The sequence below is a fragment of the Nemorincola caseinilytica genome (genome assembly GCF_039540515.1).
Classification (GTDB): Bacteria; Bacteroidota; Bacteroidia; order Chitinophagales; family Chitinophagaceae; genus Nemorincola; species Nemorincola caseinilytica.
Genome location: NZ_BAABFA010000009.1, coordinates 1 through 57,671, shown reverse-complemented (window position 1 = coordinate 57,671; position 57,671 = coordinate 1). Strand labels below are relative to the sequence as shown.

45 protein-coding genes and 1 tRNA gene (1 of these 46 running past the window's edge) are annotated in these 57,671 nt (G+C 53.7%); 25 read left to right on the top strand and 21 right to left on the bottom strand.

Annotated elements, in window-relative coordinates; all coding sequences use genetic code 11:
• A protein-coding gene (locus ABD843_RS06820) for a hypothetical protein (protein WP_345080497.1) crosses the window boundary here: on the bottom strand, positions 1-330 show its start. 873 nt of this gene lie to the left of the window's left edge; only the first 330 of its 1,203 coding nucleotides appear in the window; its start codon is at positions 328-330; its stop codon lies beyond the left edge, outside the window.
• A 144-nt stretch (positions 331-474) separates the two neighbouring features.
• On the opposite strand from ABD843_RS06820, the gene gldC reads away from it, so the two are divergent.
• The 5 genes from gldC (at position 475) to kbl (ending at position 4,003) form a co-directional block, all read left to right on the top strand.
• A complete protein-coding gene (gene gldC, locus ABD843_RS06815; RefSeq protein WP_345080494.1) occupies positions 475-819 on the top strand; it encodes a gliding motility protein GldC in 345 nt (114 codons plus the stop codon).
• A gap of 61 nt (positions 820-880) precedes the next feature.
• Positions 881-1,333 carry a GatB/YqeY domain-containing protein gene (locus ABD843_RS06810; RefSeq protein WP_345080491.1) on the top strand — a complete coding sequence of 151 codons (453 nt, stop codon included), beginning with the start codon at positions 881-883 and terminating at the stop codon, positions 1,331-1,333.
• Positions 1,334-1,414: 81 nt separating this feature from the next.
• Entirely contained in the window at positions 1,415-2,002 is a 588-nt protein-coding gene (locus tag ABD843_RS06805) for a nitroreductase family protein (protein ID WP_345080487.1), read from the top strand.
• Positions 2,003-2,045: 43 nt separating this feature from the next.
• Positions 2,046-2,771 (top strand): hypothetical protein, encoded by a 726-nt coding sequence (locus ABD843_RS06800; RefSeq protein ID WP_345080484.1) that lies wholly within the window; start codon positions 2,046-2,048, stop codon positions 2,769-2,771.
• A gap of 41 nt (positions 2,772-2,812) precedes the next feature.
• Positions 2,813-4,003: a glycine C-acetyltransferase gene (gene kbl / locus ABD843_RS06795; RefSeq protein WP_345080480.1), complete on the top strand. Its 1,191-nt coding sequence runs from the start codon at positions 2,813-2,815 to the stop codon at positions 4,001-4,003.
• Between the two features lie 75 nt (positions 4,004-4,078).
• On the opposite strand, the gene ABD843_RS06790 is transcribed toward kbl, so the two are convergent.
• The 6 genes from ABD843_RS06790 to ABD843_RS06765 all read right to left on the bottom strand — a co-directional run bounded on the left by ABD843_RS06790 (position 4,079) and on the right by ABD843_RS06765 (position 11,290).
• On the bottom strand, positions 4,079-6,493 hold the full coding sequence (locus ABD843_RS06790; protein WP_345080477.1) for a 3-hydroxyacyl-CoA dehydrogenase/enoyl-CoA hydratase family protein: 2,415 nt from the start codon (positions 6,491-6,493) through the stop codon (positions 4,079-4,081).
• 109 nt (positions 6,494-6,602) lie between these two features.
• Positions 6,603-7,475, bottom strand: a complete 873-nt coding sequence (locus ABD843_RS06785; RefSeq protein ID WP_345080474.1) for a GDP-mannose 4,6-dehydratase — start codon at positions 7,473-7,475, stop codon at positions 6,603-6,605.
• Positions 7,472-8,767 carry a class I SAM-dependent methyltransferase gene (locus ABD843_RS06780; RefSeq protein ID WP_345080471.1) on the bottom strand — a complete coding sequence of 432 codons (1,296 nt, stop codon included), beginning with the start codon at positions 8,765-8,767 and terminating at the stop codon, positions 7,472-7,474. The genes ABD843_RS06785 and ABD843_RS06780 overlap by 4 nt, the downstream gene beginning before the upstream one ends.
• A 1-nt stretch (position 8,768) precedes the next feature.
• Entirely contained in the window at positions 8,769-9,209 is a 441-nt protein-coding gene (locus tag ABD843_RS06775) for a hypothetical protein (RefSeq protein WP_345080469.1), read from the bottom strand.
• 51 nt (positions 9,210-9,260) lie between these two features.
• Positions 9,261-10,373, bottom strand: a complete 1,113-nt coding sequence (gene gmd / locus ABD843_RS06770; RefSeq protein ID WP_345080466.1) for a GDP-mannose 4,6-dehydratase — start codon at positions 10,371-10,373, stop codon at positions 9,261-9,263.
• A 191-nt stretch (positions 10,374-10,564) separates the two neighbouring features.
• Positions 10,565-11,290, bottom strand: coding sequence for an FkbM family methyltransferase (locus ABD843_RS06765; RefSeq protein ID WP_345080463.1), 726 nt, complete (start codon positions 11,288-11,290; stop codon positions 10,565-10,567).
• Between the two features lie 157 nt (positions 11,291-11,447).
• Here ABD843_RS06765 and ABD843_RS06760 point away from each other — a divergent pair, with 157 nt between their 5' ends.
• The gene (locus ABD843_RS06760) at positions 11,448-12,911 is read left to right on the top strand and encodes a lipopolysaccharide biosynthesis protein (protein ID WP_345080460.1); all 1,464 of its coding nucleotides are present in this window, start codon (positions 11,448-11,450) and stop codon (positions 12,909-12,911) included.
• A gap of 85 nt (positions 12,912-12,996) precedes the next feature.
• On the opposite strand, the gene ABD843_RS06755 is transcribed toward ABD843_RS06760, so the two are convergent.
• Positions 12,997-13,815 carry a DUF3108 domain-containing protein gene (locus ABD843_RS06755; protein ID WP_345080457.1) on the bottom strand — a complete coding sequence of 273 codons (819 nt, stop codon included), beginning with the start codon at positions 13,813-13,815 and terminating at the stop codon, positions 12,997-12,999.
• Complete coding sequence (locus ABD843_RS06750; RefSeq protein ID WP_345080454.1) at positions 13,803-14,744, bottom strand: lysylphosphatidylglycerol synthase transmembrane domain-containing protein; 942 nt, start codon at positions 14,742-14,744, stop codon at positions 13,803-13,805. The genes ABD843_RS06755 and ABD843_RS06750 overlap by 13 nt, the downstream gene beginning before the upstream one ends.
• A gap of 23 nt (positions 14,745-14,767) precedes the next feature.
• Between ABD843_RS06750 and ruvC the strand changes: the two genes are divergently transcribed.
• Entirely contained in the window at positions 14,768-15,352 is a 585-nt protein-coding gene (gene ruvC / locus ABD843_RS06745; protein WP_345080451.1) for a crossover junction endodeoxyribonuclease RuvC, read from the top strand.
• A gap of 93 nt (positions 15,353-15,445) precedes the next feature.
• Positions 15,446-16,144: a response regulator transcription factor gene (locus tag ABD843_RS06740; RefSeq protein ID WP_345080448.1), complete on the top strand. Its 699-nt coding sequence runs from the start codon at positions 15,446-15,448 to the stop codon at positions 16,142-16,144.
• Positions 16,145-16,156: 12 nt separating this feature from the next.
• On the opposite strand, the gene ABD843_RS06735 is transcribed toward ABD843_RS06740, so the two are convergent.
• Both ABD843_RS06735 and ABD843_RS06730 read right to left on the bottom strand, forming a co-directional pair.
• Positions 16,157-16,339, bottom strand: coding sequence for a hypothetical protein (locus tag ABD843_RS06735; RefSeq protein WP_345080445.1), 183 nt, complete (start codon positions 16,337-16,339; stop codon positions 16,157-16,159).
• Positions 16,336-17,703 (bottom strand): MutS-related protein, encoded by a 1,368-nt coding sequence (locus ABD843_RS06730; protein ID WP_345080442.1) that lies wholly within the window; start codon positions 17,701-17,703, stop codon positions 16,336-16,338. The genes ABD843_RS06735 and ABD843_RS06730 overlap by 4 nt, the downstream gene beginning before the upstream one ends.
• A 322-nt stretch (positions 17,704-18,025) precedes the next feature.
• On the opposite strand from ABD843_RS06730, the gene ABD843_RS06725 reads away from it, so the two are divergent.
• The 3 genes from ABD843_RS06725 to ABD843_RS06715 are packed head-to-tail and all read left to right on the top strand — an operon-like array spanning position 18,026 to position 23,507.
• Positions 18,026-21,292: a SusC/RagA family TonB-linked outer membrane protein gene (locus ABD843_RS06725; protein ID WP_345080439.1), complete on the top strand. Its 3,267-nt coding sequence runs from the start codon at positions 18,026-18,028 to the stop codon at positions 21,290-21,292.
• A gap of 24 nt (positions 21,293-21,316) precedes the next feature.
• The gene (locus ABD843_RS06720) at positions 21,317-22,831 is read left to right on the top strand and encodes a SusD/RagB family nutrient-binding outer membrane lipoprotein (RefSeq protein WP_345080436.1); all 1,515 of its coding nucleotides are present in this window, start codon (positions 21,317-21,319) and stop codon (positions 22,829-22,831) included.
• Positions 22,832-22,862: 31 nt separating this feature from the next.
• Positions 22,863-23,507: a hypothetical protein gene (locus ABD843_RS06715; protein ID WP_345080433.1), complete on the top strand. Its 645-nt coding sequence runs from the start codon at positions 22,863-22,865 to the stop codon at positions 23,505-23,507.
• A 76-nt stretch (positions 23,508-23,583) separates the two neighbouring features.
• Here ABD843_RS06715 and ABD843_RS06710 read toward each other — a convergent pair whose 3' ends face one another.
• From ABD843_RS06710 to ABD843_RS06690, 5 genes are all read right to left on the bottom strand, one after another.
• Positions 23,584-24,231, bottom strand: coding sequence for an NUDIX hydrolase (locus ABD843_RS06710; RefSeq protein ID WP_345080430.1), 648 nt, complete (start codon positions 24,229-24,231; stop codon positions 23,584-23,586).
• Positions 24,232-24,284: 53 nt separating this feature from the next.
• Positions 24,285-25,358, bottom strand: a complete 1,074-nt coding sequence (locus ABD843_RS06705; protein WP_345080427.1) for a DUF4340 domain-containing protein — start codon at positions 25,356-25,358, stop codon at positions 24,285-24,287.
• Complete coding sequence (gene gldG / locus ABD843_RS06700; RefSeq protein ID WP_345080424.1) at positions 25,351-27,081, bottom strand: gliding motility-associated ABC transporter substrate-binding protein GldG; 1,731 nt, start codon at positions 27,079-27,081, stop codon at positions 25,351-25,353. The genes ABD843_RS06705 and gldG overlap by 8 nt, the downstream gene beginning before the upstream one ends.
• A 13-nt stretch (positions 27,082-27,094) precedes the next feature.
• Positions 27,095-27,847: a gliding motility-associated ABC transporter permease subunit GldF gene (gldF, locus tag ABD843_RS06695; RefSeq protein ID WP_345080421.1), complete on the bottom strand. Its 753-nt coding sequence runs from the start codon at positions 27,845-27,847 to the stop codon at positions 27,095-27,097.
• A gap of 382 nt (positions 27,848-28,229) precedes the next feature.
• Positions 28,230-29,771 carry a sensor histidine kinase gene (locus ABD843_RS06690; protein ID WP_345080418.1) on the bottom strand — a complete coding sequence of 514 codons (1,542 nt, stop codon included), beginning with the start codon at positions 29,769-29,771 and terminating at the stop codon, positions 28,230-28,232.
• 167 nt (positions 29,772-29,938) lie between these two features.
• On the opposite strand from ABD843_RS06690, the gene ABD843_RS06685 reads away from it, so the two are divergent.
• Both ABD843_RS06685 and ABD843_RS06680 read left to right on the top strand, forming a co-directional pair.
• Positions 29,939-31,144 carry a molybdopterin-dependent oxidoreductase gene (locus tag ABD843_RS06685; RefSeq protein WP_345080415.1) on the top strand — a complete coding sequence of 402 codons (1,206 nt, stop codon included), beginning with the start codon at positions 29,939-29,941 and terminating at the stop codon, positions 31,142-31,144.
• The gene (locus ABD843_RS06680; protein ID WP_345080412.1) at positions 31,141-31,536 is read left to right on the top strand and encodes a hypothetical protein; all 396 of its coding nucleotides are present in this window, start codon (positions 31,141-31,143) and stop codon (positions 31,534-31,536) included. Before ABD843_RS06685 ends, ABD843_RS06680 begins: the two co-directional genes overlap by 4 nt.
• Before the next feature lie 17 nt (positions 31,537-31,553).
• On the opposite strand, the gene ABD843_RS06675 is transcribed toward ABD843_RS06680, so the two are convergent.
• On the bottom strand, positions 31,554-33,395 hold the full coding sequence (locus ABD843_RS06675) for an ATP-dependent DNA helicase (protein WP_345080409.1): 1,842 nt from the start codon (positions 33,393-33,395) through the stop codon (positions 31,554-31,556).
• A 215-nt stretch (positions 33,396-33,610) separates the two neighbouring features.
• On the opposite strand from ABD843_RS06675, the gene ABD843_RS06670 reads away from it, so the two are divergent.
• On the top strand, positions 33,611-34,405 hold the full coding sequence (locus ABD843_RS06670; protein WP_345080406.1) for a thymidylate synthase: 795 nt from the start codon (positions 33,611-33,613) through the stop codon (positions 34,403-34,405).
• 3 nt (positions 34,406-34,408) lie between these two features.
• Here ABD843_RS06670 and fabF read toward each other — a convergent pair whose 3' ends face one another.
• Both fabF and ABD843_RS06660 read right to left on the bottom strand, forming a co-directional pair.
• On the bottom strand, positions 34,409-35,653 hold the full coding sequence (fabF, locus tag ABD843_RS06665; protein ID WP_345080403.1) for a beta-ketoacyl-ACP synthase II: 1,245 nt from the start codon (positions 35,651-35,653) through the stop codon (positions 34,409-34,411).
• Entirely contained in the window at positions 35,650-36,210 is a 561-nt protein-coding gene (locus ABD843_RS06660; protein WP_345080400.1) for a TetR/AcrR family transcriptional regulator, read from the bottom strand. The genes fabF and ABD843_RS06660 overlap by 4 nt, the downstream gene beginning before the upstream one ends.
• A 209-nt stretch (positions 36,211-36,419) precedes the next feature.
• On the opposite strand from ABD843_RS06660, the gene mgtE reads away from it, so the two are divergent.
• The 3 genes from mgtE (at position 36,420) to arfB (ending at position 40,043) form a co-directional block, all read left to right on the top strand.
• Complete coding sequence (gene mgtE, locus ABD843_RS06655) at positions 36,420-37,793, top strand: magnesium transporter (protein ID WP_345080397.1); 1,374 nt, start codon at positions 36,420-36,422, stop codon at positions 37,791-37,793.
• Between the two features lie 91 nt (positions 37,794-37,884).
• Positions 37,885-39,600: a hypothetical protein gene (locus ABD843_RS06650; protein WP_345080394.1), complete on the top strand. Its 1,716-nt coding sequence runs from the start codon at positions 37,885-37,887 to the stop codon at positions 39,598-39,600.
• Entirely contained in the window at positions 39,597-40,043 is a 447-nt protein-coding gene (gene arfB, locus ABD843_RS06645; RefSeq protein ID WP_425575682.1) for an alternative ribosome rescue aminoacyl-tRNA hydrolase ArfB, read from the top strand. The genes ABD843_RS06650 and arfB overlap by 4 nt, the downstream gene beginning before the upstream one ends.
• Positions 40,044-40,046: 3 nt before the next feature.
• On the opposite strand, the gene ABD843_RS06640 is transcribed toward arfB, so the two are convergent.
• Positions 40,047-40,877, bottom strand: coding sequence for a phosphatidate cytidylyltransferase (locus ABD843_RS06640; RefSeq protein WP_345080391.1), 831 nt, complete (start codon positions 40,875-40,877; stop codon positions 40,047-40,049).
• Positions 40,878-40,899: 22 nt separating this feature from the next.
• Positions 40,900-41,436, bottom strand: coding sequence for a dCTP deaminase (dcd, locus tag ABD843_RS06635; protein WP_345080388.1), 537 nt, complete (start codon positions 41,434-41,436; stop codon positions 40,900-40,902).
• 114 nt (positions 41,437-41,550) lie between these two features.
• Here dcd and ABD843_RS06630 point away from each other — a divergent pair, with 114 nt between their 5' ends.
• The 8 genes from ABD843_RS06630 to ABD843_RS06595 all read left to right on the top strand — a co-directional run.
• Positions 41,551-42,144 (top strand): DUF5606 family protein, encoded by a 594-nt coding sequence (locus ABD843_RS06630; RefSeq protein ID WP_345080385.1) that lies wholly within the window; start codon positions 41,551-41,553, stop codon positions 42,142-42,144.
• A gap of 102 nt (positions 42,145-42,246) precedes the next feature.
• The gene (locus ABD843_RS06625) at positions 42,247-42,480 is read left to right on the top strand and encodes a hypothetical protein (RefSeq protein ID WP_345080382.1); all 234 of its coding nucleotides are present in this window, start codon (positions 42,247-42,249) and stop codon (positions 42,478-42,480) included.
• Positions 42,481-42,604: 124 nt separating this feature from the next.
• A tRNA-Leu gene (locus ABD843_RS06620) sits at positions 42,605-42,686 on the top strand.
• A 132-nt stretch (positions 42,687-42,818) separates the two neighbouring features.
• Complete coding sequence (gene gcvH / locus ABD843_RS06615) at positions 42,819-43,196, top strand: glycine cleavage system protein GcvH (RefSeq protein ID WP_345080379.1); 378 nt, start codon at positions 42,819-42,821, stop codon at positions 43,194-43,196.
• Positions 43,197-43,201: 5 nt separating this feature from the next.
• Positions 43,202-43,591, top strand: a complete 390-nt coding sequence (locus ABD843_RS06610; RefSeq protein ID WP_345080376.1) for a VanZ family protein — start codon at positions 43,202-43,204, stop codon at positions 43,589-43,591.
• Positions 43,592-43,816: 225 nt separating this feature from the next.
• Positions 43,817-44,437: a phage tail protein gene (locus ABD843_RS06605; protein ID WP_345080374.1), complete on the top strand. Its 621-nt coding sequence runs from the start codon at positions 43,817-43,819 to the stop codon at positions 44,435-44,437.
• Between the two features lie 250 nt (positions 44,438-44,687).
• Positions 44,688-45,995: a hypothetical protein gene (locus ABD843_RS06600; RefSeq protein WP_345080372.1), complete on the top strand. Its 1,308-nt coding sequence runs from the start codon at positions 44,688-44,690 to the stop codon at positions 45,993-45,995.
• A 108-nt stretch (positions 45,996-46,103) separates the two neighbouring features.
• On the top strand, positions 46,104-57,671 hold an 11,568-nt coding region (locus ABD843_RS06595), incomplete at its 3' end, for a beta strand repeat-containing protein (protein ID WP_345080369.1).

Sequence of the window (57,671 nt, the reverse complement as noted above, 5' to 3'; positions counted from 1 at the left end):
CTTGTGTTTCATTTCCAGTTGGCGGGCGCTCTTCAGCAGCTCCAGCCCTATCAGTACGCACAGCCCGAAGTAGCTAAGGTTATAAAAGGTAGGCAGCACTTCCAGGTCTACGCCCAGCGTACCCCACAGCAGTGCTATGAGCCTGGGTATGGTATGCAGGTAGCCGGCATAGGGGGTTATCAGCGAGGCCCAGCCCTTTTCCATATACTGCGCCAGGAATATAGGCCCGTCCTCGGCATATATCTGCGCATGAAGGAAGCCATCGTGCCGTCTGAAAAAAAGACCCAGAAATATCAGAAGTATGACCCAGAATGCCTGTTTTAGTTTCATGTACTATCGGAATTGGGTGCAAATATCATTATTTTTCATTGCCTGACCAGTTAAATTACATAACTGCCAGCGCTTTGTACAAGTTGGTATCCCGTCCGTTATTCTCTCTATTTCCTGTACTTTTGCCCCACTTTTACCAACCATATGAGATCGAACATAAACATACAGATAGAGCTTGCCGAAGACAAGATGCCCGAAAAGATAGAGTGGATGGCCCCCGATGGCGGCGTGCCCGAGTGGCAGAAGGCCAAGGCCATACTACTGGGCCTGTGGGATGGCGATGAGCGCTCTGCCCTGCGCATAGACCTCTGGACCAGCAAGATGATGGTGGACGAAATGAACGATTTCTTCTTCCAGACCCTCTTCGGTATGGCCGATACCTATGCCCGTGCCACCCGCAATACCGAGCTGGCCGATGAAATGAAGGCATTTGCCAAGACATTTATGAAAAAGGCAGGCGATGCCATGGAAAGCGCTGAAAAAGGCTAGAGGCTGTAGAACAGGGGCTTATTTTTATTTTTTATTTTTACTTTTTAATTTTCGAAAGCGTATGTCACTGGAAGCAAAAATAATGGACGAGCTGAAGAACGCTATGCGTGCCAAAGACGAGGCCGCCCTGCGTACCCTGCGTGCCATAAAGGCCGCCATCATCATAGAAAAGACCGCCGAGGGCGCCAATGGCGAGATAAACGAGGCCACCGAGCTAAAGATGCTACAGAAGCTGGCCAAGCAGCGCCGCGACTCTATAGACATCTTCGACAAGCAGGGCCGTAAAGACCTTGCCGATAAAGAACGCGAAGAGCTGGCTATAATAGAGAAATTCCTGCCGCAGCAAATGAGCGCAGACGAACTAAAGAAAGAACTGCAGGCCATAATGGAGCAGGTAGGCGCCAAAACACCCGCCGATATGGGCAAGGTAATGGGCGTGGCCAGCAAACAACTGGCCGGCAAGGCCGATGGCAAGGCCATCTCCGAGACGGTAAAGCAACTACTGGCACAGTAACGCCATTTTTTAAATATTATCAAAAGCCGCTGTGTATCCGCACTGTGGCTTTTTTGTTGCCTGGCCTTACCTTTGCCCCACATGAACAACGAAAGATACGATCAGGTCAGCGCCACCATCCGCGAAAGGCGCTCTACAGGCTGGGCAAAGATGAATGGCCAGGTGATACCCGACAACGTCATAAGCGACCTGCTGGTACTGGCCGACTGGGCCCCTACCCATGGCCGCACCGAGCCCTGGAAGTTCTTTGTATACGGCGGCGAGGCAAAGACCACTTTTGGTCGCGAGCATGCACAGCTATACTGGAACAATACCCCCGATGACAAGCGGCAGGAACTGACCCTGCAGAAGCTGGAGCATAATGTAGATAAGGCTTCGCACCTCATAATAGCTGCCATGGTACGCGGCGCCAACCCCAAGATACCCGTTATAGAAGAGGTGGCCGCAGCATCGGCCGCCGTGCAGAACATGCTGCTGGGCGCTACTGCCATGGGCATAGCGTCCTTCTGGAGTACCGGCGGTATGACGCATACCGAGGCCCTGAAGCAATACCTGGGCCTGGGTGCCGAAGATGTGGTGCTGGGCCTCATATTCCTCGGTCATACCGACGAACCTGCCAAAGAAGGTGTGCGCAACCGCCCGCTGGCAGAAAAAGTGAAATGGCTATGATCTTTACTGATTTGAATGTATCTTTCCACTTTAAAAATAAAGTATGAGAAAAGTTCTATTGTTTCTGCTGGCAGTGGGTGCTGTGGTAGCGTCCTGCCACAAGAATGCCCCCAAAGAGCCGGTATCTTATTCGGTAGAGACCGCACAGAACAAACCCATAAGCGATATATACATACCCGACCAGGGCGCCTACAAGCTCTCCCTGCTGGTAAAATACCTGGGCGGTTTCTCCCGCGATAGCGTCACCATCTCTATCACCGGCCTTCCGGCCGACGTGCAGCTGGTAGAGGACACCTTCCGCAGGCTGCCCACCTTCGTGGCCGATTTCGTTTTCCTCACTACCAATGCCGCGCACAAGACATACCCCATCACCATCACCACCACTGCGCCCGGCACTACACCCAAGGTGCAGACCATAAACCTCACCGTTATCTCTGCCGACTGTGCATCGGTGCTGCAGGGCACATATAGCGGCGCCAACGGCTGTACCAACCGCAATGTTACCTACACGGCCACTGCCGCTACCACAGGCGCGGCTAACGAGCTGGATATCACCAACCTAGGCGGCTATGGCTCTGCCACATCTACCCACATGATCATCAACTGCGCCAAAGATTCTGTGTACATACCGCAGCAGCACATTGGCAATGGTACCAACCTGAGTGGTGCGGGCACCATATCGGGCAATACCATCACCATCACCTATACTGCTTCTACCACACCGCTCGGCTTTGCAGAGACCTGCGTGGCCACACTTACGAAACAATAATGCGGGGGCATCGTTCCCTCATAGCCACATAACAAACATCTATGTCAAGTCCTTCATTTTACGCACGCCTGCAGCAAGAACTGCAGGAGATAACCGACGCAGGCCTGTACAAGAAAGAGCGCGTTATATCTTCGGTACAGGGTGCCGAGATAACCGTGAACGGCCGCACCGTGCTCAATTTCTGCGCCAACAACTACCTTGGTCTTTCCTCTCATCCCCGTGTCATAGAGGCCGCTCACCGCACTACCGACGAGCGCGGCTTTGGCATGAGCTCTGTACGCTTCATCTGCGGCACGCAGGATATACATAAAGAGCTGGAAGAAAAACTGGCCCGCTTCCTGGGTACCGAGGACACCATACTGTATGTGGCCTGCTTCGATGCCAATGGCGGCGTGTTCGAGCCCCTGCTGGGAGAGCAGGATGCCATTATATCGGACGAGCTGAACCATGCCTCTATCATAGATGGTGTGCGCCTGTGCAAGGCCCGCCGCGGCAGGTACAAGCACAACGATATGGCCGACCTGGAGGCACAGCTACAGGCAAATATGGATGCCCGTACCCGCCTCATCGTTACAGACTCCGTATTCTCTATGGATGGTACCATAGCCCAGCTAGATAAGATATGCGACCTGGCTGATAAGTACGATGCCCTGGTGATGATAGATGAAAGCCATTCATCGGGCTTTATGGGCGCTACCGGCAGGGGCGTGCATGAGCTGTGCGGTGTTATGGGCCGTATAGACATCATTACCGGTACCATGGGCAAGGCCCTTGGTGGCGCATCGGGCGGCTTTACCAGCGGTAAGAAAGAGATAATAGAAATGCTGCGCCAGCGTAGCAGGCCATACCTGTTCTCCAACTCACTGGCCCCATCTATAGTGGGCGCTACCATAGCCGTGCTGGATATGCTGAGCGAGACCACAGCCCTGCGCGACAAACTGGAGGAGAACACCCTCTATTTCCGCAAGCGCATGACCGATGCCGGTTTCGATATCAAACCCGGTACACATGCCATAGCCCCGATAATGCTGTACGATGCAGTGGTGGCACAAAAGTTCGCCGCCCGCATGCTGGATGAGGGTATCTATGTGATAGGTTTCTTCTACCCTGTGGTAGCCAAGGGCCAGGCGCGCATTCGCGTACAGATATCGGCCGGCCACGACCGTCACCACCTGGATACCGCTATAGATGCCTTCATAAAGGTGGGCAAAGAGCTGGGGGTGATAAAGTAACAGAGATACAGCAACAGTATATAAAAGACAAGGCTCGCATCAATTGATGCGAGCCTTTATATTGTTGGAGGGGTACTAATTCCTTAATGGCTTGCCCGAGGTGAGTATGCTCTGCATGCGTTCCAGCGTTTTCTTTTGCCCACAAAGGCTGAGGAAAGCTTCACGCTCCAGGTCCAGCAGGTATTGCTCACTTACGGTGGTGGCCTGCGAGAGGTCGCCGCCGCACATCACATGGGCCAGTTTTTCGGCTATCAGGCGGTCGTGATCGCTGATGTAATTGCCGCGCCACATACCGTGCACACCTGCCAGCAGGCCGCCCAGGCCACCACGGCCCTGTACCTTTATATCGGTACGCGGTGCGGCCTGTGTATAGCCTTGCTCCCACAGCAGCAGGGCCTTGCGCTTGGCATCGCCTATACGGCGGTCCAGGTTCACAGATATGGCATCGTGGCCGGGGCGCAGCACGAAATTCTCGAACGCCTCGTGTGCCGATGTGGACACCTTGGCCGTGCCTACGTTTATAAAAAGCTGCTGCAGGTAGTTGACCTCTATGTCTTCTTTTATGTTGCGGTCGGCAGCGCGTACGGCCATTTCCTTAGAGCCACCGCCACCGGGTATAAGGCCCACGCCCACCTCTACAAGTCCTATATAGCTTTCGGCAGCGGCCTGTACGGCATCGGCATGCAGGCACAGCTCGCAGCCGCCGCCCAGTGTGAGGCCATGTGGCGCCACTACCACAGGTATGCCGCTGTAGCGTAGGCGCATGGTAGTGGACTGGAACATACGGATGGCCATATCCAGCTCATCATATTCCTGCTCTACCGCGAACATGAACACAAGGCCCAGATTGGCGCCCGCGCTGAAGTTGGGGCCGCTATTGGCTATCACCAGTCCCTTGTAGCGCTCCTCGGCCATGGTCACGGCCTTTTGTATGCCTTCCAGCACCTCGCCGCCTATGGTGTTCATCTTAGTGTTCCAGCTAAGGGCCACTACGTCATCGCCTATGTCGTAGAGCTTGCAGGCGCTGCTGCGCCATACCACGTTCTCCGACAGTTGTTCCAGCAGTATGAAGACGCCTGCACCCGGTATGGGTTCGTATCTTTTGGTGCGCTGATCATAGTAGAGGCGTTTGCCTTTTTCGGTCTTGTAGAAAGTGGTGATACCGGCATCGAGCATTTGCTGCACCCATGGTGCTACCTGCATACCGGCCTCGGTCATTTTTTTCAGTACGCGTTTCACGCCAAGTGCATCCCAGCTTTCAAAAGCGCCTATGTCCCAGCCGAAGCCCGCTCTTAGCGCATCGTCTATTTTGTACAGCTCATCGCTTATCTCGGGTACGCGGTTGGATATGTAGGCAAAGAGCAGGTGATGGAAGCGGCGGTAGAATTCGCCCGCCTTGTCGCCGCCGCTGTATAGCGCACCCAGGCGCTGTTTCAGATCATCCAGTTGCTTTGCAGCCTCTATGGTAGCGAACTTGGTCTTTTTCTTCGGGCCATACTCCATCGTGTCCAGGTCCAGCGTCAGTATCTCTTTCTTTGTTTGGCCATCAGCACCCCTGGTCTTGGTCATTTTATAGAAACCCTGCCCTGTTTTGTCGCCCAGCCATTTGTTGGTGAGCATGGTATCTATGAAGGGCGGAACGATGAAGAGGTCTTTGGCCTCATCGTTCGGCACGTTCTTTGGCAGGTTCTTGGCTACCATCACCAGGGTGTCGAGGCCTACTACATCGCCGGTGCGGAAGGTGGCCGACTTCGGCCTGCCCATTACGGTGCCGGTAAGGGAGTCTATCTCGTCTATGTTCAGGCCCAGCTCCTGCATGGCTTTGAACACGGCCATGAAACCGAACACGCCTACGCGGTTGGCTATGAATGCGGGAGTGTCTTTGCACAGTACGGTTATCTTGCCCAGGTGACGGCTGCCGTAGTCGGTGAGAAAGTCCAGCACTTTGGGGTCGGTATCTGGGCCGGGAATTATCTCCAGCAGGCGCAGGTAGCGCGGCGGATTGAAGAAGTGCGTACCACAAAAGTGCTTGCGGAAGTCCTCGCTGCGGCCCTCGTTCATGAGGTGTATGGGTATGCCCGAGGTATTGGTAGTGATGAGGGTGCCCGGCCTGCGGTATCGCTCTATCTTCTCAAAGAGCTGCTGCTTTATATCCAGCCGCTCTACCACGGCCTCCAGTATCCAGTCGCAGTCGGCTATTTTGGGTAGGTCATCGTCTATATTGCCGGTGTTTATACGCGCGGCCACGGCCTTCGTATATACCGCCGATGGCTTGCTTTTCACCGTGGCCTGCAGGGCATCGTTCACTATGCGGTTCCGTACCTGCTTGTCGGTAAGCTGCAGCCCTTTGGCGGCCTCTGCATCGGTGAGGGCTGCGGGCGCTATATCCAGCAGCAGCACCTGTACGCCTATACCAGCAAAATGGCACGCTATGCGCGAGCCCATCACCCCACTGCCTATCACCGCTACCTTGCGAATATTCCTGTTCATCTCTGTTGTGTGTTACGAATAGGAAAGTTAATGCATTTTCGCGGGTAATGGGTATAGGCAAAGTGCAGCTATGCTGCAAATAGTATGTTACTTTTTGTGGCAGGTATATTTAGCCAAGCACCATCATACGGGCCAGGTCTGCGAAAGATACCTGTGGCTGCCAGCCCAGTGAGCGCAGGGTGGTGGGGTCGGAACAGAGTATGTCGTACTCCGGCACAAAACCGGGCCTGTGTACCACATATTGCCGCCAGTCGCGGCCTATGAGGGCAAAGCATTCATTGAGCCAATCTTCTATGGAGTAGGCAAGGCCGGTGCCTATGGTGGCCTCATACACATCATCCTGCTGCACAAGGGTGTAGATGCCGCGTACTATATCGCCGGCAAAGCCCCACTCCTTGCGTACCGTCATATCGCCTATTTCCAGCGTTTCGGAACTGCCTGCGGCTATACGCCGGGCAAAGGCCGCTATCTTGTTGCTCATGTGCCGCTCGGGGCGTATGGGGCTGTCGTGGTTGAAGAAATAGCCGAAGTAGGTCTGTATGCCCAGCGAGCGGTAGTAGCGTGCCGCATATACAGACTGTATGCGGCTGACGGCATAAGGGCTGGTAGCCTCGAAGGGGTCGGTCTCCTTTATGGGCCTGCCCGCATTGTGGAACTGCAGGCCGCTGCCGGAAAGGAAGACCTTTGTGCCGGGCGAATGCCGTTTCACTGCCTCCAGCACATTGAAGGTGCCGGTACTGATGGTCTCGTGGTTCTCGAAGAGGACATCGTGACGGGTGGTGCTGTTGGCGGCAAGGTGGAAGATGATGTCCGGCCTTTTCTCGCGAACGAGAGCTTCCACATCGGCATACTTGCCTATGTCCATATGCAGCCAAGGGCCGCTGCGCGACACGCCCGTGACGGCAATGCCCTCGCTTATGAGCAGCTCGTGAAGGTAGTGCCCGTCCTGCCCGTTGGCCCCGAAGATCACCGCTGTTCTCATGGTATCGAAACAGTACTTCCTTCCAGGTCGTCCTTGGTGAAAATATCCATCACAGGCAGAGGGAAGATGAGGCTGGTGCCGTTCATCAGGGTCTCCCTTTCGCGCTCTATGAACTCTGTCTTGAAGTGCCATGGCAGTACCAGGTAGTAGTCAGGCTTCATAGCGCGCGATTCGGCCTCGCTGATGATGGGTATGTCGGTACCCAGCGTGCGCGCACCGTATTTATCAGGGTTGCGCTCGGCGGCATAGTCTACCAGTGTGTTATCTATATCGCACCACTGCAGTATGGTGTTGCCCTTGGTAGATGCACCGTATATATGTATGCGCTTGCCCTCTTTCTTCAGCTTTACCAGCGCCTGGTGCAGGTCGGTCTTTATCTTGTCTATCCTTGCCTGGAAGGCCAGGTAGGGTTTGTCGGTGTCCAGCTCCATATCGAACTCCTTCAGGCGCACATCGTTCATCAGGCGTGCATCCTCCGGTGTACCGAAGGTGGTATTGTTCTCGTGCGTGGCATAGCAGCGTATGCTGCCACCGTTTATGTCGTTGAACTCTATCTTGAAAACCTTCATGCCTGCCCTGCGCATGATGTTCTCTATCACCGCCAGGCTGTAGTATTCCAGGTGTTCGTGGCAAATGGTATCATAAGAATCGAGCTGCAGCATGTGCGGCATATAGGACATCTCGAACACCCACAGGCCATTAGGCGCCAGCAGTTTTTTGATGCCCTTTACGAACTCCACGGGCTGCTCCAGGTCGTAGAACATGGCTATGGAAGTGATGATGTCCATCACGCCATTACCCACTTTATCGAACAGGATAGAGGAAGGGAAAATATCCGTCACCACCGTAGTGTTCTCGAACTTTATCTCCTTTGCCACATCCGATGGGTCTACGCCATACTTGGTATAGCCGGCGGGGTAGTTGCCCAGCAGGGTGCCATCGTTGCAGCCTATATCCAGCACGGTGGCGTGGGGCTTGCCTATGAGGTGCATGGCAGTATCGGCTATGCCCTTCAGGTGGCCGCGCATGGTGGCATTGGTACCGGAGCGGTACCAGTATGCATCATACAGTATCTCCGGCGGCACAGAGTGCTCCATCTGCAGCAGGCCGCAGGCGTTCTCATCTACCTGCGGGTCGCAGCGCAGTATGGTACAGGGTATCTTGCGCTGCGAGGGCAGCTCTTTGCCCGGCTTCACGAAGGAGCCCTGCAGGTACTGCGGGCCCAGGTCTATGACCCTTACCAATGCTGTAGACCCGCACACACGGCAGGTGTTCCTCTTTCTTATGTGCATGTTATTTCTTTTCTTTTACCAGGGTTGCGAATTGCCTGTCTATCTCGTCTATGCATTTGTTGCGCTCCAGGTTCAGGTGGGCCAGCTGGCGCACCACCACATCCTTCTCGGCCACAGGCACGTTCTCGAAGTCGTATACCTTCTCCTGCTCGTGCCACAGCTTACAGTTCACATCGGCCAGGTCGGCAAAGACCACACCTATAGAGCCTGTTATCTCGCGTATGTCGTTGCCCGCGGCCTTGAACACCTTATTGGCAGCAAATGATAGCTTTTCCTGTGGTATCTCGCCTGCAAGGGCTTTGGCCACAAATTCGTCTATCTCCTGTTGCAGCATCTTTTCCTGCCCGGCCAGGCTGGCCAGGCGGGTGGCATCTTCAGTGTGGTATTGTTTCAGCTTTACGATGGTGAGCTTGTCGCAAAGCATGCCAAGTGTCTCGGCCATATCTTATAACTTATAAAAGGTGTCTTGTGTTCTTTAATGTTAGTGCTGCGCCTAGTGGTGCTCGCTGCGGATGCGGTAGCCCGAAGCCTTTAGCAGGGCCTCCTTACGGAAGTGTTCCAGATCGGCATCTACCATTTCCTTTACCAGTTCGTCCAGCTTGTACCTTGGTTCCCAGCCCAGCTTCTGCTTTGCCTTGGTGGCATCGCCCAGCAGCAGGTCTACCTCGGTAGGGCGAAAATAGCGGGGGTCTACCTCCAGCACCACATCGCCTGGTTTTGCCTGGCACTCGGTATTGTGTACCGCGCGTACAATGGCCACCTCGTTCACACCCTCGCCCTCGAAGCCTACCTCTACACCCGCATGGGCAAAAGCCATGCGCACGAACTCGCGCACTGGGGTAGTGGTGCCGGTAGCTATCACAAAATCCTCGGGCTCTGCCTGCTGCAGCATCAGCCACATGGCCTCTACATAGTCTTTGGCATGGCCCCAGTCGCGTTTGGCATCCAGGTTGCCCAGCCACAGCTTGCTCTTCAGGCCCAGTACTATCTCGGCCACGGCGCGGGTTATCTTACGCGTGACGAAGGTCTCGCCGCGCAGCGGGCTTTCGTGGTTGAAGAGTATGCCGTTGCAGGCATACATGCCGTATGCCTCGCGGTAGTTCACGGTTATCCAGTAGGCATATAGCTTGGCCACGCCATAGGGCGATCGCGGGTAGAAGGGTGTCTCCTCGTTCTGGGGTATGGCCTGTACCTTGCCATATAGCTCGGACGTAGATGCCTGGTAGATGCGTGTCTTCTTTTCCAGCTTCAGTATGCGTATGGCCTCCATCAGGCGCAGCGTACCAAGGGCATCGGTATTGGCGGCATATTCGGGCTCTTCGAAGCTCACCTGCACATGGCTCATGGCGCCGAGGTTGTATATCTCGTCGGGCTGAACCTCCTGTATGATGCGAATGATGTTGGACGAGTCGGTGAGGTCGCCGTAGTAGAGCTTGAACTTTATATCCTGCTCGTGTACGTCCTTGTATAAATGGTCTATACGGGCAGTGTTGATGAGGGAGGTGCGGCGTTTGATGCCATATACCTCGTATCCCTTCTCCAGCAGTAGTTCTGCCAGGTAGGCTCCATCTTGTCCCGTTATGCCTGTTATCAGGGCTTTTTTCATCCTGCTAGCTTATTATGGTCTTATGATATATTTAGGTCCGGTAGTGCGAATGTAGCGAATGATAATGACCTGCTATCAATATTATGACCGTGTATCGCTGGTGTTAAGCCCCTCCCAGCCTCCCCAAAGGGGAGGTGATGGAGCGCCCTCGCGCTATGAAAGGTCATTTTGATAATAGCGGTCATTAGGGGTTACTTAATAAGCGCATTGTAGCGCGAGCGTGAGCAAAATATGGTGTTCACATGCGTATCGGCATATATGAAGTAGCCCTTCTTGTCCAGCAGGTCCAGTATAGAGCTGCGTTTCGATAGCTCGCCCCGTTTGTTGTAGTTCACGGTCTCTACGCATATCAGCAGCGGTTGGTACTTGTCCAGGTCCATCTTCTGCAGTATTATCTCGTCCAGCCCTTCCACATCCAGCGATACCACGGTAGGCGCCTCGGTAAAATTCTCGGCTATCACCTGGTTTATCTCCTTCAGCGGCAGCTTCAGCACCTGCTGTATCTTTATGCCTTCGCGCTCGTAGTTCTCGGCCTCTTCTTTAGAGAAGGTGTTCATACCCCAGTGCTGTTCTGAGAACATATAGTAGTCGGCCTCGGTATTATTATCGATACCTATACCGAAGTTGAGGCAGGTATCGTGAGGGCGTATCTTCCGTATCTTGTCGCAGAGGGCCACATTGGGCTCTACCAGCACGCCCTTGTAGCCGCGCAGGTAGAAATTGTAGGTATTGCTGCCGTTGATGGGGTCGTTGGCGCCAATGTCGAGGTAGGTGATGTTGGAGACATTATACCGTTCCAGCATCTTCTGCATGATAATGTCTTCCCCGAACTGTGAAAAAGAAACGTTACCGTACCCCTTCATCATAGGCCAGAACGACCGGAGCTTACGAACGATCCTTTTTGTTTTCTGCGACATGATGCATTGAAATTATTTATATTGATTTTTGCGAATGTCAAAAGTAAAGAAAAGCCGTTATTGTAGCGGGGGTTTTGAACTTTATCTTCAATAGCTGACCTTTGCGGCCATGGGTATTGTCTTCCGGCAATCAGCAAAGAACATACTTGTCACCGGTATGGGGGCGATACTTGGCGCCGTCATCACATGGGTATCTACTAAATATATAGCCAAGCGCGAATATGGGTTCATGGGCAATTTCACCAACTATGCGGTGACCCTTTCGCAGATACTGCTGGTGGGCCTCAATAGTACGCTCAGTGTCTATGTTCACCGCTTTGCCGAGAACGGGCGCAAGAAGCGGGCGTTGCTCACCTTCACCTTTGCCATACCTGTGGCCATACTATGCCTGGTAACGGTGGCCTACTACATGCTGCGGCCATGGATACTGGGTCACTTTCAGCCGGCCGACCAGCCGCTGATGAACGGATACTTCGAGTGGCTGCCCTTCTATACCCTCCTGTTCATATATATGGTGCTGCTGGAGCAGTACCTGGCCTCGCAGCTAAAAGTAGCAGTGGCCGCCTTCATGCGCGAGGTGGCCTACCGTGTGGGCTTCATGGTGGTACTATTGCTCTTCGCTACCGGGTATATAGGGTTCGATACACTTATAAAAGGCAGTATACTGCTGTATGCCATGCCCATAGTGGTGATGGTATGGCTCTCTGCCCGCACCAAAGATTTCGGGCTGTCGCTAGGGCGCACCGACCTTTCTAATGCCGAGTACCGCGAAATGATACACTTCACCTGGTATCACTTCCTCTTGGCATCGTCAGTGCTGCTGGTGAACTATATGGATGTGATGCTGCTGCCGTTCTACGACCATGGTGGTTTCGCATCGGCGGCAGTATACCGCAACGCGCTGGTGCTCATTTCCTTTCTGCAGATACCGTCGAAGGCGCTGATACCGGCCAGCTACACGGTACTGGCCAAGGCATTTACCGAGAACGACCTGCCGAAGGCGGCCGATCTCTTTCGCCGCTCGTCCAATAATATACTGATAGCTACGGTGGGTATGGGGCTGCTGCTGTGTTGCAACCTGGGCAATGTGCTGCAGATATTCCCGGCAGGCTATGCCGACCTCGCGCCCGTTTTCCTGATACTGGCGCTGGGCAACCTCGTGAACATAGCCACGGGCATGAACGACCAGGTACTGTCCATCACCAACTATTACAAGTTCAACTTTTACCTGTCTCTGGTGCTGGTAGTGGTACTGTTCGTGCTCATAAGAGTGCTGGTACCACAGTATAGCGTTTTCGGCGCGGCATGGGCCACGGCCATCACCATGATATCGTTCAATACGGTGAAGTGCCTGTTCATATGGAAAAAGCTGGGCATGCAGCCGTTCTCGCGCAATACATTGCTGGTACTAGTGGCTGCGGCGCCTGCACTGGTTGCGGGCTATTTCCTGCCGCATTTCTTCAGCACGGTACGGCATATATACATCAATGCCTTTGCCGATGCCTGCCTGCGCAGCGCGGTCATAGGCATTGTTTACTTCATCATGCTGCTGTGGCTGCGCCCCTCTGCCGACCTCACAGAGTACCTGGCCGCCATAAAGAAGAACAAGCGACTGTTTTAGTAGATGGTCGTTAGTAGATAGTAGAGAGTCGAAAGTAGATAGTAGAGAGTCGTTCGGTTGGGGCAATGGGCGTGGTACTGTTCGGCTAGTTGTTCAGGCTCACGAGGGCATCGAAGGGGTTGCGCAAGTTGTCATATTCCATCAGGTCCACCTTTATGCTGCCTACCGTTATGGGGCTGTTCACGCGCAGCGGTATGTGGTTCTTGTCGTCGCTCACCCATACCGTCATCTTCTCGCCACCGCTGAATATGGTGCCATCTATGAGCAATGGCGCGATCTTTATGGCGTTGAAGGTGCCGCGCTTGGTCTCTATACGTTCCTTGCCCAGGTACTTGATGTAGAGGGAATATACCTTATCGTCGAGGAACATATCGAACGGGATACGGTCGCCGGGGTGATACCTGCTGTAGTCTATATTGCGGGCAAAGTATATGGCCGATAGCACATCCTGCGTGCAGGCAGGTATCTGGTAGTCCTTGCCTGCCGATACGGCATTGCGTTTACTGTGGTCGAACGTGACATCATGTTTGAACTTCAGGCCACCTTCATTCACATCGCGTATGAAGCGCACGGGCAGCATGGTCTCCTGGTCCACATAGGTCTCGTACATGTCGCGCACCTTGTAGAACCACTCGTATGAGCTGGCCGTTTTGCCATAGCCCGCTATGTAGAAAACCTTTTGTCCGCCCAGGTCCTTGGATGTGGTGGTGAAGGTAGCATCGCCTGCGTATATCCAGATGAAGCCCATGTTGTAATACACCTTGAACTTCAGCCGTTCGCCATGTTTGTAGCTGGTATTGCGCGAGTTGCAGAAGTCGTACTGCGCAGCGGCCCGGTGAGGTATGGCATACAGCATAGCGGCCATCGCCAGCGTCATCAAAGCCCTTGTTCCTATCTTACCCATTTCATTCTTACTATTAGTATACTGCCCAATACCGATGGAACTATGAGGTTGAGGAGCCATATGCCCCCTGTGGCCGCCAGTATGCCTATGGTATTGGCAGAAAAATGCTGGAAGACGTATATGCTTACCGTTCCCCTTATTCCCAGTTCGGTGAGGGCCAGCGAGGGCACTACCGCCATTATCCAGAAAAAGAGGGCCGCCAGGCAGAAGCCCTGCAGCAGCGGCAGCTCTACATTCATCCACCTGAGGAGAAACAAATACTGTGCCGTGAATACCGCTACACGCAGCAGCGATATGCCCAATACCCTCATTCTGTTGGCGGCAGACACCCTGCCCATGAGCCTGCCATACACCGCGAACCTGCGCAGATACTTGCTTTTCTCCATTACGGGTAGCCATGCATCGAAGCGCCAGTATACCACTGCTATAAGAATGTTAATTGTGATACAGCCTGCCAGCGCGGCCTTTGCCAAAGGCGATGGAAAGGCGAAATTGTAATACACAAGCCCCATGAGGCCAAAGGTGTAGATACCAGCCAATTGCGATACGATACCCGATACCGATATGTTGATGTAGCGAAAAGTATTGCGGCCGCCCAGGTACAGTATGCGCCCCGGGTACTCGCCTATGCGGTTGGGCGTGATGATGGAAAATGCCACACCTGCCAGGTACGATGCCAGCGCCGTGCGGTAGGGTGTGGCCTCGGCCCACGATACCAGGGTATGCCATTTGTAGCTTTCCAGCCATGTGTTCAGCAGCATAAGGGCTATGCAGGCCGCCAGCAGCCATGATGGCCCGGTATGCACCCACAGGTGCTGGCCCATGCCCGTGGCCTGCTGCCGCACCTGCCCATATATGGTGTACAGCAGCAGCGCGCATATGGCCGCGCCAATGGTATAGTTAAGCCATATTTTGATACTTTTGTTCACCTAAACGAGCAGCGAGCTTTTTCTTGAAGAACGACCACATTATACTGGGTATAGACCCCGGCACACTGGTGATGGGATATGGCCTTATATCGGTGAACAAAAGTAACGTATCGCTGATAGAAATGGGCGTGCTGCAGCTATCGAAGCACAAGGACCACTCTGAGCGGCTGCGGCTCATATACAAGAAGATGGAGAGCATCATCACCCTGCACCGGCCTACGGCCGTGGCCATAGAGGCGCCTTTCTTTGGCAAGAATGTGCAGAGCATGCTGAAGCTGGGCCGGGCACAGGGTGTGGCAATAGCGGCGGCCATGATGAGCGGGCTGCAGGCCGTAGAGTACTCGCCCCGAAAGGTGAAGCAGGCAGTGACGGGCCGCGGTGGCGCTACCAAAGAGCAGATATGGAAGATGCTGCAGCATACGCTGAACATAGTGGACGATGTGAAATATATGGATGCCACCGATGCCGTGGCCGTGGCGCTGTGCCACCACTATGAAGCAAGGGCTGCGCAGCTAGTGGGGCCCGAGCCCGAAAGCAAGCCGCAGCGCACAAAAAAAGCAGGGTCTTGGGAGAGCTTTATAACGCAGAACCCGGGGAGGGTAAAATAAATTCACCCGTTAACATATATTATATTTGTTCAGTATTGTTGCTTTCATCATAGAAATATTACTTTAGCACCGGAAATAGCTTTGTTTTCGCATATGTCGCAACCTAAACTGAAGATACTTTTAGTGGAAGATGATCCCGTGCTGGGGTATGTAGTGAAAGACTACTTACAGAAGCAGGATTATGATGTGACGCACTGTACCGATGGCGATACCGCCTGGCACCAGTTCATGAAGAATATCTACGACATATGCCTGCTGGATATAATGCTGCCCGGCAAAAAGGACGGCATGGAACTGGCCAATAGCATACGCAAGAAGAACGAGAACATACCCATCATCCTTCTGTCGTCGAAGAACATGGACGATGACAAGATAGCGGGCTTTGAAAGTGGCGCAGATGATTATGTTACAAAGCCTTATAACCTGCAGGAACTGCTGCTGCGCATACAGGTGTTCGTAAAAAGGAGCAAGAAAAAAGAAGATCCCGGGCCGGTGGTGTTCAAGATAGGCGAACTGGATTTCGACTACTCGAACCTGATACTGCGCAACGAGAAAGTAGAGTACCAGCTGACCCAGCGCGAGGCCGACCTGATACGCTACCTGTGCCTGAACGCCAACCGTGTGCTGAAACGCGACGAGATACTGATGAACGTATGGGGCAAGGACGATTACTTCCTGGGCCGCAGCATGGATGTGTTCATTACCAAGATAAGGAAATACCTGAAGGCCCAGACGGCCGCCAAGCTACAGACCATACACGGTATAGGCTTCAAATTCAACTTCAACCAGTAAAAGATATAGCTATCAAGGCTTTGCAGGAGCTGCCGCATTAGTGGCAGCTTTTTCTTTTGCCTGCTTGCTAAGGCGCAGCTCTTTGAAGAGGGCATAGCATACAGGCAGTATCATCAGCCCCAGGAATATCATGGCCACTATCTTGGCCCTTTTGCCTGTCAGGTAGTCTTTGTCGGTCTCGTTCTCGGTCATCATTGTTGTGAGTGGTTGCGCAGCATGTCTATTACGCCTTCCTGCTGCAAAATTAAGTAACCGATGCGGTCATTGGAAATACCCTCGCGCAGCTTGTAGGTAAAGACATACTGCCCCGCGGCCGAGATATTGGTAACGAAGTGATAGAACAGTATGCGGCTGTCGCCGTTGAATACCTGCGCCACCTCGTACAGGTGGGTAGATAGTGCCATTATATGGTTGGGGTGGTTCATCAGGCCATCCACTACGGCCTTGGTGCATTCGTAGGCATCATGCACATTGGTACCCTTGAAGAGCTCGTCCATCAGGGCCAGGTGGGGCCGCTGCTGGCCCAGTTGGCGGGCTATCTGCTTCATGCGCTGCACCTCGGCAAAGAAGTAGCTTTCGCCCTTCAGTATATTGTCCTCGGCATGCATATTGGTGATGATGCCCTGCATGAAGCTGGTGCGCAGCCCGGCCGCGGGTACGCCCATGCCCAGGTGGGCCAGTAGCGAGCCTATGCCCAGCGACCGCAGAAATGTGGTCTTGCCCGACATATTGGCCCCTGTGAGCAGCATGAAGTTGCGCGCCTGCCCAAAGGCCACATCGTAGGCCACGGGGGTGTGTAGCAGTGGGTGGTATATGCCGGTGGCCTCCAGGCATACGGGCAGCTCGGGCAGCAGTTGCGGAAACGTCCAGCCGTGCTCTGTAGTGGCGCGGGCCATGGCCTGCCAGGCATCCAGGCGGGCATATATGGCTATGAGACGGTAGGTGGTGTTCTTCATCTCGCGCCGGGCCTTGTACTGTAGCTGCGACAGCTCGGGGAAGGGCGTACCCTCGCTGATGCCGGTAATGGCATCGGTGAGGCGGTGGGCCAGCTCGTCCTTTATGGCTTGCAGCTCGCGCAGCAGCAGGGGCGGCACATCCTGCCTGTCGGCTATGGCGGCCAGTGCCTGGCAGCCTTTCAGAAAGTCGGAAAGGTGTGATAATGAGAACTTTGTAAAAAAATACTCGCGTTTGTTGAATATCTTCTGCAGGCCATGCGCTATCATGCCTGCAAAGCCCTTGGGCGGCATAGAAGTATTATCGGCCGACTCGAAGAATTTTTCCAGCATCACCAGTGTACCGTTCGATATGCCGGTGGGCCACAGGTGGGCATTGGCGCACCAGAACTGTACGGCGGCCTGTACCCCGGCCAGCCGCTCGTGGTCGCCGGGTGGCTGCAGCACATGCCGCCTCAGCGCCTCGCGGCCCTCTTGCGTGGTGGTGCGGTCTATGAGCGAAAAAATACCCTCGCTCCCATCGGTAGGGAAAACAGCAAGGTCTCGCAGGGTGGTCTTGTCGTTCTGCATGAAAATGATGCGGGCATGGGGTGTTTCGCCCGGCAATTTATCATTAATTGGCCGAACGGGTATGGTGTTAAGTTTATTTTATGAAAATATATCCAAATATGACACTCCTGTGTTCAGATCGATGGCGTATATGTTCTTTTTTCGATAATACATGAGTGAAAAATATCTTTATCTTGTTTTTTGCAGGAAAGAAAGCATTTTGGGGTGGCCATCAATGTTAAGAAAAAACAAACGAATGCTTTGTTTATTCACATTGTTGTAATAAATTCACCCCCCAAATACTGTTGCTCCCGCTGTGGCGGGCAGCATGCAGTTTGTTTTTGCGACCCAAAAGTTTACTTTGACCAAATAAAAAAGTATGAAAAAAGTTTGTTTAGTATTTGCGATGCTGGCGACGATGGGCTCACATGCGATAGCGCAGGAGACCCAGACGCATACCGTTTCCGGTAAGGTGGTCGATGAGCATGGCAAAGGGCTGAAGGGCGTTATTGTATCGGTAAGAGGCGGCACAGAGACGGCGGTGACGGACGTGAACGGAGACTTCATGTTCGAAGCGCCGGATGGCTCTAATACCGTTATCGTTACGGCTATAGGCTTTGCCACGCAGTATATAGAAGACGAAGGTCAGTCGCTCACCATAACCCTGTTCATGCTCAGCAAGCAGCTTGAAGGCAATGTAACAACGGCGCTGATGGCCGCTAAGCAGGAGAAGCGCGAAGTGGGCTACAATAGCACTACCATAAATGCCGAAGACCTGATGGCAGGCAGCAATACGAGCATCGTATCGTCGCTGCAGGGCAAGGTGGCCGGCGCCAATATCACCAGCTCTACCAATGGCGCAGGCGGATCGAGCCGCGTGGTGCTGAGGGGCGAGAAGTCGTTCATGAAGAACAACAATGCCCTGATAGTGGTAGACGGTGTGATAACCAACAACTACGACCGCACTATCAGCAGGCTGAACGCCGCTAACCCGGCCTTCTCTGAGCTGAACCAGATAGACTTCGGCAACAGCGCCAACGACATCAACCCAGAGGATATAGAATCGGTGACCGTACTGCCGGGTGCCGCTGCCACAGCGCTCTATGGCGCTATGGGCGCTAACGGCGCCATCATGTACACTACCAAGAAGGGCAGGCATTCTTCAGGCTCGGGTAAGAACAAGATGGACATCACGTTCAAGAGCACCTACACACAGTCGGACCTGACGAAGTACCCCACCATGCAGCATGACTATGGCCAGGGCAACATATACGGCGGTGTAGCCGACGACAGGCGCGAATACCGTAGCTGGGGCTACCTGTTCGACGATGCGATGCGCCCATGGGGCCAGGTGATAGAAGGCAAGCAGAACGTGAAGAACTACAGCGATCAGCGCGATAACATAAGGAGCTTCTACGACCATGGCAGGAACATCAACAACTACCTGTCCATAGCAGGTGGTTCCGACAAGTCGACCTACATGCTGTCGATGAACGCTATGAACGCATCGGGCGTGGTGCCCAATACCTTCTACAACAGGTACAATGTGCGTTTCAACGGCAGCACACAGTTCAGCCACAACCTGTACTCTTCGGTGAATGTGAACTACCTGAACACTTACTCGAGGGTAGAGGGAAGCGGTAATGGTCCCGGCTCTGTAGTGAACAACCTGCTGCAGACCCCACGCGACATACCTGTATGGGAACTGGCCGACCTGGACAGCAAGTACAACACCATGCAGTACTACGATACAGCAGGTGCAGAGCGCTACGGCTTCTACAACGGTACATACCAGAACCCCTACTGGACAGCCAAGCACTACGACAACCGCAACAAGACCGACAGGATAATAGGCGATGTGAAAGTGGGCTGGAAGAAGAACGACTGGCACATCTTCAACCGCATAGGTGCCGATATATCTACTGACAGGGCCACATACAAGACACCTCAGTTCAACGCATCGGGTACCGATCCGTTCTATACCACTTACGACTTCGTATCGGCAGGCGGGTATACGCAGAGCAACTACAACGGTATGCGCCTGTACAACGATCTGATAGTGAACTACAACCACCAGCTTTCGCGCAACTTCGGTATGAACGCTTTCGTGGGTCATAACCTTACCATGCAGCGCGATGAGACCCTTGCAGGCATCATCGATCCTGCGAACGGTGGCCTGGTGCTCCCCAACTATTACAACCTGGATAATAATGCAGGCCCTGTAACAGGATACAATTATGTACTGAACCGCCGCAGCGTAGGTACCTTCGGAAACCTGGCCTTCAACTACCAGAGAGAACTCTTCCTGGAGCTGGCCGCGCGTAACGACTGGTCATCTACCCTGCAGCGCCGCCGCCAGTCCTACTTCTACCCATCGGCCAGCACAGGCTGGATATTCACCGAAAGGCTGGATGGCACCTCGTTCAAGAACGACTTCATGAACTATGGTAAGGTGCGTATGGCAGCAGGTGGTACCGGCAGCGATGGTATATCGTATACCAACAACAATGCAGGCTACACACAGTCGCCCATACGCACTACATATGGTTCTGTTACTTCTCCTTTCAACGGTGTGAACGCCTACCAGGTAATGAACGCCTTCGGCGACAACAACCTGCGTCCTGAGCGCACCCGCGAATTCGAAGTAGGTGTGGACATGGGCTTCCTGCAAGACAAGATCAATGCATCGTTCACTTACTACAGGTCGCTGACCACAGACGCTATAGCGCCTGTGCCGCTGCCTGCATCATCGGGCTATGCGTATAACTACATCAATGTAGGCAATGTATCGAACAACGGTATAGAGCTGGCAATGAGGGGTACCCCCATCAATACCCGCTGGGGCCTGAAGTGGGAACTCTTCGGTACCTATACACAGAACAAGAACACTGTAGAACACCTGAACGGCGGTGTAGAGAACATAGTACTGGGTGGCTACAACGGTATGCAGATAGTAGCTGCAGAGGGCAGGCCCCTGGGCTCGTTCTACGCTGCGGACATAGCGTATTGGAAAGATCCCAAGGGCGACTGGCATGCAGTGGTAGACCCCACAACAGGCCTGCCTATAGCTACCAGCACACCCGTATACAAAGGTTCTTACCAGCCAAAGTTCATGGCATCGTGGGGTACTGACCTCAGCTACAAAGGCATAAAGCTGCATGCACTGTTCTTCACCAAGCAGGGTGGTAAGTTCTACAGCCAGAACAAGATGAACATGGACGAGAACGGTACATCGGAAGCAACTACAGTGAACGGCCGCAACCCATATGTTTGGGAGAACTCGGTATACCAGGTGCCCAACACCAGCATATACCTGCCCAACACTACACGCTTCTCGCCTTACGAATACTACCAGCAGCAGCAGGCCAACCTGCCTGCACAGGGCATACTGAACGCCAGCTATGTAAGGCTGCAGGAGCTGTCGCTGTCTTACCAGATACCACAGCGCTACTACGAGCGCAGCCCATTTGGCGCACTGGAGGCCGGTATCTTCGGCAACAACCTGGCCTTGTGGACAGCGAAGGAGAACAAATATGACGACCCCGAAGCAACATCGGCAGGAGCCATGGGCAACGGACAAGGATTTAACTATACTGCGCGCCCCACGCTCAGGAACTATGGTGTGTATGTAAAAGTTAACTTCTAAAAATTTGATCTTAAATAATTTTATATGTCGATAAATAAGAAGATAGTTGTTACAGCAATGGCTGGTCTGACACTAGGGGTATCGTCTTGCAGAAAGTACCTCGATGTGAACAACAATCCCAATGTAGCAAGCAATGCCACCGTTAACACCCTGCTGCCCGCCGCACAGCTTTATATAGGCTCTGCTATGGGTACCGACATGCAGATAAACGGCGCCATATGGGCCCAGCACTGGACACAGTCGCCGGCGGGTAAGGAATATGTGGCACTGGAGCAGCATACCCCCAATGCCGAAGCATATAATATGAGCTGGCAGAACCTGTATGCAGGTGCAGAGAACTTTCACCAGTTGTACAAGCTGGCCGATGCACAATATAAGGGCCAGTACAAGGCCATAGCTATGCTGATGCAGGCCTATGCCTTCCAGGCGCTGGCCGATGGCTGGGGCGATATACCCTACAGCGATGCACTGAAGGGCCAATACCCCGATGGACATATAGTGAACCCTAAGTACGACTCGCAGCGCGTGGTGTACAGGGGTATAGTAGCTACCATAGACAGTGCCACTAAGCTCATCAATACTGCCGATGCCAGCGCGCCCGGCGCCGATGACCTGGTATATGGCGGTAATATGAGCAAATGGAACAAATTTGCCAATACACTGAAGCTGCGTGCCCTGCTGCGCGTGGCCAACATAGACCCTGTGTATGCGAAGAACAAGATAGACTCGCTGTTCATGAAGAACCCACAGTTCATAGGCAATGGCGATGATGCAAGGATAGTATATGGCGCTGCCAAAGGCAACAACCATCCGCTGTTCGCAGAGCTGAGCGCACCTGCACTGGGTGGCAAACAGCAACTGGCCGGCAGCAAGACCGCTATAGACACCATGAATGCCAATAACGACCTGAGGGGCATGGTAGTATACCGCCAGGTATCGGGTATGGGCCTTGTGGGTGTGACCCAGAGCGCATATGATATAGCGCTGCCTGATGGCTCTTACTCTATACCCAGCAGCTATGTAGGCGCAGATATATCTTCGGCCTCATCGGCCACAGCATCGGTAATGCTGCTGTCTAGCTGGGAGAGCTACTTCCTGCAGGCCGAGGCCTTTGCACGCGGCTATGCCGTAGGTAACGACCAGCAGATGTTCCATGCGGGTATCAATGCCAGCTTCCTCTACTACAGCAATGCCCTCACCAACGAAACAGGTATAGGCGGTGCTGCAGCATACACAGCATATGTGGGCAGCCTTCCTGCCGCCTACTGGACCCTCTACCCCACTACAGGTACTACCGAAGACCGTCTGAGGTACATCATCACCCAAAAGTGGTTGGCGATGAGCGGTACACAGGGCTTCGAGGCATGGACAGAGTGGAGGCGCACGGGTTATCCCGACTTCCTGGTAAGCCCAAGGAACAGCCACCTGGGTGGCAAGATGCCGCTGAGATTCCTGTATCCTGCATCAGAAAAAGCCAATAACTCTAACTATCCCGGCGAGATATCTGTGACCACGCCTTTATGGTGGGATGCTCTTTAATAACTGAACTACCTTTTTAAAACACAAGAGGATGAAGAAAATATTCGCAATATCTGTTCTTGCGGCCCTGGCAATAGCGGGATGTAAGAAAAAGCAGGGATCGGTATCGGAGCTGCACAATTACTCTACGCCTACTATCACACTGGCCGATGGCTACTATTATAGCATACCCGTAAATGGCCTGTTGCCCGTTATACCGGCCACGGCCTACGATTCCTTCTACCATGCCGATGCCGTAGTGGTGTTCGACCAGAGCATGCTGGATGTGACCAAGCCTGGCGTTTATCCTGTTATAGCCACTGCACGCAACCAATATGGTATGGGCAACTCGGACACGCTTTATGTAGCAGTGACCGATATAGACCCAACAATAGACCTTGCCGGTACCTACCTGCGTGTGTCTACCGATGATACCGTAAAGGTGACCAGGCTGGCCAATGGGCTGTACCGCACCAGCGATGTGGCCGGTAATGGCCCCGCAGATGTGACACATGTAGTGCCTGCTATGTTCGTGCAGACATCTACTACCTCTCTGGTGATGCCCGTACAGGAGTCCAAGTTCGGAACCTTCTATGCCACCAACGGTGTAGTGAGCATGACACCCGATGTGACCTACCAGTACATACTGCACAACAATGCATTCGCACCCGTTACAAGGACGTTCAGAAAACTCTAAGTAACAGCACATATGATAATAGGAACGGCCCGCAGATTGCGGGCCGTTTTGTTTTATGCAGGTTCGGTTCTCTTCATCACCATTCCCCACCTATTTCTTTCAGTATCACTTCCAGCTCGCTTATCATCATGGCGGTGGCTCCCCATATTATTCCATCATCGGGCAGGCGGTATGCGCGTACATTGCGTATGATGCCCGGCGCTGCGGGCGACGATACATCGGCTACCGTCTTGTTGGCATCATTCAGCAGGTAGGACAGGGGTGTCTCTATGGTGTACGATACCTCGTCCACGCTTATGTTCATGGCGGGACGTGCTGCCGTAAAGCCTACAAAAGGGAACACATTGAAATTGCTGACGGGTATATACAGCGATGTGAGTGCGCCCAGCACATCTATATGCGTGCGGTCTATTCCCACCTCTTCGCGGGTCTCGCGCAGGGCGGTATCCAGCAGGGTCAGGTCTTCGGGGTCTTTGCGCCCGCCGGGAAAGCTCACCTGGCCGCTGTGTGCCTTACCGTCTTCCATGCGGCGCATCAGCAGCATATGCAGCCCAGAATTATCGGGGTATAGCAGGCACATCACTGCGCTGAGGCGGGCATTCTCAGGCACCTGTGGCGGATGGGGTATCACACGGCCCATCATGCGCTCTTGCGCTGCAAAGCCGGGTAGTGGCCGCGAGAGCCGCTGCCTTAGCCGGTCTATATTATCGCTATATGCTGTCATTGCCTGCAGATAGTATTTGCCTTGTTTTCCCTACTATCCTGCGCAGGCCCTTGTTAGGGGCGTGTACCTGTAACACCCTGTGCCGGAGGCGGCGGTGGTGCATCGGCAGTATAGAATTCGTGTGCCCTGCGGAAGATATTCTGGAAACTGAGCTGCTGTATCATTATAGTATCCCTGTAATTGTTCATTACAGCATACATACGGTCAGAGTCATATTCTTCGTGTACCTCGTCGGGCATGTCCGATGCCTTCCTGTTCTTGCTGCGCCTGTTCAGGGCCATCCAGTAGATGTCCACATGCTGAGTGCTGCCATTGCGCAGGGTAAGCTCTATGGCCGAATGTTTTGGCGCTGTCTTGAAGGTGGTATCATTATCTTCCAGGCCATTGAGGTAACCTTCGCAGTTGATATTGGTAAAGAACCTGAGATAGGAATGTGCCCGGCGGGTGTTGAGCGGGGTCTTCTTTGCCGCAGGCGATGTTGTGGTCACCTGTACACTATCATTGTCTTCCTGTACCACGGTGAAGGATTCCTGCGGCTTGCCTGCATAGGTCACCGATACAGAGCGTATCTGCGAGGCGGGAACATTGAACACCGTACGGTCGCGCCAGTCGCGCAGGCGGTAAGAGTAGCGGGGTGTAAGGTAGCCCACAAAACCGGGTGTCTCTACCACATACGGCTGCGATCCGTTCTCCATAAGCATATTGGTGCCCTTGCCATCGGCAGCGCCGCCACCTACATAGAACACTTTCAGCTTTTTGCCTGCGCGGTCGTATATCTCGGTCTTTATACCGTGGGTAGACATGAGCTTGATAACATTGTCGTGCGCGCTCTTGGTAACGGGATATAGCGGCACCTGCTTGGTAAGGGTGGCCAGCAGCATACTGAGGGTAGAAGGCAGCGCGCGATACTGGCGGTTTACCATCCAGCCGCTGTCGGTACGCTCTACCAGCACACTTTCGCCGCCTACATCGGTAATGAATATGCGGCCTATGGCGCCGGTATCTTTTATGGTAAAATCGGCCTCGCGAGCATCGTAGGGGTTCTCATTGCTGTCCTTGCGCAGCAGGAAGTATACCCCCGCGCCCAGCACGGCAAGTATGGCCAGATAGAGGATGGTCTTATTCATTGGAGGTGGGTTTTACAGGTTCGCGCCTGGCCTCGTAGCGGCGCTTGCGGAAGAACAGGTAGCAGGATGCGAACACCAGCACCAGGCCTATAGGTATAGCGGTATTCACCGTTTGCCAGGTAGTGGTCTCGGCTTTTACACGCGCGCGGTCCAGCAGGCGCAGCTTCACGTCCTTCGACCGCGCTTCCAGTATGCCCGAGTTGTCGGTGAGGTATTCCAGGCAGTTGAGCAGGAAGGCCCTGTTGGCAAAGAATTCCTGGGTGAAGTTGTAGTAGCCCATAGGCAGCACACCATCCTTGTTGGAATAGCCATTGCTGAAAACCTCGCCTATAGAGGTCACTATCATGCTGGTATTACTATCGCACCTGGGCTTGAAGGGATGCTTCAGCGAGTCTAGCAGGCGCAGGTATTCGGGCGCCAGCCTGTTCTCGAAAAATGAGTGGAACTTACCCTCCAGCAGCACGGCCACAGGCAGGTGGGCCTTGTTGTACAGCTCGTAGCGTATGGGGTAGCTCATCATAGACAGGCTCACGCGTACGGGCGCACGGGCCGCGCGGCTGTTGTCGGAAGAGGTGAGGAGTATGGTCTTGTGTATGTCGTTCTGTATAGTGTCTATTGTGTTGGTGAAACCGGCCAGCAGCAGGTTCATGTTCTTTACCAGCGGATGGTCGCCCGTGGGGTTGATGCGGGGAAAGTATACCCATGGGTGCAGCTCGGGCTTGCCATTGTTCAGCACGCGGGGCAGGGGATTGCACTGCGCATCCTCCAGCAGGTCGAAGTTGACACGCACACCGTATTTGAAAAGGATATCGTCTATCTCGGTGCGGTGCTCCAGCGCTATGAATTGCGGGCTGTTGGCAAAGCTGTCGGTAGATGCTGCCAGGGCATTCACCACCCACAGTATGTGGCCGCCATGCATCAGGTACTGGTCTATCTTCAGCTTATCGGGGCCGGAGAACTGCTCTGTGGCCTGGTTGATGATGATGGCATCGTATGTGATAGGTATCTGCAGAACATGTTTCAGATCCAGCGAATCGAGCTGGTATATGGCCGGCAGGCGCGACAGCATGTCGTAGGTCTTTATACCCAGTGGCTGGCCATGGCCGGTAAGGTAGGCTATAGAGGGCTTCGCAGCCTTGCTCATGCGGTTTATGGCATTGGCGAAGCTGTATTCCAGCATAGCCTCGGCATAATTGAGCTGTTCTTCCGATCCGCGGCCGGGAGGGGCATCCAGCAGATATATGGGCATTTCCCTACCGTTGTACTGCACCAGCGCATATGGGAAGAAAGGCTTCATGGAGTATTCCTCATCGCCCTGCGTGTTCAGCTCCATCACATGTATGCCCTTTACCTCCAGGTCGTGGGCTATCTGCTTCTTTTCCTGTTCGCTCTTGCCTTCAAAGGGGTCGGTGAAGCGGTATATAAGGTGGCCGCCCGCATATTCCTTGAACGAGCGCAGGCGTTCGCGTACGGCCTCCTGCATGCGTTGCAGCCCTGCGGGGAACTTTCCTTTCAGGTATACATCTACCACGGCCACCTCGTCCATATTGCGTAGCAGGCGCTTGGTAGGCTCGGTGAGGGTAAAGCGTTTTTCGCGGGTGAGGTCCAGCCCGGCATGGAAGTAGGATGCCAGCACATTGACGCATACCACTATGGCGGCCATGATAACAAGTCGTAGCCGGGCCTGTTGCAGATGTTTGTTCTTATGTGTGGTCTTTGCCATACTGCTGACCGCGCTAGCCCAGCCGCCCGCCGGTGCCGCCTGTGCGCGACGATAGCGAGAAACGGGTGAGCGCTATGAAAAAAATGATAACTGACAGAAAATAGATGACATCGCGCGAGTCGATAAGACCACGACTGATGGAGTTGTAGTGGAATTCCATACCCACCATGCTCAGGTAGTAATCGATACCCTCAGAGAATTTGGGCAGCTTGCTCAATTGCTCGAAGCCTGTATAAAGTACATAGCAGGCCAGCAGGGCGAAGAGGAAGCTCACTACCTGGTTGGATGTGAGGGAAGAGCAGAAGATACCTACCGCACCAAAAGTGGCAGCAAGGAAGAAAAGCCCTATATACGAACCTATGATGGCGCCGGTATCGATACCTACGCCCGAATAGGAGAGGTTGTGTATGGTATACACATATATGACCGTAGGCAGTAGTGCGAACACTATGAGCGCTATGGTAGCAAAGTATTTGCCCAGTATTATATCCAGGTCGGTGAGGGGCTTGGTAGAGAGCCACTCTATATTGCCGGTGCGGAACTCATCGGCAAAGGAGCGCATGGTAACGGCCGGTACCAGCAGGAACAGCAGCCAGGGGGCTATCTCAAAGAAACGCTCCATAGATGCATAGCCGTATTCCAGTATGCTGTAGTTGGGGATGATCCACAGGAAGAGGCTGCACGCCACCAGGAACACCAGCAACACCACATAGCCCACTATGGAGCTGAAGAAAGAGTTTATTTCCTTTATGAATATGCTGCGCATGGGTACTCCCCGTAAGGGTGGGCAAATATAATGAAATACATGCGGTTCGGCAGTTATAAGGAAATGGTAAAAGTTTGAGCCTGTCTGAGATCTATTAATTGGCCTTCATATAGATCATTTTGGGCTGCAACTTCGTTGACTTTTTCGTCATAGGACAGGCTATGCCTGCAAAATTCGCCTCGTTTCGCTCCAAAATAATGCTCATAATAAGTACCATGAATAGATCTCGCACAGGCTCTGAAGTTGTAAGCGAGGATAATGTGAGGAATGCGACAGCTGCTAAATATAGGATATAGCGGGTGCAGGTATTGCGCGCGTATTAGCGTGCGGGCAGCTACTCACACCCTGTCTTATATCATATTTGCGGTGCCATCGCATCCCCTCACTTTACCGCCTCTGGTATCGTTGCCCCCTCATCGGGCAGCGAGAAACAGAATTTTGCGCCCTCGCCGGGTATGGAATCGGCCCAGATGCGCCCATCGTGCTTTATGATTATACTCTCGGCTATGGCCAGCCCCACGCCCGAGCCTTTGTATTCCGATGTCTTGTGCAGGCGCTGAAATACGGTAAAGAGCTTGTCGGCATACTGCATATCGAAACCCGTGCCATTGTCCTTTACACAGTATATCGTTCGCCCGTCCTTCTTTTCCGACCATATATATACCTCTGGTATATCTTTTTTTGCAGAGTACTTTAGCGCGTTCGATACCAGGTTGTGCAGCACCTGTTCTATAAGCCCTTTATCGGCATAGGCGGTATGCAGGTCGGCTATCACCACTCGCGCATTTCCGGCAGATATGCCATATTGTTCCTGCCATACATTGCGCGCCAGCGCGTTCATATCTACATGGGTCCTTACCAGTGGGGCCTTGCCCAGCCTTGCGAATTCCAGTATATCGTCTATGAGGCGGCCCATACGCGTAGTATTCTGCCTGATGACCGAGAGCAGCCTTCCGCCTTCCTCGCCCAGGTGGGTGCTGTGCTCGTTCTCCAGCAGCAGTGCATACCCATCTATGATGCGCAGTGGCGAGCGAAGGTCGTGCGATACGGAATAGGAGAAGGTCTCCAGTGTCCTGTTCACGGCCGTTAGCATTTGTGTGCGTTCCTGCACACGCAGCTCCAGGTCCTGGTTCATTGCGCGCAGCTCCTGCTGGGCCCTCATGCGTTCTGTAATATCTATAGAAAGAATGATGATGCCCTCCGGTACGGGCTCCATCCGCAGCTCGAACCAGCCTGTACTACCATCCGGAAACGAGAATTCGTTGTCCATATGGGCCGACAGGCGGTCTTCCATGCATCTTTTGTAGTACCAGAAACCCAGTGTATGCTCTATGCCGGGAAATGCCTCCATCATAGTTCGGCCCAGCAATTTGTCGACCGTGGTATGCGCCTGTGCCGCCAGTGCGCTGTTCACATACTTGTAGCGCCAGTCGTATCCTATTATCTGCACGCCTTCCAGCATATTGTCCATAGAGTGGCGCAGCCGCTGCTCGCTCTCGCGCAGCTCTTCTTCGGCCTTCTTGCGGTCATCTATCTCGCGAAAGAAGGCCAATACACGCTCTTTGCCGGTCAGTATCACCTTTTTCAGGTTCACCTCGTACCAGTGGTCTCTGCCTGCTTTGTCGGTCCCCTGCCATTCAAAGCGCTGCCGTTCGCCTGTGGCGGCTTTTTTTATGTATGCCAGTGCCTTGTCCAGTGTCTGGTCGGGGTGGCCGGTCACCAGGCCTGCTATATTTCCGGTCAGTAGCTCGGCGCGGGTAAAGCCTGTAAGCTGGTGCGCGCGTTCGTTCACATCCAGTACCCGTCCTGTCTGCGCATCCAGCACATATATGGCATCGTTCGCATTGTCGAAGAGTTCCCTGTAGTTGGCCTCGGCATCGCGCAGCCGTAGCTGGTCGCTGTTAGGCTCAGAAATTGTATCCATTGTAGTGTGTTTGTGATAGTGGCGTAAATATACATAAAGTAAAAATAATTAATATATTTTATTTATAACGATCCCTAAGTGTCATTTAACGAGCCCGATCAGCCCGATCGTTAATAATGCAGCTTGCTGCTGTCGGGGAATATCATTTACTTTATGGTGTTTTAACCTTGTTCCTGAAACGCATCATCACATATCTCTGTGTGGCGGGCCTTGCGGCTAGCTTATCTGCCTGTGGCAGTAAAAAGGGCAATGCATCTGCTGCCGCAACCGATGCTATGCCTGCCGCTACCGGCATGGTGAAGTATCCCGAGAAAGGAGAGATGCGCCTGCTCACCGACCGTCCCCCGCAACTGGAGACCCCGCTGGAGGTGTTCAAAAAAGATATAACGCCCAATGAGTTCTTCTTTGTGCGCTGGCACCTGGCCGAGATAGTGAGGCGTATAGACGAAGATACCTTTCGCCTGCGTATAGGTGGCGCTGTAGCACACCCGCTGGAGCTGTCTATGAACGATCTCCGTACTAAATTTCCTGCCGATAGCATGGTGGCCCTGTGCATATGCTCGGGCAATTCGCGCGCCAGCTTCGACCCCAAAGTGCCTGGCAGCCAGTGGGGCAATGGCGCCATGGGCAATGCCAAATGGAAGGGCGTGCGCGTAAAGGATATACTGGCCATGGCAGGAGTACAGAAGGGCGCTGTAGATGTATCGTTCGCGGGTATGGACAAGGGTACGCTGCCGGGTGTGCCGGGTTTTACAAAGTCGCTGAGTATAGACCATGCCACCGATGGCGAGGTACTGATAGCCTACGAGATGAACGGCACCCCCATACCGATGCTGAACGGCTACCCGCTGAAGCTAGTGGTGCCGGGCTGGTACGCATCGTACTGGGTGGGTGCGCTGGGCAATATAGAGGTGCACAAGGAAAAGTATAAAGGCTTCTGGATGGAGAAGGCCTACCGCATAGCCAATACCCCCGGCCGCACAGAAAGGCCCGATAGCCTGGTAAAGGAGACCATACCGCTCACCACGGTGCAGTTGCACTCCATATTCGTATCGCCCACAGGGGCAGAGCCGCTAAAGGCAGGGCAGAAATACACACTGGAGGGGCTGACCTTTAACGACGGCAGTGGTATAAGCAGGGTAGAGGTATCGGCAGATGGGGGTAAGACCTGGGCCGCGGCCACTATGGACCCCGAGATAGGCAAATACTCGTGGCGCAGGTGGAAGCATGAATGGACACCCGCCACCACAGGCAGCTACGACCTGGCAGTACGCGCTACCGACAGCAAGGGCAATACCCAACCCGAAAAGCAGTGGAACCGCAGCGGCTATGCACGCGGCTTTATAGAGCATATAAAAGTACAGGCGCAATGATGAGGGCAAGAACATACCTGCTGATAGCGCTCTGCGGCCTGCTGCCGCTGGCCGATGCCTGTACCCGCAATGGCCAGGCCGATGTACCTGCGCCGGAGGAACGGGTAAACAAGACCACGCCACAGCACACATTCTCGCAAAAGGGCAGTGTGCGCCAAATGACCATATGGCCCGAAGAGGTGGCCATGCCCGATGGGCCGGGCAAGACCGAATTCACATCTTACTGCGGCATATGCCACTCTCTGCGGTATGTGACCGAACAGCCGGACTTTCCGCGCAAGACATGGGAGGCAGAGGTGCAAAAAATGGTGGAGAAATATGGCGCGCCCATAGACAGCGCCACCTGTACCAAGATAGTGGACTACCTTATGACGGTAAAAGGGCAGAAATGATCTCTGGACCAAGAACATTACAGGCCACCTCCCTCTCCCAGGGAGAGGGCCGGGGAGAGGCTTCTCATCTCCTTTTGCCTTACCACAAGCATTTCTTTTACTTCCATCCATATACGGGTCTGGCGCAGTACCTTCTGGTATTCCCTTAGCAGGGCCAGGTGCTCATCTACCCATTGCAGGCAGGCGGTAAGTACCTCCTTGTCAAAGTAGGCTGCTGCGGCTGCCAGTCGCGCGGCCAGTTTTTCTTCGTTCGCCTCTGCCAGCAGGGTTTGCAATTGCTTGCCAAAGAGGGCTGCATGTGCCTCGGCGCCGGTGAGGCGTTGCGTTATCTTTTCGTGCAGGGCCAGGTTCTGTTCTTTGGGGCCGCTCCGTACCTTTTGCAGGTCGGGCAGGTGCTGGGCCATAAGCTCCAGCAGCGCACCGAACATGAAACGCTGCTGCAATGCCAGCGCTTTTGCCTTTAGCTCGCTCTCGGCAAGTACGGCATCCAGCTCGTCCTCCTCGTTCTCGTATTGCGAGAACTCCATCACACGCTCATCTACCAGTATATTGTGCAGCTCCAGCGGGCTGCGCAGCACCAGCCCATCGAGCGATGTGCAGCGGCTGAGGGCCACATATACCTGTCCGGGTGCAAAGGCGCGGTTCAGGTCCACAATGGCCTTCTCAAGCGTCAGCCCCTGGCTCTTGTGTACCGTTACTGCCCATGCCAGCCGCAGCGGGAACTGCGTAAAACTGCCCAGCTCTTCCTCCTCCACATTTCCGGTCTGCTTGTTCAGCGTATAGCGTACGCTGCGCCATGTGTCCAGCGGTACCTCTACGGTCTCGCTGCTGTCGGTAAATGATACCTTTATACCACCTGTGCCTATGCCGGCCACCTTGCCTATCTTGCCATTGTAGTAGCGGCGCGGTGTTTGCAGGTCGTTCTTTATGAACATCACCTGGGCACCCTTCTTCAGTTGCAGCAGGCGCTCGCCGGGTATGCTGCGCTCATTCACCTCGCCATTGATGGTGGCCTCGAAGGTGTGCAGGGGGGCATCTATACCATCGAGGGCGCGTTTGTTGATGTCGTCGGCTATGTGGTTGTGGGTGCAAAGCACTATGTAGCCTTCCTCTTGCTGGGTGCCGGGGCGGTAGCGCTCGTTCAGCAGGTCCACATCGCTTTGCAGGGCATTGCCATTTCGTACCCTGTTCAGCAGGTCTATGAAGGTCTGTTCCTTTTGCCGGTATATCTTCTTCAGCTCTATATACACCGGCGGGTATTGCCGTATCACCCAGGAGTCGAAGAAGTAGGGGCCATTATAGAAATGCCCCAGTATGGCATGGTCCTCATCGGTAACCACAGGAGGTAGCTGGTAGGGGTCGCCTATCAGCACCATCTGCACCCCGCCAAAGGGCTGTGTATGATCGCGGCGCACATGGCGCAGCACCAGGTCTATGGCATCCAGCACATCGGCGCGCACCATGCTCACCTCATCTATTATCAGCAGATCCAGCCGGCGAATGAGCTTTTTCTTCATCTCGTTCATGCGCAGGTTGGCCAGCAGCGAGTGCGCATCCTGTGCCTCGGCCATGCCCGTGCCAAAGCCACTCGCTCTGCCGGGGGCAAAAGGCCCGAAGGGTAGTTGCAGAAAGGAGTGTATGGTCTCGCCACCGGCATTCATGGCCGCTACGCCTGTAGGCGCTATCACAGCGCACTGTTTGCCGCAGTGCTCTTTTATATATTTCAGAAAGGTGGTCTTGCCGGTGCCCGCCCGGCCGGTGAGAAAAAGATGCTCGCGGGTATTGGTAACGAATGCCACTGCTTGCCTGAACTGGGTGTTGGAGGTGTCTATCGTCTCTGTATCGGTAAGTGGTAGCATATGGCCGCGCAATAGTACTGATCTTTTGCATTATATGGCCGGGGATGTGCATTTGCATTAAGCCCCTTCCCAGCCCTCCCCGAAAGGGAGGGAGATCGATGTCCGCGCGGTCGCGCGGGGCGTCGCTGCCATAAAGGTACCCGAAAATTCGAAATGCATTCACCGGGAGGGTGGTGGCCCGTACCAGTGAAACTTTACCTAATTTTGCTGCTATCATGCAGGCATATCTCGATCTTCTGAAACACATAATGGATACCGGCGCAGCCAAGAGCGACCGTACAGGTACGGGCACTATCAGTTGCTTTGGCTACCAGATGCGTTTCGACCTGCAGGCGGGTTTTCCTATGGTGACGACCAAGAAGCTGCACCTGAAGTCCATCATATATGAGCTGCTGTGGTTCCTGAAGGGCGATACCAATATAGCCTATCTGAAAGAGCATGGTGTGAGCATATGGGACGAATGGGCCGATGCCAATGGCGACCTGGGCCCCATATACGGCCACCAGTGGCGCAGCTGGACGGGTGCCGATGGCAAAACGCACGACCAGATAAAGGATGTGCTGCACCAGCTAAAGACCAACCCCGACAGTCGCCGCATGATAGTGAACGCCTGGAACGTGGCCGACCTGCCGCGTATGGGCCTCAGCCCCTGCCATGCGCTCTTCCAGTTCTATGTGGCCAATGGCAGGCTGTCCTGCCAGCTATACCAGCGCAGCGCCGATGTGTTCCTGGGGGTGCCGTTCAACATAGCATCGTATGCGCTGCTGACGATGATGATGGCGCAGGTGTGCGGCCTGCAGCCCGGCGAGTTCGTACACACCTTTGGCGATGTGCACCTTTACAACAATCATATAGAGCAGGCAAAACTGCAGCTTACGCGCACCCCCTTCCCCCTGCCTACGATGAGACTGAACCCGGACGTAAAGGACCTCTTCGACTTCAGATACGAAGACTTTACGCTGGAGAACTATCAGTGCCATCCGGCCATCAAGGCGCCTGTGGCAGTGTAGTCTTTATCCCTCGAACTTCCTGAATACCGAGCAGGCTATGTGCCCGCCAAAGCCAAAGGTATTGCTGATGGCATAGATCACTTTGCGTGGCACGGCTCCGCCTGTAGATATGTTCAGCTTGCCGGCATAGCCGGGCTCTACCTCTGTGGTGTTGATGGTGGGTGGCACTACATCGTGTATCACCGATAGCACGCAGGTTATGGCCTCTATAGCGCCCGCGCCGCCCAGCAGGTGGCCGGTCATAGATTTTGTGGCGCTTATGGTGGCATTGGCATTGCTGCCAAATACCCGCTCTATAGCTCTCAGCTCGCTTATATCGCCCGTGGGGGTAGATGTGGCATGTGCATTTATGTGGTCTACCTGGTGAGGGGCTATGCCTGCCTCTTCCAGCACCAGCCGCATACCCAGCACGGCGCCATCGCCATCGGGGTGCGTGCCCGTAAGGTGATACGCATCGGCCGCAAGGCCACCGCCCACTACCTCTGCCAGTATGTGTGCGCCACGCGCCATGGCATGTTCATAGCTTTCCAGCACCAGTGCGCCGGCGCCCTCGCCCAGCACAAAGCCATCGCGAGCCACATCGAACGGGCGCGACGCTTTCGCAGGGTCCTCGTTGTAGGTAGAGAGCGCCTTGGAAGCATTGAACCCGCCTATGGATGTCTCTGTGATAGATGCCTCCGCTCCGCCGGTTATCATCATGTCGGCCTTGCCCCAGCGTATGTAGTTGAACGCATCTATGATGGCCGTATTGCTGGCCGAGCAGGCGGCTGCCGTAGTATAGTTGACACCGCGCAGCCCATGGCGAATGGATATAACGCCCGATGCTATGTTCACTATACGTTTGGGTATGAAGAAGGGGTTGAACCTGGGCGTGCCATCGCCCAGCACATAGGCCCGGTGCTGCTCTTCGAAGGTAGATACACCCCCATCGCCTCCGCCCCATATCACGCCTATGCGGTCGCGGTTCAGCGTGGCAAATTCGACGCCCGCCTGCTGTATGGCCTCATCACTGGCGGCCACGGCATATTGCGTCACAAGGTCGTACTTGCGGGCATCGTTCTTTTCAAAGAGGTGCTGTGCATCGAATTCCTTTACCTCGCATGCAAAGCGTGTTTTGAACTTCGATGCATCGAAACGGGTTATGGGGCCTGCGCCGCTGGTGCTATTCAGCATGGCGGCCCAGAAGGCCTGTACATTGTTGCCTATGGGTGTCACTGCGCCCATACCTGTTATCACTACTCGTCTCATATGGCTTGTTTTGTGAGTTCTTCTATTATGGCTTTCTGTACTCTTTCTATGTCGGCCGCACCGGTAAGGCGTGCCAGCTGCACTATGGCCAGCATATTAGTTATCACCATCATGGCCTTGGTACGCGGCGCAGTGCCGAAATGGAAGGTGCCCTCTCTTTGTCCATCGGCCAGTATGCCAGTTATCCAGTTCAGTACGCTTTCTGCAAATAGCCTTAGTTCCTGCTGTATGGGTTCGTCCAGCGTATTGAAGGCGGTGGACAGCGCACCTACCAGGCATACCTTGTTCTCGGCGTTGATGCGCGAATAGTTTTGCAGGAACCACAGCAGCCTATCCAGCGGCGCAGCATTTGCCAGTTCCTGTTGTATAGCCTCCAGCTGCGCCATGTGATACTGTATGGTGGCCACACCCAGGTCGCTCTTGGCCGGGAAATAATAATGTATGGAGGCCGTTCGTATACCTACGCTGTTCGATATGTCCTTATAGCTAAAGGCATTGTACCCTATTTCGCGTATGTACTTATCGGCAGCGGCTATTATGGTGTCGCGGGTGGTCATGTAAAAAGATGTGATCGCAAATGTATCTATCTATTAGTAGATAGTCAAATTTGCAGATAGATATATTCTATGGCTTGTGCCCAATAAGAGGGGTACAGAAAAAATAACATACTCAACGGATAATAACCATAACTTTGCATGCTTTTTAAGCGGTCGGCCCAGGTGTGGGCGGCCATTCGGGAACAAGATCTAACCACACATGAGCGGCAATGCTGGCAGAGGAACTGAGGGAGAGAATTCTGGAGGGCGACCTTACAGATGTGTTGCAGCACCGCAGCGGGGATGAAGACTACCCTGCTGAGGTAGCCCGGCTATTGCAATCGCTGGAAGATGATGAGACCATCACTGTCTTCCTTTCCCTGCCCGAAGACCTGCAGGTAAAGACATTCCCCTTCTTCGACCACCTGCTGCAGCGCAACATACTGGATGAGCTGCCTAAGGCTCAGATATCGGCCATACTGAACGCCCTGGAGTCGAACGACCTTATCGCCTACTTCGAGTCGCTGGACGGGGTCGAGGTGACCGAGTTCCTGAACCTGCTGAACGACAAGAACCGCCTGGCCACCTACGACCTGCTGGGGTATCCCGAGCAGAGCGTGGCGCGCCTCATCAATACAAAATTCACCACTGTACGCAAAGAATGGACACTGGGCCAGGCCATAGAGCATATACGCCGCTTCTATACCGATACCCCTGCTGCCAACGTGATATTCGTGGTAGACAATAACGGCAAGCTGGTGGACGACCTGCACATACGCAAGCTGGTACTGAACGACCCCGCCAAGAAGATAGAGGACATAATGGACGGCTACTATGTGAAGCTGGACATGCAGGACAAGATAGAGGACGCCATACAGAAGTTCAAGGAGTATGACCGTGTGGCCATACCTGTGACCAACAACAACAATGTGGTGATGGGTGTGGTGACCATTGACGACGTGATGGACGAGGCCGAAGAGCAGGACACGAAAGACATGCAGCAGTTCGGTGGTGTGGAGTCGCTGGACCTGCCCTATGTGAAGACAGGCTTCTTTACCATGATACAGAAGCGCGCCGTATGGCTCATCATCCTGTTCATAGGCGAGCTGTTCACGGCCACGGCCATGGCCTTCTTCGAAATGGAGCTGCAAAAGGCCATAGTGCTGCAGTTGTTCATACCCCTCATCATATCCAGCGGGGGCAATACGGGCTCGCAGGCGGCCACCCTCATCATACGCGCCATGGCTCTGAAAGAACTTTCCTACCGCGACTGGTGGTATGTGATGCGCCGCGAGATACTGTCGGGCATTACGCTCGGTATCATACTCGGTTTCATAGGCTTTGTGCGCATAGTGCTGTGGCAGTACCTGGGCTGGTACAACTATGGCGAGCATTTCAACTGGGTGCTGGTAGGTCTTACGGTATCTATATCGGTGATAGGTGTGGTGCTGTGGGGTACCCTATCGGGCTCTATGATCCCTATGATCCTCAAGCGCTTCAACCTCGATCCCGCTACGTCTTCGGCCCCCTTCGTGGCCACCCTGGTAGATGTGACGGGCCTTGTCATCTACTTCAGCATAGCTGCCATGCTGCTGGGCATATAGCCCCTCCCGACCTCCCCGAGGGGAGGAGTTGTTTCCGTATATAGTGTGCCGTGGCGCAATTAGTATATTTGCCGGTATATACATACCCATTTTGCAGCAGCGGTCACATAGCCCTTCTCCCATCACGCCTGTAAAGGCGGGCATGCTGTTCGTATGCCTGTGGGCGCTTATGTTCGTGCTGTACCTGCCTGCGGCAAAGGCAGGCTTCGTTTCCGACTTCACCGGCTGGCTTCAGCAGGTACGCTACCGCCCCTTCTGGGAGTACATGAACCGCTCGGGCTTCAAGGTAGTGAGCATGTACCAGGGTACACAGTTCGTTACATGGGTCTACTACCAGCTGTTCGGCGCCAGCGAGTGGGCATGGCATATATTGTTCATTACCCTGCATACTGCCAATGCTACCCTGCTGTACATACTCTGCGCCACTCTGCTGCGCGATGCCGGGGTAGAGCAGTACAGGCCCATAGGCTATACAGGCGTGGTGCTGTTCTGTGTTTCGCCCTATGTGAGCGAGGTAGTGGTGTGGGAGCCGTCTTTTCACTACCTGCAGGGCCTGCTCATACTGCTGCTGGTACTGGTGTGGGTACAGCGCTACTGCTATACAGGCGAGCGCAGGTATGTGTGGTATGCCTGTGTGGCCTACCTGTTCTCTATCCATACGCTGGAGGTCTTCTACATCACGCCATGGCTGGCGCTATCGCTGGGGTGGTTCTACAAGGGGCAGTTGCCGCAGGGCAAGGCTATGTTCGGCCGTGTGGCACGATATTTTTTCCTGCCCATGCTGCTGCTGTTCGCGCTGCGCCTGCTGGAGTACCGCCTGCTCTATGGCGACTGGGTGTCGCGTATAGGCTCGCAGACGGTGCTATCGCTGCAGGATGCCGGCCTGGGCAAACCGCTGAAATATCTTTTTCACCTGCTACCGCTGGGCAGGTACCTGCCCGCAGAGTGGCATATAGGCAGTGCATCTATGGGCGATCTGCGCAGCAATATCTATGCCTTTTGCGATTCGGGTGTGGGTATGACAATGTTCTATGGTGGATGTGTATCATGCTTTGCATGGGGGCTGCTGCGCTATGGCAAAATGAGCGGACGGGCAAAGGTAGCGCTGCTGTTGGGGGTATGGACCTTCATAGCGCTGCTGCTGATAACGCCGCTCTGGTTCGGCGATCTGCTGCTTATCGTGTATGACAGGTATACCTATTTTACTATACCCTTCCTGTTCATGCTGGTAGCCATAGGTATATGGAGCATAAGGGGTCGGTATGTGCGCGTGGCATTGCTGGTGGTACTGCTGCTGGCCAACCTGCGCTACACTATACAAGTGAACAGGTATTGGGGCAAGGGCGCCCGCATAGTGGACCGCCTGCTGCACCACCTGCCCGAGACCGGCGACAGAACGGTGATATTGCTGAACATGCCTGAATCTATGCATGGCGCACCCATGATGAGCGCCAGCGACCCCAGCGAGTACAAGCTGATGCGCGACCTGCTGGTGCCTGAACGGCCCATAAAAGGCAAGGTATACGATGCCCTCTCCTTCAATATGGTGACGCCCGACGATGGCGCACACGCGCAGGTACTGAACGACAGTACCATACGCGTAAAGCTGAACCAGTACGGCACATGGTGGTGGTACCAGGCCATGGGTGGGCATGACTATGAAAATGAGGATTACAAGCTACGGATAAACCCCGGCGGCGATTATGACCTGACGCTGAAGAAGCCGGCCAATGGGTACATCCTCTTTTACCAGGTGGGCGACAAGTGGAAGCAGGTGGATATGAGCAAGACCTATGAACAGTATTGATACATGAGGTAGCTTTGCACCGCAAAAAGATAGACCCCATGAACATAGACCTATCCTCTGAAATAGTTTACAGAACATCGCGCAGCGGCGGCAAGGGCGGCCAGAACGTGAACAAGGTAGAGACCGCAGTAGAAGTGCTTTGGCATATAGCATCCTCGCGCTTCTACACGCCGGAAGAAAAAGAACTTATAGCCGCCAGGTTGGCCGGCCGCATCAATAGCGAAGGCTACCTGGCCGTGCGCAGCACCGAGAAACGATCGCAGCTAGAGAACAAGCATGTGGCCGTAAAGAAGCTGCACGAACTGGTAAAGCGCAGCCTTGTAGTACCAAAGAAGCGTACCGCCACCCGGCCCACTGCAGCATCGAAAGCTGCGCGGCTGGATAACAAGAAGCGCGAAGGCCGCAAGAAAGAGATGCGCCGCCGCCCCGGGGCGGATGAATAGGCCCTACATGAACCAATTGACGTAAACGAACACCACGGGTGCGGCCACTATCAGCGAGTCGAAGCGGTCTAGTGCGCCACCGTGGCCGGGCATCATATTGCCGCTGTCCTTCACATCGGCCATGCGTTTCAGCTTCGATTCCAGCAGGTCGCCCAGCGTACCCGCTACGGCAGTGAGCAGCGACAGCATCACCCAATCGACCATACGGTAAGTGTGCGAAAGGTAGCCATACACAGCCGCCGCTATTATGGTCAGCAGTGCGCCGCCCGCAGTGCCCTCCCACGTCTTCTTTGGCGATATGGGTGAGAACGGTGTTTTGCCTATGAAGGAGCCCACTATATAGGCCATGGTATCGTTTATCCATATCATGGCTATGAGGGCTATGGGCAGTGCCATATCGTGCAGGCGCATATTCACCAGCAGTATCATGGGCAGAGTGATGTAGAAGAGCCCGCCTATGCTCTGCATCAGCGCCATTAGCGCAGTGCGTTTGAAGAGGGTACACACCATCATCAGCACAGGCACCACCAGCGGCAGCGTGCGGAAGATGCCCCACAGTATGGCCTCGGCAGTATCATAGCCGCGCAGCGAGAAGGTGAGTATGATGATGAGGGACAGTGCATGTATCACCGGTGGCAGCCAGCCGGGCCACAGGCTTTCCTTATCTATCTTCTGCATCAGGCGGAAATAGTCGCGCAGGCACAGTACATTGATGAGGCATACCAGGCACAGGAAGGGCCACTCCAGCGGCCACAGCAGGCCGGTGAGCATGATGGCGCCAAATACTATCGCGCTACCCGTACGCTTGTAAAAGGTGGGCATGTTCAGCGCCATATCTACAATAATTAACTGGTGGTTAGAATTTGTTTTTCCACATCATGCTCTCTACGGGCTTCATGTTGCGGCCATTGTATTTTGCCCCTTCCTTATTGTTGTACTTGTTCTGTACCTCGCCATCTACTGGGAAGTATATGAGCTGGCCTATAGGCATGCCCGCGTATATGCGCACAGGCTGCACGCACGATATCTCCAGTGTCCAGGCGTTGCAAAAGCCTACATCGCCCTTGCCGGCAGTGGCATGTATGTCTATACCCAGCCTGCCGGTAGACGATTTTCCTTCCAGGAAGGGTACATGTGCATGTGTCTCAGTGTATTCCATGGTCACGCCCAGGTACAGTATATTGGGTTGCAGTACATAGCCCTCTTCAGGTATCTCGAAGTGGGTTATCTGGTTGTGTTTGCGTGCATCCAGCGCGGTATCGTTGTACATGGCCAGGTATTTGCCCAGGTGCACATCGTAAGAGTTAGAGCCCAGCTTTGCCCTGTCGAACGGCTCTATGACAATAGTTCCCTTTGCTATTTCTTCCAGTATTCTTGTATCTGAGAGGATCATGTCGCAAATATATAATATTCCATATCCTTTTGAGGCCGGGAGGCAACTTTTTTGGTCGGGGGTACATCTGATAAGTATAAAAATGATATTTTTGCTGCCTTTTCAAAACATATTATGGAATACAGAGAAATAGTAGCAGTAACGGGGCTTAGCGGTTTGTACCAGTTGCTGGCCACCAAAAGTGATGGCGCCATAGTGCGCAGCGTGGCAGAGAAGACCACCAAATTCATATCGGCGCGCCAGCACAATGTGACGCCGCTGGAAAGCATAGAGGTGTATACCACCGGCGACAATGTGCGTCTGCAACTGGTGTTCCAGAAAATGATGGAACAGGAGGCGGCATTTCCACCTGCGGCCGTAAAGACCAACGATAATGGCGCCATAAAGGCATACTTCAAGAACATATTCCCCGAATTCGACGAAGAGCGCGTGTATGTGAGCGATATGAAGAAGATGCTGAAATGGTTCGAGATACTGAGGGCCAACGACCTGCTGAACTTCGAAGAGCCTGCTGCCGAAGAGGCGCCTGCCGAGGCCGCCCCTGTAGCTGCCGAAGCGCCTGCCGCCGAAGAAGCACCGGCAGAGAAGCCTGCCAAGAAGGCCGCCAAGAAGAAAAAGGCCGATACAGAGGAAGGTGCCGGCGAGGAAGCGCCTGCAGAGAAGCCTGCCAAGAAAGCAGCGCCCAAAAAGAAGAAGACCGAAGAGTAAGCAGCATACCTGTGTAGCTGCCCGGCACATTGATATAGAGGCGCTTTCTTTTAATGGAATACTTTTATATCTTTAACCCGGACACCCTAAATGTATTTGCCGATGAAAAGAATATTACTCCTGTTCCTTGCGTGTATGTCGCTGGTGCTGGCAATGACCGGCTGCAGAATGCGATACGAGACCGGCTCGTCGTACAAGATGTCGCCCAAGGACGGTGCGCGCAGGACCCATCGTCACTATGGCGCCAGTAAGAAGATAAAGCCGCGCAAAGAGATATGGGGCCGCAAGCATTATGGGCCACGTCCGTACCGCCACCGCGGCAGGTACCGCTACTAGGCAGTTACATTAATTACAGATATTCGCAGCCGGGCCAACGCCCGGCTGCTCTTTTTTGAGCTGTCGGTATTTTTACGCGCCAGTGGTTTTATTGGCCAGATGTCATTACCTTTGCGCTCCCTGAGCGGGTGTGGTGAAATTGGCAGACACGTCAGACTTAGGATCTGATGCTTTGCGGCATGGGGGTTCGAGTCCCTCCACCCGCACAAAAGCAGGAACGGTGCGCAGAAACAGTGCGATGGCCGTTCCTGCTTTTTTCTTTTATACCTGCCTGTTTCTCGTCATTCACTTATGCTTTTATTGTTTTTTCGCTTATTTTTATCGCAAAAACATACACAATGCAATTTCCCGCCGATCTACGTTACACAAAGGACCACGAATGGATACGCCTTGAGGGCAACATCGCTACTGTAGGCATCACCGACTTCGCACAGAAAGAGCTGGGCGATATAGTATTCGTCGATATCTCTGCCACAGGCAAGGCGCTGGCCGCCAACGAGATATTCGGTACGGTAGAGGCCGTGAAAACGGTATCGGACCTTTACCTGCCTGTAAGCGGCACCATTACCGAGGTGAACGCCGGCCTGGAAGGCACACCCGAAAATGTGAACAAAGACCCCTATGGCGATGGCTGGATGATAAAAATGACAGTGGACAATACTGCCGACGTAGCTGCACTGCTGGACGCGGCCGCTTATGAGCAGCTGGTAGGCTAATGCAAATGAAAAGAATATTCACAACGGATTCTCCGTATACAAGACAGGCAAGGTTCATGGCTATAGCATGGACCTTGCTCATTTTTATAGGGTGCCTCATGCCCGCACACGAGATACCCAGGGTAGATGTACCCCTTGCCGACAAATGGACACATTTCCTCATGTTCGGCATTTTTTCCTTCCTTTGGCTCTGTGCCAGGCCGGCCTATACCTTCAGGTCGCTGCTTATACTATTACTGATCACTGTTTTTCTGGGCTGCCTCATAGAGTACCTGCAGGGTATGCTCACCTTCCTGGGCCGCAGCATGGAGATAATGGATGCCGTGGCCGATGCCATAGGCGGGCTGCTGGGCATAGTGATGTTCAGGCTGGGCGCCTATTTTGCCAGGGTATAATGCCTACTCTTTTTGTGATCTTTTGTATGTGGTGTAGTGCTGTCTCTGCTTTTGGAGGTAGTTCTCTTTCTTATTTGTTAGTGGATCGTTGCTCCATGGGTATTGTTTAGGGCTTTCATCACCATAAAAGGGCTACTCAGGCTCATATGCCGGTACCGGCTGTCTTATCTATCTACATTAGTGATGAAAACAATTCATTTCATTAACAATTAAAACCTTAGAACAATGGATTTTTACTTAAGTCAGATCATTTTATGGGCACTCAACTGGGTACCCGAAGGCTGGGCGATATGTAATGGGCAGCAGCTTTCTGTGAACCAGTACCAGGCGTTGTATTCGCTGCTCGGTAACCAGTTCGGCGGCGATACCGTCAACTTCAACCTGCCGGACCTGAGAGGCAGGTTGCCTATCGGGTATGGGCAAGGAGCTGGTCTTGTAAATAATTATGCGTTTTCGAAAAAATATGGGGCAGAGGCAAATACTATAGCAGTGGCCAATATGCCCGCGCACAACCATACCGGAAATGTAACGCTACAGGGGACAGGCGTTTTCCAGGTATCTACTTCCCCGGCCACTTATGCTAGCCCTGCAGCTTCCAATATGGTGCTTGCGGCGGGCAATACTAACGCAGTGACCCAGTACGGAGATGCTGCTGAATTGAATATATATGGACCTGCCACCAATATGGTACAGCTGCCCATGGCATTGAACCTAAGCGTAAGCGGAGGTGGTTCATTCACTACTTCAAACACTGGAGGTAGCCAGCCTATTCCCAATATTCCACCGGTATTAGGGCTCACCTATGCCATGTGTATATCGGGCGGTATATACCCTGTAAAGCCGTAAGGGCATGGCCTGATACAAAAAAATAGGAGTGGGGTACCCAGAAATGAGTACCCCACTTTATATATTTTATTTGAGCAAGGTGTTGTCAAAATTATTTTAAACAGATCTGTCTTTAAAGTTTATCATTTCATTCACATAAATTTTTATCTTCGTACCTCCATGTTTTTATGCACATTTTTTCAACAGAAAAAGGTGGCTTTGTCATTGATATGTAAAACAAAGATCAAAAATAATTAAGTAAATGTATAATATGAAGAATACTATTTTATTTTCCTTCCTGCTGGGTGGCACCATAGCATTGTCATCTCAGGGCGCACAGGCACAGGGTATGGCCCTGAACACTACCGGCAGCACAGCCGATAACTCTGCAATGCTGGATGTAGCATCTACCACCAAGGGGATACTGATACCCAGGATGACACAGGCACAGCGCACGGCCATAACCACACCGGCAGAGGGCCTGATGGTATACCAGACAGATGTGACCAAGGGCTTCTACTATTACAACGGCACTGCATGGACGGTAATAGGCGGTGGCGGCGGATCGCCGACCGGCTCGGCAGGTGGCGACCTGACAGGCAACTATCCCAACCCTACGCTGGCAGCAACGGGGGTGACAAGCGGTACTTATGGTAGCAGCACACAGGTGCCTGCATATACCGTGAACAGTAAGGGCCAGATAACCGCTGCCAGCAATATCACCATCACAGGCACCACACCGGGCGGCTCTGCAGGTGGCGACATTACAGGCACCTACCCCAACCCTACGATAGCCAATAGCTCCATCACTAGTAGTAAGATACTGGATGGCACCATTGTGAACTCTGATGTCAGTACCACTGCCGCCATTGCTTACAGCAAGCTGAACCTGGCGGCCTCGGTAACAGCATCGGACCTCAGCGCTTCGGGTACCCGATCCAGCAGTACCTTTCTGCGCGGCGATAATACCTGGGCCACGCCTACTGCCACGCCATCAGGCTCGGCCGGAGGCCACCTTACCGGTACTTATCCCAACCCCAGCCTTGCAGACAATACGGTAACGATAGCTAAAATAGCCTCTACGGGTGGCACAGCATCCAGTACCACTTACCTGCGTGGCGATGGCCAGTGGGCCACACCCAGCGGCGGCGGTGGCGGTAGCACAGGCACCGGCGCCAGCCCATCTAAAATACCATATGCTGTAAGCGGCAATACTACTGTGGTATCGGGCACGGGGTATTATAGCCCTACCAATAGCGTACAGCAAAGCAATCTGAACGCTGCCGGCCTTGTTACCGTTACAGCGCCCACCACATGTACGCCTACTATGACCATAACTTCGTATGTACCTAGCGCTATGACCTGGAACCTCTACTCAGTTGCACCAAGTACATCAAGCTCTACCTTCGCTACCAGCACGCTTGTAGGAACGTGCAGTACTACCGCCGCATCGGGAGGCGTCCCCACCACATGTGTTATAACTGGTGTCAGTGTTTCGGCAGGTACTATACTGACACTGAGTGTTGCCTCGCCGGGTTCTACTCCCTACGGTTTCTATAAAGCATTTTCCTGCGACTAACGAATGCCGTAAGTGGATAGACATTTCATCACCACGTTTTGCAAAAGGGATCGAGAATAAAGATCTATCAGAATAATATTTTCACGTTTTTCTATGAAGAACTATTATATGAATACAAGAATTTTTGCCGCGCTGATATTATTTTTCTTTTTTGGATCTGTGGCTACCGCTTTGGCGCAGCCATTTACCGAAACTTTCGAAAGTATCACTGATGGCGGATCCAGTGCAAAGCCTACCGTATTCGTAAACAATGGTCAGAGCTTCACCTGCTTCACTGCCTCGTGCCCTACAGGGGGCACTTTTGGAGTGTGGATACCTGGCGATACCTGGACCGATTGCAATGGAGGTCATACGAATCTTTCAGCTACTAACTATGGTGTGGGTACCTCATGTACCGCAGGCAACTGTACCGGTACCTCATCGAAGTTTCTTGATGCGGCTGCCACAGGTGCCAATACCAACCAGACCTATTCCATCCTTACTACAGATGCTGCGCTTATAACAGTAAAAGGGTTGCATCTGTTCATATCTACCGACAATGCCGCCACACCAGGTGGCGGTAGCGTTACATTCAGGGGCAAACGCGGAGGTGTTACAAAGTTCACACTGACAAAAACAACAGGCTTTGTTAGTAATTTCTCTACCAACAATGGGTTCACCTACATCAATTTTGCCACAGAAGGCGGTACAGACAATTCATTGACGAACATCGATGAGCTGGAGATACAGTGCGGTGGCGGTGCCAACTATATGGCTGTGGACAACTTTGTGTTCGGCAACAAGTACGGTCCTCTCAATACTACTACTGCTGCAAGCAGCATCACTTCTTCGGGCGCCGGCCTGAACGGTACCATCAATGATAACGGAATAGCTACCTCCCCCATTATTTTTGAGTACAGCACATCCCCAACATTGGCCTCGGGTGTAAGTAGCGTTACAGCTACCCCCTCTTCGCGTATAGCCAATGCAGGCAGTACTGGTGTTACTGCTTCTGTTTCGGGTCTGTCGGCGAGCGCCACCTACTACTATAGACTAGTAAGCACCAATGCAGGCGGTACCACAAGCGGGGCCATACTCAGCTTCACTACACCTGTGGGCGTGACGCCGCCTACAGCCACCACATCGGCTGCAACAAGTTTCACTGCATCGGCTGCTACGCTGAACGGTAGTGTGAATGCGAATGACGATAATACTACTGTGATATTCGAATATAGTACGGTATCGGACCTTTCATCTGGTGTCACTACGGTATCGGCCACGCCATCCTCGGTCACAGGTAGCAGTGCTACCAGTGTGTCGGCCACTATTAGCGGACTCACTGCAGGTAATACCTATTACTTCCGGGTGAAGGGTACGAATGCCGGGGGGGCTACCACCGGCAGCATACTTAGCTTCAGTATACTCACTGCCACCACATCGAAAACGAATGGCAATGCCTGTGGCTTTACCTGCGATGGCACGGCATCGGTAACGCCATCGGGCGGTACACCCCCATATACATATATGTGGAGCAATGGCCATGTTTCTTCATCTATATCGGGTCTGTGCCCGGGCACATATACCTGTACCATAGCCGATGCCGCCACTGTACCCCAGGAAATAACAAGGGTCATATCCATTACAGCGCCACCGGCAGCGCTTACACTGTCTGCCATAGGCAACAATGGCCCCATCATAGCGGGCAGCGACCTAAGCCTGACATCGACAGCTACAGGCGGTACACCGCCCTATACTTATTCGTGGGCCGGGCCGAACTCTTTTACCAATACCAACCAGAACCCTACCATAACTGCGGCTACTACTGCGGCTACGGGTGTGTATACCCTTACACTATCTGATGCCAACAGTTGTGTACCCACAGGTACCAATACCACCGCAGCTACAGTGAACGCGCCCACACCACCAACGGTAGTTACAAGCGCTGCTTCTATCACTTCATCTTATTCTGTAGACCTGCCCGGCAGTGTGAATGCCAATGGCAGCAGCAGCACAGTGATATTCGAGTATAGCACAGTGTCAGACCTTTCGTCGGGCGTGCATACGGTAAGCGCTACTCCATCTCCCGTTACGGGCTCGTCGGCCACTGCTGTGACAGCAACGGTCATTGGCCTTACGCCAGGTTCCACTTACTATTTTCGTGTGTCGGCTACGAATGCGGGCGGTACTACCCAGGGCAGTATACTTGACCTCACTATGTACGGAGTAGGGTCTGGAGCTTCGGTAGTTATAGCCGACGGAACAAAGGTAACAGGCTCAGGCGCACTGCAAATGGTACTGAAGGGCATGAAGAACCTTGTTAATAATGGTACCATTTCGGCTAACAGCGGCACACTGAGGATAGAGGAAGAGGGAACTGAAATAGGGGGCAGTGGTAGCACAATGGTGAACGACTTTGTTATAGGATATCCCCCTGTCAATGATGTGAAGCTATACGCTCCGCTGTCGGTGCGCAACAATGCGCTGATAAGCGGTGTGTCCAATGTGAATTCTTTGGCAGGCGCCCTGTATATACGCACAGACATCAACCCCTCGGCCACCATTACGATGGACGGCGACCTTTATGGCTCGGTGAGCGGGCTGGTAACGAAAGCTACCGTTACATCGGGCACGATCCCATCTTATAATTCTGTTCTGTCTACCAACATGGATGGCGGAAATGCGAGATACCAGTGGCAGAGCTCGCCCGATAACAGTGTATGGACGGATATAAGTGGCGCTACGGATGCCACCTATACGGCTACAGTAACGGCCACCACTTATTATAGAACACACCTTTCGCATGCAGTAGCTAGTATTTACGACCAGTTCACACCTGCGGTGCAGCTTACCATATCTGCTTCAGGCGCTCCGGCGGTGGCCACTGCTGCCGCTACTGCCGTATCCACCACGGGCGCTACGCTCAATGCTAGTGTGAATGCGAACACTGCCAGCACCACTGTTACTTTTGCATACAGTACCGTGTCAGACCTGTCATCGGGTGTCACCACTGTTACTGCAACGCCTTCGCCTGTAACAGGTAGCAGCGCTACAGCAGTGACCGCCAATATAACCGGGCTGGCATCGAGCACTACCTATTATTTCCGAGTGATGGGTGAGAACAGTTACGGAACAACGAATGGCTCTATTCTGAGCTTTGCAACGGCAGCACCTGCACAAACGATAGCTTTCTCTGCAACAACAGTGGACATAAACGAGAATGCAGGCACCACAGCATGCCCTGCCAGCAGGACCATAGATATACCGGTGAGCATAACGGGTACGGCCCCCACCGGCGGCAGCCCAGTGGTAGCGATATCGGTAGGCGCAGGCGGCACTGCCAGGAGTGGTGTGGACTTTGTGCTGAACACGACGTCGCTCACATTCCCGGCGGGTAGCGCCACACCGCAGAACGTATCTGTGACCATCTTCGACAATGTGAAGATAAATGATGACAGGTTCTTCTATCTGCACCTTGCGGTAGATGCCGCAGGTAGCAGCGCGGGCGTAGGTGCCAATGAGAACATACGCGTGAACATCATTAACGATGATACTGCGGTAGCTATGACCACGCCGCTGTCTTACGTCAGCATGGGAGACTCGACAAGTAGCCTTGCTCATAATGGACTGTTCGCCGGATTTTTCACACAGGCCAGGGCTCAATATCTCTTTAAAGCTGCCGACCTTACCGCAGCAGGTATATCTTCTACCTCGCCTATCACCGCTTTGAAAGTGAAGGTGATGACGAAAAATTCAACGCTGCCGTATGAGGACTATACGATAAGCATGGCCAATTCTTCTGCTACGACCATGTCAATGGGTTTTGCCCCAGAGGCGCTGACCACCGTATATACCGGCGATGTGACCACTGTACTGGGCTGGAATGAGCTGGTATTCTCATCCGGCTTTACCTGGAACGGTACAAGCAATCTGGTAGTAAATATATGCTGGCGTAATGCCTCGGGTACACCGGGAGGGACAGATTGGGTAACCGCGAAGGCTTCGAGCGGCTATAACGGATTGGCATATACCACGCAAAGCGCGGGCACATCCTGCACGAACCCTGCTACAACAGTAGCGGGAAGTCTTCCGGTCCTACAGTTCTCTCAGACACCTGTTTCAGGAGGTGGCGACGGTACACCTGTAGAAACGAATACCACATTACGCTCGGCACAAGTAGACACCGGCGTGAACGCGTCTTATTTCTATAATACCACCGGCAGCGTAGTGGCAATGGTAAGGAATGCCTCGCAGGACCTGGGTTGTGTGAACGCGGCCATAACGACATCGGGCAATGGTTTTGTTCCGTCTACATTCGATGCTGCGGTGAACAGGTCGGTGAAGGAGTTCTCTATAACACCCACAACGGGTTCTTCATCTACCTATGATGCGACATTCTACTATACAAATGCGGAGCTGAGCGGAGTAAGCCCATCATCTCTCTACATCGTTAAGACGAATGAGCCTACGAACGCCACTATTCACAAGCTGAACTCTAAGCGTGTGACACCTACCATCACAACGTGGGGTAGCAATGTAGCATTCACGGGGACCTTTAAAGGCTTCAGCGGATTCTTCCTTATAGATGGCGATCTGCCGGGTGCGGCCGAGATCACTACCACATCTTACATGGTGGGCCCATCGATAACGGCTACCCTTACCGCTACGCCTACCGATCCTGCATATACTTATGAGTGGGTGAAGGATGCTGTGATAATACCCGGCGCCACCAACAGTACTTATGAGACGAACCAGGCCGGTGGCTATACGGTAATAATCCGCAACCCATCTATACTTGCAGAAGATGAATCTGATATACTGACGCTGACAGACAATGTGGCGCCTGTATTTGCAGGCGGCGCTACAGGTACCATGACGATATGCCAGGATGCAAGCGCTACCGCCATCAATAGTAACCTGGGTGTGGTAGATGAAGATGCTTCGCAAACGCTTACCTGGAGTGTGACCGGTACACCATTGCATGGTACGCTGGGGGGCTTCAATGCTACCGCTTCTACAGGCTCGGGCACTATAACGCCTACAGGGCTTACTTATACGCCTACTGCTGGCTACCACGGTACAGATGCGTTCACCATACAGGTGAGCGATGGCACTGCTACGGCATCGCGTACCATAAATGTGACAGTGAACCAGACACCTACGGTGAACGACCCTGCGGATCAGTCGGTATGTAATAATGCAACTACCACTGCCGTTACCTTCAGCGGTTCTCCCGTATCGGGCACAACGTATAACTGGACCAACAGCACTACAAGCATAGGTCTTACCTCGTTGGGCAATACCAGCGTACCAACTTTCACTGCTACCAATAGTACTGCTGCCAATGTAGTGGCCACTGTGACAGTGACACCTGTGGCCAATAGCTGCCCGGGTTCTTCGCAGACATTCACCTATACGGTGAAGCCCACGCCCGATGTTGCAGATCCTACGGATCAGGCAGTATGTAACAATGCCTCTACCACGGCCATCAGCTTCAGCGGTGCGGTGAGCGGTACCGTATATAACTGGACCAATAATACCTCGAGCATAGGCCTTGCCACTACCGGAAATACCGATATCGCTTCTTTCACTGCAGTGAATACCGGCAGCACGCCCGTGGTGGCAACAGTGACAGTGACGCCTACTGCGGCAGGATGTACCGGCAGCAGCCAGACATTTACCTATACCGTGAACCCAACACCAACAGTTTCGGACCCCACTGACCAGTCGGTATGTAATAACGCCAACACTACGGCCGTCAACTTCACCGGCGCTGTGAGTGGTACCGTATATACATGGACGAACGATAATACTGCTACAGGTCTTGCCTCATCGGGCAATACCGATATAGCATCTTTTACAGCTACCAACAGTACCAATGCCGTGATAGTTTCTACGGTAACGGTAACGCCATCGGCCAATAGCTGTACCGGCAGCAGCCAGACATTCACCATCAGCGTGAGGCCTACACCCGTGCTTACCGATCCTACCGATCAGGCGGTATGTAACAACACTGTGGCCCCGGCTACCAATTTCGTAAGCACAGTAGGCGGCACTACTTATACATGGGTGAATGATAATACTGCTACCGGCCTGGCAACATCAGGCAATACGCATATATCGGCATTCGTGGCTACCAATATCGCTAATGCCCCTATAGTGTCTACGGTTACAGTTACCCCTACTGCGGCTAGCTGTGTAGGTGCTACGCAAACATTCACCTATACTGTGAACCCGACACCTACAGTGAACACACCGTCCAATCAGTCGGTATGTAATACATTCGCTACTACGGCGGTGACATTCACAGGTTATGTGCCTGTAGCCGTATATACCTGGACGAACAGCAATACAACTACTGGTCTGGCCACATCCGGCACGGGCGATATAGCATCGTTCACCGCTACCAACAGCACCAGCGCTACCACAGTGTCTACTGTTAACGTGACACCATCGGCATATGGCTGTACAGGTACTACAAGGACCTTCACCATCAGCGTGAAGCCTACGCCTACTGTTGCCGACCCTGCCGACCAGGCAGTATGTAACACGGCCTTCACTACTGCCGTTACCTTCACCGGCACAGTTGCCAGCACACAGTACGATTGGACGAACACTACCACCAGCATCGGTCTTGCTTCTGCGGGCAACGGCAACATAAGCTCTTTTGCGGCTACCAATACAGGCAGCATTCCTGTAGTGGCCACCGTGGTGGTGACACCATCGGCCGCGGGCTGTACAGGCAGCAGCCAGAGCTTCAACTATACTGTGAACCCCACACCCGCAGTGGCCGATCCTGCCGATAAGGCGGTGTGCAACAACACTTCTGTTGCGGCTACGAATTTCACAGGCCCTGTAAGCGGTACGCTCTATAGCTGGACGAATACCAATGCCGTGATAGGTCTTGTATCTGGCGGCACGGGCGACATAGCTTCTTTCACGGGTACGAACAGCAGTACATCTGCAGCAGAGACAGCAGTAGTAACGGTGACGCCATCGGCCAATGGCTGTACAGGCGCCAGCCAGAACTTTACCATACGCGTGAACCCGACGCCAACAGTGAACGCAGTGAGTAGCAGTGCTGTATGCGCCAACAATACGGTGCCTGCCACAACATTCACAGGCGGATCGGCATCGAACGTATATACATGGAGCAACAGTAATACCGCTATAGGCACAGTTGCCAATGGTACGGGTAATATAGGAGCCTTTACCGGCACCAATCCCGGCCTTACGACCATATCGGGTACATTCACCGTTACACCATCACTTACCATATCAGGTCTTACATGTGCGGGTTCGCCAAAGAACTTCACAGTAACGGTATATGCCCGTCCGCAGGTAACGGCCATAGGCAACAATGGCCCCATATGTGCCGATGCCACACTGAACCTGACCAGTACCATAGCAGGTGGCGTTACGCCATATGACATATCATGGACAGGCCCATCATTCAGCTCTGCGGTAGAAGATCCTTCTATCCCTAATGCCACTACGGCTTCTTCGGGCACATATTCGCTCACTGTTACAGATGCCAATAACTGCGCTACAAGCAGCACATCTACTACTACTGCCGTAGTGAATCCCCGCCCTGCAATGGTGACGGTCTCCAATGATGGCCCCATATGTGCGGGTAGCACTCTAGGCCTCTTCAGCACGGCAACAGGTGGTACAGGTGCATATACTTATTCGTGGACCGGACCTAACAGCTTCAATAGCCTTGTCCGGAACCCAACTATAACATCTGCTACCACAGCAGCCACAGGCGTTTACTCTGTTGTTGTGACCGATGCCGCTAACTGTACCGCTACCGGCACACGCACTACCAGCGCTACTGTGAACAGCCTGCCTACGGTAGCATCTATCACGGCATCGCCCACGGCGCTGTGTACAGGGTCGGCCATAACACTTACGGCCGGTGCTACCAGCGGTGCAGGTACACTGGTGTCTTACAACTGGACAGGCCCTAACAGCTACAGTGCTACTACGGCTGCGGGTACTACATCACTCACAGCTACTACCACAGCGGCATCGGGCATCTACTCGCTCAGTGTCACATATACAGGTACGGGCTGTACCAGCAACAGGGTAGCATCAAGCACCGTGACGGTGGTACAAAGGCCAATAGTATACGCTGTAATGGGTGGCGGCAGCTACTGCGCAGGCGGTACGGGTGTTACCGTTCAGCTCAGCGGTTCGGACATCGGCAAGACCTACCAGCTCTACAGAGATGGTATGCCGGTGGGCTCTACCATTGCCGGTACAGGTGCGCCCATAGTATTCCCCAGCCAGACAGTTGCAGGCAACTATATAGTAATGACAGGTCTTGGATCGCCCTGCCCCACTATGATGAGTGGCAGCGCCACAGTGGCCATCAACCCATTGCCTGTAGCATATACAGTAACGGGCGGTGGCAGCTACTGCGTAGGCGGTACAGGTATGCCTGTGGGTCTTAGCGATGGCGAGCCCGGTATAGACTATACATTGTACTATGGCTCTACGGCGCTCACATCTGCTGCGGGTATGGGTGTTGCGTTCAGCTTCGGTAATATGACCGGTGTGGGTACTTATACCGTATCGGCCGTGAACAATGCGACCGGCTGTACCAACAATATGCTGGGCAGCGCTACCATAAGCACTAATGCACTGCCTAATGTCTATAACATGACGGGTAGTGGCAGCTATTGTGCCAGCATTGCCGGCCTGGCAGTAGGTCTTTCTAACTCTACCAATGGTGTTACATACCAGTTATACAATGGCGCTACACCTGTAGGTGTGCCTGTAGTAAGCCCCGGTGGTGTGCTGAGCTTTGGTGTGCAGCCTGCAGGTGTTTACTCGGCTACGGCCACATCTGCCGTGGGCTGCACCAGCAATATGAGCGGTACTGCCATAGTGATGCAGAACGCACTGCCCACAGTATTTACCACAGGCGGTGGCGGTAGCTACTGCAGCGGCGGCACCGGTTTCCCGGTAACACTGAGCGGTTCTACTGCCGGTGTTAACTACCAGTTGTACAATGGTTCTACGGCTACTGGCGCTCCGGTAGCAGGTACGGGCTCTGCGCTCAGCTTTGGCACCTTCACTGCCGCGGGTACATACACTGTACGCGCTACAAATGCTATTACTACATGTACTGCTAACATGTCGGGATCGGCCGTGATAAACATCGATGCACTGCCCACTGCCTTCACTGTAGGTGGTGGCGGTAGCTACTGCATAGGCGGCGCCGGTCAGAATATCACACTTTCCGGCTCGCAGTCGGGTGTCAGCTACCAGATGTATCGTTCGGGCACGCCTGTAGGTACTGCGGTGCCGGGTAATGGTTCTTCGCTGAACTTCGGCCTGCAGACCACTGCCGGTAGCTACACTATGATAGGTGTGAACACTGCTACAGGGTGCTCTACCGGTATGACCGGTTCTGCTACCGTATCGGTAAATGCACTGCCTGTGATATACCCCATTACCGGTGGCGGCAATTATTGTACCGGTGGTACTGGTGTAACAGTTGGCCTCGGTGGTTCTCAAACAGGTGTCAACTATATGCTGTACAATGGCGCTGCGCAAATAGGCAGCACAATGGGAGGCACTAACTCTCCTATTAGCTTCGGAACACAAACTTTGACAGGTACCTACACGATATTCGCTATCAACCCTACTACGGGCTGTTCGAACAACATGAGCGGTACGGCCTCTATCGGCATCAACCCCTTGCCTACGGTATACCCTGTAACGGGTACGGGTGCATATTGCGCCGGTGGTACGGGAGTAGCTGTGGGGCTGAGCGGTTCGTCCACAGGAGTGAACTACAGCCTGTCGATGGGCGCTACGCTGGTGAGCGTGATGAGCGGTACGGGTAGTGCGCTGAACTTCGGCAACCAGCTTACTGCGGGTACCTATACGGTACAGGCGACCAACAGCGTAACGGGCTGCCAGAGCAATATGAACGGCAGCGCTGTGATAACGGTAAATGCACTGCCTAATGTGTTCGCGGTGAGCGCCTCGGGCAGCAGCTACTGCGCGGGCGGTACGGGTGTTACGATAGGGCTTACGGGCACCACACAGGCAGGTGTGGACTACCAGCTGTACAATGGTGCAACTGCGAGCGGCGCTGCGGTGAGCGGCGGTGCTGCGGTGAGCTTCGGTCTTCGTACTGCGGCAGGCACCTATACGGTACTGGCGACCAATACTACCACGGGCTGTACGCGTGCTATGAGCGGTACTGCCTCTATCACCATCAACCCCCTTCCTACAGTATATGCAGTGACGGGCGGCGGCAGCTACTGCGCAGGCGGCAGCGGTCAGGCCATCAGCCTTTCAGGTTCTGAGACAGGCGTTAACTACCAGCTGTACAATGGCGCGGCCACAGTAGGCACCGCGGTAGCTGGCAGCGGCTCGGCCATCGGCCTGGGCACCCAGACGGCGAGCGGCACCTATACGGTACTGGCCACCAATGCCACCACCGCATGTACGCGCGTGATGAGCGGCAGCGCAGGCATCACTATCAATGCATTGCCAGTGGCACAGATAGTGAATGGCGGCGGCGCTTATTGCGCAGGCGGCACAGGCGTAGCGGTAGGCCTTGGCAGCAGCCAGACCGGTATCAACTACCAGCTGTACAATGGCCTGACGGCGATGGGCAGCGCGGTACCCGGTACAGGCTCTGCCATCAGCTTCGGCAGCCAGACGATGAGCGGCACCTATATGGTGAAAGCTACGGACCCTGTAACGGGCTGTACGAACAATATGACAGGCACGGCATCTGTATCTATCAATGCGGTACCGACAATATATAATGTAACAGGCGGCGGCAGCTACTGCGCGGGCAGCACAGGCGTATCCATAGGTCTGAGCGGCAGCACAGCAGGCGTAAGCTACCAGCTGTACAACGGCAGCCTTCCTGTAGGCACAGCAGCTACCGGCACGGGCGCAGCGCTGAGCTTCGGGATACATACCCTTGCAGCTACCTACTATGTAGGCGCAGATAACGGTACCTGTACCAGCACGATGAACGGCAGCGCCACAGTAGTGCAGAACGCACTGCCATTGGCCCAGACCCTGACAGGCGGCGGCGCGTACTGCGCAGGCGGCACAGGCGTACATGTAGGAATAGGCAACTCGCAGGTGGGCGTAAGCTACCAGCTGTACCGCGATGGCGTACCTACGGGCGGCCTTGTTGCAGGTACGGGCCTTGCCGTTGACTTCGGCAGCATGACGGCCGGAGGCGACTACACGACCATAGGCTATAACAGCGGCACGGGCTGTACGAACGCGATGACCGGTACGGTGAGCGTGAGCGTGAACGCACTGCCCGCGGTACAGACCGTGACAGGCGGCGGCAGCTACTGCGCGGGTGGCAGCGGAGTAACGGTAGGCCTTGGCGGCAGCGCCCCCGGCGTGAGCTACCAGCTGTATAACGGCAGCGCAGTAGCAGGCACTGCAGGCTTCGGTACGGGCACTCCTATAGATATAGGCACCTTTACGGTAGCAGGCACCTACAGCGCACAGGCGACAGACCTGACCACAGGCTGTATGAGCGATATGAGCGGAGTGGTGACCATAAGCATCAACGCCCTTCCCCAGTTGCATACGGTAAGCGGCGGCGGCACGATATGCCAGAACAGCGCAGGTGCGGCTATAACCCTGAACAACTCTAACACCGGCATCAACTACCAGCTGTATAACGGCACGAGCACAGTAGGC

What these genes read in the sequence shown, in the direction of transcription:
- ABD843_RS06640 (WP_345080391.1), bottom strand. Translation starts at nt 40,877, where the DNA reads ATGGCGCTGAACATGCCCACCTTTTACAAGCGTACGGGTAGCGCGATA.
- gmd (WP_345080466.1), bottom strand. Translation starts at nt 10,373, where the DNA reads ATGAAAAAAGCCCTGATAACAGGCATAACGGGACAAGATGGAGCCTAC.
- ABD843_RS06800 (WP_345080484.1), top strand. Translation starts at nt 2,046, where the DNA reads ATGAGAAAAGTTCTATTGTTTCTGCTGGCAGTGGGTGCTGTGGTAGCG.
- ABD843_RS06780 (WP_345080471.1), bottom strand. Translation starts at nt 8,767, where the DNA reads ATGCACATAAGAAAGAGGAACACCTGCCGTGTGTGCGGGTCTACAGCA.
- ABD843_RS06720 (WP_345080436.1), top strand. Translation starts at nt 21,317, where the DNA reads ATGTCGATAAATAAGAAGATAGTTGTTACAGCAATGGCTGGTCTGACA.
- ABD843_RS06765 (WP_345080463.1), bottom strand. Translation starts at nt 11,290, where the DNA reads ATGTCGCAGAAAACAAAAAGGATCGTTCGTAAGCTCCGGTCGTTCTGG.
- gcvH (WP_345080379.1), top strand. Translation starts at nt 42,819, where the DNA reads ATGCAATTTCCCGCCGATCTACGTTACACAAAGGACCACGAATGGATA.
- gldC (WP_345080494.1), top strand. Translation starts at nt 475, where the DNA reads ATGAGATCGAACATAAACATACAGATAGAGCTTGCCGAAGACAAGATG.
- mgtE (WP_345080397.1), top strand. Translation starts at nt 36,420, where the DNA reads ATGCTGGCAGAGGAACTGAGGGAGAGAATTCTGGAGGGCGACCTTACA.
- ABD843_RS06670 (WP_345080406.1), top strand. Translation starts at nt 33,611, where the DNA reads ATGCAGGCATATCTCGATCTTCTGAAACACATAATGGATACCGGCGCA.
- ABD843_RS06810 (WP_345080491.1), top strand. Translation starts at nt 881, where the DNA reads ATGTCACTGGAAGCAAAAATAATGGACGAGCTGAAGAACGCTATGCGT.
- ABD843_RS06625 (WP_345080382.1), top strand. Translation starts at nt 42,247, where the DNA reads ATGAAAAGAATATTACTCCTGTTCCTTGCGTGTATGTCGCTGGTGCTG.
- ABD843_RS06785 (WP_345080474.1), bottom strand. Translation starts at nt 7,475, where the DNA reads ATGAGAACAGCGGTGATCTTCGGGGCCAACGGGCAGGACGGGCACTAC.
- ABD843_RS06725 (WP_345080439.1), top strand. Translation starts at nt 18,026, where the DNA reads ATGAAAAAAGTTTGTTTAGTATTTGCGATGCTGGCGACGATGGGCTCA.
- ABD843_RS06675 (WP_345080409.1), bottom strand. Translation starts at nt 33,395, where the DNA reads ATGCTACCACTTACCGATACAGAGACGATAGACACCTCCAACACCCAG.
- ABD843_RS06755 (WP_345080457.1), bottom strand. Translation starts at nt 13,815, where the DNA reads ATGGGTAAGATAGGAACAAGGGCTTTGATGACGCTGGCGATGGCCGCT.
- ABD843_RS06630 (WP_345080385.1), top strand. Translation starts at nt 41,551, where the DNA reads ATGGAATACAGAGAAATAGTAGCAGTAACGGGGCTTAGCGGTTTGTAC.
- gldG (WP_345080424.1), bottom strand. Translation starts at nt 27,081, where the DNA reads ATGGCAAAGACCACACATAAGAACAAACATCTGCAACAGGCCCGGCTA.
- kbl (WP_345080480.1), top strand. Translation starts at nt 2,813, where the DNA reads ATGTCAAGTCCTTCATTTTACGCACGCCTGCAGCAAGAACTGCAGGAG.
- dcd (WP_345080388.1), bottom strand. Translation starts at nt 41,436, where the DNA reads ATGATCCTCTCAGATACAAGAATACTGGAAGAAATAGCAAAGGGAACT.
- ABD843_RS06715 (WP_345080433.1), top strand. Translation starts at nt 22,863, where the DNA reads ATGAAGAAAATATTCGCAATATCTGTTCTTGCGGCCCTGGCAATAGCG.
- gldF (WP_345080421.1), bottom strand. Translation starts at nt 27,847, where the DNA reads ATGCGCAGCATATTCATAAAGGAAATAAACTCTTTCTTCAGCTCCATA.
- ABD843_RS06705 (WP_345080427.1), bottom strand. Translation starts at nt 25,358, where the DNA reads ATGAATAAGACCATCCTCTATCTGGCCATACTTGCCGTGCTGGGCGCG.
- ABD843_RS06805 (WP_345080487.1), top strand. Translation starts at nt 1,415, where the DNA reads ATGAACAACGAAAGATACGATCAGGTCAGCGCCACCATCCGCGAAAGG.
- ABD843_RS06775 (WP_345080469.1), bottom strand. Translation starts at nt 9,209, where the DNA reads ATGGCCGAGACACTTGGCATGCTTTGCGACAAGCTCACCATCGTAAAG.
- ABD843_RS06680 (WP_345080412.1), top strand. Translation starts at nt 31,141, where the DNA reads ATGATGAGGGCAAGAACATACCTGCTGATAGCGCTCTGCGGCCTGCTG.
- ABD843_RS06610 (WP_345080376.1), top strand. Translation starts at nt 43,202, where the DNA reads ATGAAAAGAATATTCACAACGGATTCTCCGTATACAAGACAGGCAAGG.
- ABD843_RS06605 (WP_345080374.1), top strand. Translation starts at nt 43,817, where the DNA reads ATGGATTTTTACTTAAGTCAGATCATTTTATGGGCACTCAACTGGGTA.
- ABD843_RS06740 (WP_345080448.1), top strand. Translation starts at nt 15,446, where the DNA reads ATGTCGCAACCTAAACTGAAGATACTTTTAGTGGAAGATGATCCCGTG.
- ABD843_RS06690 (WP_345080418.1), bottom strand. Translation starts at nt 29,771, where the DNA reads ATGGATACAATTTCTGAGCCTAACAGCGACCAGCTACGGCTGCGCGAT.
- ABD843_RS06710 (WP_345080430.1), bottom strand. Translation starts at nt 24,231, where the DNA reads ATGACAGCATATAGCGATAATATAGACCGGCTAAGGCAGCGGCTCTCG.
- ABD843_RS06660 (WP_345080400.1), bottom strand. Translation starts at nt 36,210, where the DNA reads ATGACCACCCGCGACACCATAATAGCCGCTGCCGATAAGTACATACGC.
- ABD843_RS06600 (WP_345080372.1), top strand. Translation starts at nt 44,688, where the DNA reads ATGAAGAATACTATTTTATTTTCCTTCCTGCTGGGTGGCACCATAGCA.
- ABD843_RS06790 (WP_345080477.1), bottom strand. Translation starts at nt 6,493, where the DNA reads ATGAACAGGAATATTCGCAAGGTAGCGGTGATAGGCAGTGGGGTGATG.
- fabF (WP_345080403.1), bottom strand. Translation starts at nt 35,653, where the DNA reads ATGAGACGAGTAGTGATAACAGGTATGGGCGCAGTGACACCCATAGGC.
- ABD843_RS06735 (WP_345080445.1), bottom strand. Translation starts at nt 16,339, where the DNA reads ATGATGACCGAGAACGAGACCGACAAAGACTACCTGACAGGCAAAAGG.
- ABD843_RS06760 (WP_345080460.1), top strand. Translation starts at nt 11,448, where the DNA reads ATGGGGGCGATACTTGGCGCCGTCATCACATGGGTATCTACTAAATAT.